This is a genomic window from Hydrocarboniphaga effusa AP103, assembly GCF_000271305.1.
In the GTDB taxonomy this organism is placed as follows: Bacteria; Pseudomonadota; Gammaproteobacteria; order Nevskiales; family Nevskiaceae; genus Hydrocarboniphaga; species Hydrocarboniphaga effusa.
In genome coordinates this window covers 565,233-622,735 of record NZ_AKGD01000001.1, presented here as the reverse complement: position 1 = coordinate 622,735, position 57,503 = coordinate 565,233, and the positions used below count along the sequence as shown (strand labels likewise).

The window sequence follows — 57,503 nt, the reverse complement described above, 5'->3', positions numbered from 1 at the left end:
GGCCTTGCCGATGATGAGCCAGATCGTGCAGGCCAGCCCCGAGAATCCGTATCTGTGCCTGCGGCTCGCGCTCGATGTCGAACAGATTTCGACCCTGCTGCTCGAGCTCGACAAGACACGAACGCCGGTTGCCTCGCGAGCCACGCGCGGACTTTACGTTTCGCGCCTCGGTGATTCGTTGCTCGACGCGGTGTTGCGGCTCGTGCGCCTGCTCGACGCGCCCCAGGAACTGCCGGTGCTCGCGCCGCTGGCCGTGCGCGAAATCCACTATCGATTGCTGATCGGTGATTTGGGGCATCGGCTCGTCAATCTCGTCGCCGGGGGCAACACACAGCGCGTGTCGCGTGCGATCAGCTGGATCTCCGAGCGCTATACGCAACCGCTGCGGATCGAACAGCTCGCAGAAGCGGTGCACATGAGCCCGTCGACCTTGCATCACCGCTTCAAGGCACTGACCTCGATGTCGCCGCTGCAGTATCAAAAGCAGTTGCGCTTGCACGAGGCGCGCCGGCTCATGCTGACCGACGATCTCGATTGCGCGGTGGCCGCGCATCGGGTCGGCTACGAAAGTCCCTCGCAGTTCAGCCGCGAATACCGGCGGCTGTTCGGTGCTCCACCGCGTCTGGAGATCACCCGGCTGCGCAAATCGGCCTAGCCAGGGCGTGCGCTGCGGAACCGGGGCTCAGGCCGGTTTGAGCCGGCTATGGCGTGCGTCCGGGCAGAATCGTCGGAGCGACTTCGTCATTGGTCTGCGGATGATCGAGCGTGTAATGCAGCCCGCGTGATTCCTGGCGCGCGAGCGCCGAGCGCACGATCAAATCGGCGCAGGCGGCGAGGTTGCGCAGCTCGATCAGGTGATGGCTCACGCGGTAATTGCCGTAGAACTCCTGAATCTCCTGCTGCAGCAGCTCGATTCGGTGCTGGGCACGCAGCAGGCGCTTGGTCGTGCGCACGATGCCGACGTAATCCCACATGAAGGTGCGCAACTCGAGCCAGTTGTGCGAAACCACCACATCCTCGTCCGAATCCGATACGCGCGATTCGTCCCACGGACGCGCCGGCCCCGGCGCCGGCATGCTCGGCAGGCGCAGGGCGATGTCGTCCGCCACCGCTTCGCCGAACACCAGGCATTCGAGGATCGAGTTCGAAGCCAGTCGATTGGCTCCGTGCAGGCCCGTGCAGGCGGTTTCGCCGGCCGCGTAGAGGCCGCGCACGTCGGTGCGGCCGGACAAATCGGTCATCACGCCGCCGCAGGTGAAATGCGCGGCCGGCACTACCGGAATCGGCTCGCGCGTGATGTCGATACCCACGCTCAGGCAGTGCGCGTAGATGCTCGGAAAATGGTCCTTGATGAACTCCGCGCTCTGGTGCGTGATGTCCAGGTGCACGAAAGACAAGCCGAGCCGCTTCATTTCGTGATCGATCGCGCGGGCCACGATGTCGCGCGGAGCGAGCTCCTCGCGCGAATCGAAGCGTGGCATGAAGCGCTCGCCGGTGGTCGGCAGACGCAGCACCGCGCCTTCGCCGCGCAGGGCTTCGGTGATCAGAAACGAGCGCGATCCCTTGCCCGAACCCGGGTTGTAGAGAATCGTCGGATGGAACTGCATGAATTCCATGTTGGCGACGCGGCAGCCCGCACGCCAGGCCATCGCGATGCCGTCGCCCGAGGCTCCATAGGGGTTGCTCGAATACAGATAAACCTGGTTCGCGCCGCCGGTGGCGAGCACCACGCACTTGGCCGAAACCGCTTCCACGCGCTTGCTGTTGCGGTCGTAGAGATAGGCGCCGACGACGCGCTCGCGCCGGGTATCCAGAATCAGGTCGAGCGTGACGAGGCGCTCGCGCACGCTGATCAGCGGATTGGTGAGCACCACGCCGGCCAGCGTGGTCTCCACCGCGTGCCCGGTGGCGTCGGCCGCATGCACGACGCGACGATGGCTATGGCCGCCTTCGCGCGTCAGGTGCAGGCCTTCGGGGTTGCCGGCGCCGGTGTCGCGCGTGAACGCGACGCCGAGCTCGTTGAGCCAGCGCACCACGCCGGGACCGCGCTCGACGGTGAACTTCACCGCCTGGTCGTCGCACAGGTCGGCGCCGGCGATCAGGGTGTCGCGGACGTGCGCCTCGAGCGAATCGTCCTCGTCGAACACCGCCGAGATGCCGCCCTGAGCCCACAGCGTGGCGCCGGATTCGAGCTGGGTCTTGGAGACAACGGTGGAGCGTATGCCCATCTGCGCGAGCTTGAGGGCGCAAGTGAGGCCGGCAGCACCGCTGCCGATGATCAGGACTTCGGATTCATTCATGAGCGGGTTAGACTGTTACGCTTGTCATGCCGCGCAGGGCGGGCGCGGTCATCCGTGCACCGAAGTGTAGCGGCTGACGACAACCCAGGGCGAAAAGGCCACACGGCCGCGATGAGCGAAGATCAAGTCGACGAACAACTCGTAACCCGCGCTCAGAACGGCGATCAACGCGCGTTCGAGCTGCTGGTGCGCAAGTACCAATACAAGATCATCCAGCTGGTCGGCCGTCTGGTCGGCGAAGCGGATGCGCCCGATGTCGCCCAGGAAACCTTCATCAAGGCCTACCGCGCGCTCAATGGCTTCCGCGGGCAGAGCGCGTTCTACACCTGGCTCTATCGCATCGGCATCAACACCGCCAAGAACTATATCGTCGCGCGCGGCCGCCGGCCCTCGACGCAGGACATCGATGTCGGCGATGCCGAGCAGTACGGGCACACCGAGCAGCTGTCGGATGTCGACACCCCCGAATCGCTCTTGCTGTCCGATGAGATCAAGCGCAAGGTCGCCGAGAGCATCGCCAAGCTGCCTCCCGATCTGCGCCAGGCGATCACGCTGCGCGAGCTCGATGGGCTTTCGTACGAGGAGATCGCCGAAGTCATGAACTGCCCGATCGGAACCGTGCGCTCGCGCATCTTCCGGGCGCGTGAAGCGATCGATGCGGTCGTGAAGCCCCTGCTCGGCTAAGCTGCCTGGGTAGCCTGTCATCGAATTCAAGGGAAGCGTCCGTACAGGAAGCGTCCGTACAATTTGTAACAAACCGGAACTTTCCCTTCGTATTGTGGTTTAGCCTGTACCAAGTCTGAACTCAGCGTATCCCGCTAAGGTGCGATCGATGTCCAACGAATCTCTCTCGGCCCTTCTCGATGGCGAATGTAGCGACGCCGAAATCGACCGTCTGCTCCGGCAGATGGACGCCAGTCCGGAGCTGGCGCAGCAATGGGGCCGCTGGCATCTGCGACGTGATCTGGCCGACGGCGCTTCGATCGCGCCCGGTATCTGCATCTGCGCGGGCGTGATGGCCGGGCTCGAAGAACCGGTGTCGCGCGGTCGCGTGGTGGATCTGTCGGCCTGGCGTCGCCGCGTGGTCGAACTGCCGTGGAAGCCGGCCGTCGGGTTCGCTGCCGCTGCTTCGATGGGCGCAGCGGCGGTGCTGTTCATGGGGCCGCAGCACGGCATCGGCACGGTCCAGCCGGCCGCAGGCGGGCAGGAAGGCGAGGCCTACGGCGCCAATGTTCGGGTGAGCAATCCGGTGGTGGTGCGCCCGATGGGCGGTCGCCTGCAGGCGGTGTCGCTGACCGGCGACAACTACGGCCCCACGTTCGCCGACGAAGAATACGCCGCCCTGCTGCGCGACTACATCGCAAGCCGCAACAGCGCGCTGGCCGAGCAGACCGCCGAGGCGGGTTATTCGGCGGGTTATTCGGCCCGTTACGTGCGCTTCGATGCGGCGAACGAAAAGCGCTGAACCTGATCGACTTGGGACGCACCGTTTGACCGAAGCCGGGCGCGACAATGCCCGGCTTCTTGTTTTGCTCATTTCACCCGGCACTCCCCTAGAATGTGCTGACATTTGATCCGGCTACGACCGGATAATCGGGAGTCCTCGCCTCATGATCGATGCCGCGCGTCCCCTACGGCGGATGCTGAACGCCGTTGTCGCGTCGACTTTTGCATTCGCTGTCGCCTCGTGCTCGAAGCCTTCGACGACGGGCGGATATCCCGATTTCGCCGATCTGGTCGAGCGCGTCAGCCCGTCGGTGGTCAACATCAGCACGATTTCGGCGGCTCCTGCACCGGGGGCGCTGGACGGTGGCGGCGGTGGCCCGGAGACGCCCGAGAACGCCCCCGACTGGCTCAAGCGTTTCTTCGATCAGCACGGCCAGGATCGGGGCGAAACCGCACCCGAGGACGACAGCAGCCAAGGTGGCGAAGGCGCGGTCGACCCCGAAGAGGGCGCACCGGGTGCGCCGCAGCCGCTGGGTTCGGGATTCATCCTTTGGGACGATGGCTACATCCTGACCAATTACCACGTGATCCAGGACGCCAAGGAAGTCATCGTGCGCCTGCTCGACCGGCGCCAGTTCTCGGCTCAGGTGGTCGGCTCGGACGAGCGCAGCGATCTTGCGCTGCTCAAGATCGACGCCAAGGGCCTGCCGGCGGTCAAGACCGGGGCCTCCAACAAGCTGCGTCCGGGCCAGTGGGTACTCGCCATCGGCTCGCCGTTCGGCTTCGATTATTCGGTGACCGCGGGCATCGTGTCCGCCAAGGGCCGCAACCTGATTTCCGAGCAGTACGTTCCGTTTCTGCAATCCGACGTGGCGATCAACCCGGGCAACTCGGGGGGGCCGCTGTTCAATCTCGATGGCGAAGTCGTGGGCGTCAATTCGCAGATCTATTCGCAGTCGGGCGGCTACCAGGGCGTGTCGTTCTCGATCCCGATCGACGTCGCCGCCAAGGTCGCGCGCCAGCTCAAGGACAAGGGCCGCGTGACGCGCGGCTGGCTCGGCGTGGTGGTGCAGGAAGTCGATCGCAACCTCGCCCAGACCTTCGGCATGGAGCGCCCGGTCGGCGCGCTGGTGGCGCGCGTGATGGCCGGCAGCCCAGCCGAGCGCGCCGGGCTCAAGGCCGGCGACGTGATCCTGACCTTCAACGGCGAGGAGCTGCCGATCTCGGCCGCGCTGCCGCCGATGGTCGGCAACGTCGATCCGGGCCAGGTCATTCCGCTCGAAGTCCAGCGCGATGGCCGCAAGGTGACGATCAAGGTCGAAGTCGGCGAGCTCGAGAACCAGGACCGCGATGTCGAGGACAGCGGCGACGCCTCGGTGCCCGAAGCGCCAGCTCCGGGCTCCGCCCAGTTCGGCCTGACCGTGAGCCCGCTGCCCGACGAACTGCGCCGCCGCTGGCAGGTGGTCGGCAACGGCGTGCTCGTCGAATCGGTCGCTCCGGGGCCGGCCGCGCGCGCGGGCATCCGGCGCGGAGACATTGTCCAGTCGATCGCGGGGCAGGAAGTCAGTTCGCCGCAGCGGCTCGGCGAGATCGTCGCCCTGTTGACGCCGGGCGTGACCGTGCCGGTGCTCGTCAATCGCGCTGGCACGCCCTCGTTCCTTCCGCTCGAAGTGCCCGGGGCGGCGGATCGCTGATGCGTCTGCGGTTGATCGGGCGGCCGGGCTGCCATCTCTGCGAGGAGCTGCTCGAAGCCCTGCTGGCCGGGTTTCCGAACCAGGCCTGGACCATCGAGCAGGTCGACGTCGACAGCCGCGAGGACTGGCAGCGCCGCTACGGGCTCAAGATCCCGGTGCTGCTCGACGATGACGGCAGCGTGGTCTGCGCCACCTTCTTCGACGCCGAGGCCCTCCGCGACTGGCTGGCCCAGCAAGGCAGGCGCTCGGCGCCGGCGGCCTGAGCCTCATCGCGGCGTCATCGGGGCTCGCTGCGAAGCCGCTATACTGCGCCACTTCTCCTTTTCCCGAGGCCAGCGCACCGACTGCGCGGCCGCGGGCTTCGTCAGCGGTTTATGAAACAAGCGAACATCCGCAACTTCTGCATCATCGCGCACATCGACCACGGCAAATCGACGCTGGCCGACCGCTTCATCCAGCTCTGCGGCGGCCTGGAGGAGCGCGAGATGCAGGCTCAGGTGCTCGACAACAATCCGATCGAGCGCGAGCGCGGCATCACCATCAAGGCGCAGGCGGTTTCGCTCAATTACAAGGCCAAGAACGGCGAGACCTATCAGCTCAACCTGATCGATACGCCCGGCCACGTCGACTTCAGCTACGAGGTGAGCCGCTCGCTGGCCTCGTGCGAAGGCGCGCTGCTCGTCGTCGACGCCAGCCAGGGCGTCGAGGCGCAGTCGGTGGCCAACTGCTACACCGCGCTCGAGCAGAACCTCGAAGTGCTGCCGGTGCTCAACAAGGTCGACCTCAACAATGCCGAGCCCGAGCGCGTGGCCAAGGAGATCGAGGACGTCATCGGCATTCCGGCGCACGACGCCCTGCGCATTTCGGCCAAGACCGGCCTCAACGTCGGCGATGTGCTCGAAGCCGTGGTCGCGACCTTGCCGCCCCCGAACGGTGATCCGGACGGCAAGCTGCAGGCTCTGATCGTCGATTCCTGGTTCGACAATTATCTGGGCGTGGTTTCGCTGGTTCGCGTCATCAACGGCCGCATCCGCAAGGGCCAGAAGATGCGCGTGATGTCGACCGGCAAGGATCACGAAATCACCATGCTCGGCGTGCACACGCCCAAGCGCGTGGTGAAGGATGCGCTGGAGACCGGCGAAGTCGGCTTCATCATCGCCGGCATCAAGGACATCTTCGGCGCGCCGGTCGGCGACACGCTGACCGATCCGGCCAACCCCTGCACCGAGCAGCTGCCGGGCTTCAAGACCGTGCAGCCGCGCGTGTTCGCGGGCATGTTCCCGATCGACGCCGACGATTTCGAAGACTTCCGCGAATCGCTCTCCAAGCTGCGCCTGAACGACTCCGCGCTGCAGTACGAGCCCGAGAATTCCACCGCGCTGGGCTTCGGCTTCCGCATCGGCTTTCTCGGCATGCTGCACATGGAAATCGTGCAGGAGCGCCTGGAGCGCGAATACAACCTCAACCTGATCACCACCGCGCCCTCGGTGATCTACGAGATCACCGACAAGCTCGGCGAGTCGCGCAAGATCGACAACCCGGCCGAACTGCCCGAGGGCAGCGAGTTCGAGGACATCCGCGAGCCGATCATCAACTGCCGCGTGCTGATGCCGCCCGACTACGTCGGCCCGGTGATGCAGCTGTGCATGGAAAAGCGTGGCATCCAGCGCAACCTCAAATACCTCGGCAACACCGTGCAGATGGAAGTCGAGATGCCGATGGCCGAGGTGGTGCTCGATTTCTTCGATCGCCTGAAGAGCGTCTCGCGCGGCTACGCCTCGTTCGAGTATGAGTTCCTGCGCTTCCAGGAGGCGCCGCTGGTCAAGCTCGACGTGCTCGTCAACGGCGACAAGGTCGATGCGCTGGCGTCGATCGTGCATCGCGATGCGGCGTACGCGCGCGGCCGCGACCTTTGCGAGCGCATGCAGGACCTGATCCCGCGTCAGATGTTCGACGTGGCGATCCAGGCGGCCATCGGTGCCAAGATCATCGCGCGCTCGACGGTCAAGGCGCTGCGCAAGAACGTCATCGCCAAGTGCTACGGCGGCGATATCAGCCGCAAGAAGAAGTTGCTCGAGAAGCAGAAAGAGGGCAAGAAGCGCATGAAGCAGGTCGGCTCGGTGGAAATTCCGCAGGAAGCCTTCCTGGCCGTGCTCGGCGTTGAACGCAAGTCCGAGCGCAAGGATTAGGTCGGCGGCGGCAGTCGAACAACAGAATCAGGATCGAAGGAGCAGGGCGAGAAGATGTCGGACGTCCATTTTGATTTCGCGGTGTTGCTGACCATCCTCACGGTCGTGACGGGCATCGGCTGGCTCATCGACACGCTGTGGCTCGCGCGCCGTCGTCGGGGGATCATCGGTGGTGAGGACAAGCCGGGCTGGCTCATCGATTTCTGTCGCTCGTTCTTCCCGGTGATCTTCGTCGTGCTGATCCTGCGCTCGTTCATCGCCGAGCCGTTCCGCATTCCGTCCGAGTCGATGCTGCCGACGCTGATCAAGGGCGATTTCATCCTCGTCAACAAGTTCACCTACGGCCTGCGCGATCCGGTGTTCCATCACCGCTTCTTCGGCAGCAACGAGCCCGCGCGCGGCGACGTGGTGGTGTTCCGCTGGCCCGGCGACCCGAGCCAGGACTACATCAAGCGCATCGTCGGCGTGCCGGGCGACAAGCTCGCATACCGCGACAAGACGCTTTACGTGAACGGCGAAGTCGCCAAGCTCGAAGCAGATGGTGTCTACGCCTCGGGCGGCGATGCGAGCGGAACTGCGGTGCGCTATCGCATGGTCGAGCATCTCGGCGACGTCTCCCATCACATCCTGGTCGATCCCAACCGCGTGTCCGACGGCCTCTGTGGTCCGACCATCGTCGGCGGCCCGAACGTGAACCTGCGCCTGTGCTCGGGTGACGAAATCGTGCTGCCGCCCGGCGAATACTTCGGCATGGGCGACAACCGCGACGGCAGTTCGGACAGCCGCTTCTGGGGCACCATCCCGGAGAAGAATCTCGTCGGTCGCGCCTTTTTCATCTGGATGAGCTGGGACGCGCAGAGCAAGCGGCCGCTGTTCTCCCGCATCTTCTCGTCGATCAACTAAAGACTGGCGAATGCGCCTACCGAACACACAGCGCGGGCTCAGCGGAATCGGTCTGCTGTTCGTGTTCGGCCTGATCGCGCTGGTGGCGCTGATCGTCATCAAGTGCCTGCCGCTGTATCTGAACCAGATGAAGGTGGCGCGCGTGCTGCATTCGGTCAGCGAGGATCCGGAACTGTCGACTGCGGATTCGATGACGATTCGCGAGCACCTGCAGCGTCGCTGGATGATCGAGAACATCGATGGCCTCAAGCCCACCGACGTCAAGATCAGGCGCAACGACCAGGGTCGCCGCATGAGCTACGACTACGAGGCGCGCGCCCACCTGTTCTACAACATCTCCGTGATCGTCGATTTCAGCGACGACCTGCCGCTGCGCAGCGGGACCGGCAGCGACGGCTGAGCCCCGTCTTGGCGAGCAAGACCTACAAGCCGCTGCAAAAGGCGCTCGGCTACGAGTTCCAGGATCTGGCCCTGCTCGACCGGGCGATCACGCATCGCTCGCATGCGGCCGCCAATAACGAGCGGCTCGAGTTTCTCGGCGACGCGCTGATCAATTTCGTCATCGGCGAATACCTGTTCCGCATGCGTCCGACCGCCGAGGAAGGCGCGCTGTCGCGCCTGCGCGCGAGCCTCGTGCGCGAGCCTTCGCTGGCCGTGCTCGCGCGCGAGCTCAAACTCGGCGATGCGATCAAGCTCGGCGAGGGCGAGCTCAAGAGCGGTGGCTGGCGGCGCGATTCGGTGCTCGCCGATACCTTCGAGGCGGTGCTCGGGGCGATCTACCTCGACGGCGGTTTCGAGGTGGCCAAGGAAGTCTGCCTGCGATGTTTCGACAAGCTGCTGCAGCAGTTGCCCGATCCGGAAACCCTCAAGGATCCGAAGACGCGTCTGCAGGAATGGCTGCAGGCGCGCGCGCGTCCGCTGCCGATCTACGAAGTGCTGTCCGAGGCGGGCCCGCCGCACCGTCGGCAGTTCGTCGTCCGCGCCCGCCTGCTCGACATGGAGCACACGGCCGAAGCATTCTCCAACAGTCGGCGTAGCGCCGAGCAGAAGGCCGCGGAGCTGCTGCTGCAGCGCCTGCAGGTCCCGACCACCTAGTTGCACCGTTTTATTTCCGAGCAGAACAGCATGCAAAGCGGCATCGTCACCATCATCGGCCGGCCCAACGTGGGCAAGTCCTCGTTGCTCAACGCGCTGATCGGCCGCAAGGTCAGCATCGTCTCGCACAAGCCGCAGACCACGCGCCACCGCATCCAGGGCGTGCTGCACGAGGAGCGCGGGCAGATCGTCTTCGTCGACACGCCGGGCTTGCATCGCGGAGAGAAGAAGGCGCTCAACAAGCTCATGAACCAGGCGGCGGCCGGCGCGATCCACGACGTCGACCTCGTGCTGTTCGTGGTCGAGGCCGGCAGCTTCCGCGACGAAGACCAGGCCGTGCTCGATCGGCTCAAGGACGTCACGGTTCCGGTCGGCCTGCTCGTCAACAAGGTCGATCGCGTCGAGAACAAGGAAGACCTGTTTCCGCAGCTCGAAAAGCTCGGTGCGCTGCGTGATTTCGCCTTCGTGGTGCCGATCTCGGCGACGCGCGGTAGCAACCTCAAGCCGCTCGTGAAGGAGCTGTTCGATCGCCTGCCGGAAGGCCCGCCGCTGTATCCGGAAGACATGATCGTCGGCTACGACAATGCCTTCGAAGCCTCCGAGATCGTGCGCGAGAAGCTCGTGCGCACGCTGCATCAGGAGCTGCCGTACGCGCTGACGGTGTCGATCGACCGCTACCAGATCGAAGGCAAGCTGCGCCGCATCGCGGCGACCATCTGGGTCGAGCGCGACGGACAGAAGAAGATCGTGATCGGCGAGGAAGGCACCACGCTCAAGCGCGTCGGCACCGCCGCGCGCAAGGAGCTCGAATACCTCACCGGCGACAAGGTGTTCCTGCAGCTCTGGTGCAAGGTCAAGGAGAACTGGAGCGACGATCCCAAAGCCTTGCGCCAGTTCGGCTACGAGTCCGAATAGCCGATCGCTGAAAAGCGATTGCATTCGCCTCTTTGGGGGCATGCGGGGGTCGAAATGCTCATCACCAGGCCGATCTGCCGACTCGTAGACTCCGTTTCCTGCGCTCCCGTGGCCTCAAGCTGCATTCGCTCGCTACGCTGTACAACGACCGGCTAGCGCAATGGCGCGGGCTCGCATCGAACTCGCACTTGCGCACGTGTTGCGGACCCAGCCGTTTCGCGACACCAGCCTGCTCGTCGAAGCCTTCAGCCAGGATCACGGTCGCGTCGGGCTCGTCGCTCGAGGCGCGCGTGCGCCCAAGTCGCGTCTGCGCGCTTTGCTGCAACCGTTCCAGCCCCTGCTGCTGTCGTGGAGCGAGCAGGGCGACCTCGGTTCGCTGACCGGCGCGGAGGCGGCAGCGCAGCCGGTGACGCTCTCCGGCGAGGCCGTGTTCTGCGGCTGGTATCTCAACGAACTGCTGCTCACGCTGGTGCAGCGCCACGATCCGCATCCGCAGCTGTATGCCGATTACACCGAGGCCCTAGCCTTGCTGCCGCAGCGGATCGAGCCTTCGCTGCGACGGTTCGAAATGCGCCTGCTCAACGAGCTTGGCTACGGCCTCGATCTGCCCGACGACCTCGACGCCGCGCTGCATTACCGCTTCGACGCCGAAGAAGGCGCGATTCCGGTGTCGGCCGCGGCTCCGCAGGTGTTACACGTGTACTCGGGCGCGAGCCTGATCGCGCTGCGCGACGAGCGCTTCGACGATGCGGCCGCCTTGCGCGACATGCGCCGTTTGTTGAACCGCCAGCTCAAGCCCCTGCTCGGCTCCCGCGAGCTCGAGAGCGCGCGCCTGCTGAGGGCCTTGCGGGCACGCTCTTCGCTGCAGTAAGTCGCTGATTTTGAGGTGGTGATGCGGCTTCGGCACCGTGCTATCTTCGCGCCGTCGCGGAGCCGTGGGGACGGCTCCGCCGGTTCGAGCAGTGTCCACTGACCCTTCCTGGGTCGTTCCTTTTGGGGGATTCATCGATGCGCAAGACCTTCGTCGCGCTGGCCGCCGTGGCCGGTGCCGCCACGTTCGTTTCGGGCCCGTCCCAAGCCGCCGCCGTCGCCATCGGCGCCAAGGCCAGCACGCTGGGCCTCGGTGCCGAAGCCACGATCGGGATCAACGATTACCTGAACCTGCGCGTGCCGTTCAACACCTTCAGCTACGACTACGACGACAAGGACGGCGGCGACGTCGCCTATGAGGGCAAGCTCAAGCTCAACAGCTTCGGCGCCCAGCTCGATGTGCATCCGTTCAAGGGCAGTTTCTATTTGAGCGGCGGCCTGTTCGCCAACAGCAACAAGATCAACGCGCTGGCGCGCAGCACCGATGCGAGCGAGGCCTACGAGGTCGGCGACAGCGACTACTACACCGACCCGAACGATCCGCTCGCGCTGCGCGGCCGCATCGATTTCAAGAAGACCGTGCCGTATCTCGGCCTGGGCTGGGGCAACGCGATCCAGGGCGATTCGAACTTCTACTTCCGCTTCGAGCTCGGCGCCTACTTCCAGGGCGCGCCGAAGATCGAGCTGACGCCGAGCGGCTCGGCGACCACCGGTCCGAACGGAACCGGAGACCGCTTCACCGTCGGTGACGGCAGCGCGGTGGATCAGCAGTTCCAGGCCGAGGTCGAGACCGAGCGCGCCGACCTCGAAGACGACACCGATGACTACAAGATCTACCCGGTGGTCGGCCTGGCGCTCGGCTGGCGCTTCAAGCTCTGAAGCAGGCCCGCAGCCGGACCGCTGCGGCGATGTAGCGGGGCGGGTCGTGGGGCGGTCATGGCCTCGGATGCGAAGGCTCTACAATGCGCAGCCTTCGCAAACCGAGCCGCCATGACCGCCCTTCCTCTTCGCCTCGGCGTCAACGTCGATCACGTCGCCACCGTGCGCCAGGCGCGCGGCGTGAGCTACCCCGATCCGGTCGAAGCCGCGCTGATCTGCGCGCAGGCCGGCGCCGATTCGATCACCGTGCACCTGCGCGAAGATCGCCGGCACATCCAGGACCACGACGTCAGCCGCCTGCTCGCGGTCTCGAAGATTCCGACCAACCTCGAAATGGCGGTCACCGACGAAATGGTCGGCATCGCCTGCGCGCTCAAGCCCCGCTACGTCTGCCTGGTGCCCGAGAAGCGCGAGGAGCGCACCACCGAAGGCGGGCTCGACGTCGCCGGACAGCTGCCGCGTGTGCGCGAAGTCTGCGCGCGCCTCACCGCGGCCGGCATCGAAGTGAGCCTGTTCGTCGACCCCGACCCGCATCAGCTCGAGGCCTGCGTCGCGAGCGGCGCTCCGCATCTCGAAATCCACACCGGGCGCTATGCCGAAGTCGAGGGCGATGCGCGCGCCGAAGAAGTCGAGGTGATCGCGAGCTTCGCCAAGGCCGCGCATGCGGCCGGCATCGAAGTGCACGCGGGCCACGGGCTGACGCTCGGCAATGTCGGACCGATCGCGCGCATCAGCGAGATTGTCGAGCTCAACATCGGGCACTCGCTGGTCGGTCGCGCGCTGATGGTCGGCATGGCCGAAGCCACGCGCGAAATGATCTCGGCGATGCGCGCCTCGCGTTCGTGAGTCGCACGTGATCCGGCGTCGCAGCGGCGCATATTCGGCGGGCTCGCGCGTCGCGGGCGTCGTCGCCAGTGCACCGGCTGCCGCGCTCTACGGCGTCGGCGTCGATCTGCTGCAGATCTCGCGGCTCGCCGACGTGCAGGCCCGGCATCCCGAGCGTTTCGCCAGGCGCCTGCTGCATCCGCTCGAAATGCAGCGCCTCGAATCGCTGCGCGAGGCACAACGCGATCCGGTGAATTTCCTCGCCAAGTGCTTCGCGGTGAAGGAAGCCTTCGTCAAGGCGCTCGGCACCGGTTTTCGGGGCATCGCGCACGACGAGGTCGGCTGGGTGCGCGGCGCGCTCGGCAAGCCCGAGCTCGTGTTCTCGCCGAAAGTGGAGGCGGTGCTGCGCGCGCGCGGCATCGGCGCGCGACATGTTTCGATCACCGACGAAATCGATTTCGTCTGCGTGGTGGTGACGCTGGAGCGTTGCTGAGGCTTCAGCCGGCTCGGCGCGTCGGCGAGCGGCGTGATTCCAGGTCGACGATCACCGCGCTCTCGGACGAACCTGTCGCCGAGCCTTCGGCCGTGATGGTGCCGAGCGTGTCGTGCAGGGCCGTGCGCAGGCGCGCGAGCCCGCCGGCTCCGACGCCCGCGAAGGCCGACGCGGCGAGCTGCTCTTCCATGTCGCGGGCCGCGGACTTGAGTTCGTGCAGCTGATAGAACGCGGCGGTGCCGTTGAGCGTATGCGCAGCCGCGCGCGCGGCGATCGCATCGCCGCGGCTGAAGGCGTCTTCGAGCTCCTTGAGCTGTAGCGGAAGCTCCTCGCGCAGCAGGCGCAGCAGCTCGGCGTCCTGCGCCAGGCGCGAGGCGCGCGCCGGGCTCGGCACTTCGTGCGCGAGCTCGGGCGTCAATGCGCGCAGCAGCTGGTTTTCGTCGAAGGGCTTGATGAGCACCTGGTCGGCGCCCGCCGAGCGCAGGCTGGCGCGCTCGTCCGGGCTCAGGTGCGCCGAGGTCGCGACGAGCCGCACCGGCCGCTTGCCGGGAATTTTCGCGGCGACCTCGTCGGCGCGGATCGCCCGGATCACCCCGAGTCCGTCGCGGCCCGGCATGCGGTAATCGATCAGCGCGAAGTCGCAGTCGTGCTCGCGCCAACGCTGCAAGGCGGCGTCGCCGTCGTCGGCCTCCACGACCTGCGCTCCGAGCTCGTGGCCGAGCGCGACCAGGTAGCGCCGGTTGGCCGGATTATTGTCCGCGATCAGCAGCTTGCGGCCTTCGAGCAGGGGCACCGAATGACCACTGCGGACCAGCTCGCAAAGCTCGCGGTAGAGCTGGAGGCGGCTCACGGCCTTGGGCAGCGCGCGCGCGGCCCCGATGTCGATGGCCTGCTGCTGGTCGACCGGCGAAGCCGAGGACAGCAGCGCGAGCAGCGGTGGCTGCGCCTCCATGCACAGCGTGCCGAGCGCCTCGATGGCCGGGTCGGCGAGCTCGGCCGGCTTGAGGCCGACGATGACCACGTCGGGCCGGCTCTTGGGCGCACTGTGGCGCAGGCGGGCGGCGAGCTGCGTGACGTCGTCGAACGGCAGCACCTCGATGCCCCAGAACTGCAGCGAATGGCTCAGCGCGAGCGAGGCGGTGGGATGCGTGTCGATGACCCAGATGCGGCGCCCGCGCAGGTGTTCCCAGGCCGGCGAAGCCTCGGTCAGCGAGCGCAGCTCCAGCAGCACGCTGAAGGTGGAGCCGCGCCCGGGCTCGCTCTCGACCGAGACGCTGCCCGCCATCAGTTCGGCCAGGCGCTTGACGATGGTCAGGCCCAGGCCGCTGCCGGGCTGTACGCTGCGTCCGCCGGCCTGCTCGAACGGCTGGAAGATGCGCTCGCGCTGCGCCGCGCTGATGCCGACGCCGCTGTCGGTCACCGAGGCGCGCAGCCAGAAGCGATGCCCCTGCCGGCGCTCCTTCATCACCCGCAGCACCACTTCGCCGCTCTCGGTGAACTTGATCGCGTTCGACAGCAGGTTGGTGAGGATCTGGCGCAGGCGCTGCGGATCGCCGTCGAGCTGCAGCGGAACGTCGTGGTAGATGATGTGGACGAGCTCGAGATTCTTCTCGTAGGCCAGCGGAGCGAGCAGGGCGACCACGTCTTCGACCGCGTCGGCGAGGTCGAAGCGCTCGACGTTGAGCGTGAGCCGGCCGGCCTCGATGCGGCTCCAGTCGAGCACGTCGTTGAGCATCGACAGCAGGCCGCGCGCCGAGCGGTCGAGCGTGGCGAGGTAGTCGCCCTGTTCCTGGTCGAGCCGGGTTTTGCGCAGCAGGTCGGCGAAGCCGAGGATGCCCGTGAGCGGGGTGCGCAGCTCGTGCGTGAGGCTCGAGAACAGCTCGGATTGCTGGCGCAGCTCGCGCTGGGCCTCGGCCAGATGGTTCTGCGTCACCCGCAGGTCGGCGTTGGCGTGTTCGAGATCGCGGCGCAGGCGGTTCACGGCCGCGCGCATGCGCTGCTCGAGCTGGTCGCGGTAGCCGAGCATTTGCTGGCTGATGGCGTTCATCTGCGCGCCGAGGCGTGAAAACGCGGGCGGCAGGTCGGACGGGGCGCGCGATTCGAGCCGGCCCGAGGCCAGCCCGCGCAGGGCCGCTTCGAGCCGGCTGATGATGTCGGCCCAGCGGCGCATCTGGCGCAGGCCCATCGCCAGGCTCGCGAGCGCGAGCACCAGCACGGTGGTGCGAATCCACAGCGGAGTCGTCGTCGACAAGCTCCAGAACAGCGCCGCGATGAGGGCGGCGAGCATCGAGGGGCTCAGCCAGAGCAGGGCGTGGAACAGCCGGCGACCGCGCTCGCGCAGCGTCGGCGGCGCCTGCGTGCCCTGTCGCTCGATCGCCATCGGCTAAACTTCCCGCACCATGAATGCACCCTCCCTGGCCGATTTTATCGGCAATACGCCGCTTGCCCAGCTCAAACGCCTGCCGGGCGTCGGTTCGAACCGCCTGTTCGCCAAACTCGAAGGCAACAACCCGGCCGGCTCGGTCAAGGATCGGCCCGCTTATTCGATGATCCGTCGCGCCGAGGAGCGTGGCGAGATCAAGCCCGGCGATACGCTGGTCGAGGCCACCTCGGGCAACACCGGCATCGCGCTGGCGATGGCCGCCGCGATGAAGGGCTACCGCATGGTGCTGATCATGCCCGCTCACATGAGCGCCGAACGCCGCGCGATGATGAAGGCCTTCGGCGCCGAGATCATTCTCGTCACCAAGGAAGAGGGCATGGAAGGCGCGCGCGATCTCGCGCTCAAGATGCAGAAAGAGGGCAAGGGTCGCGTGCTCGACCAGTTCTCCAACCCGGACAATCCACGCGCGCACTACGAAGGCACCGGCCCCGAAATCTGGCGCGACACGCAGGGCACGATCACGCATTTCGTCGCCACGATGGGCACCACCGGCACCATCATGGGCACCGGGCGCTTCCTGAAGGAACAGAACCCGGACATCCAGATCGTCGGCGTCTACCCGAAGGGCGAATCGTCGATTCCCGGCATCCGCAAATGGCCCGAGCAGTACCAGCCCGGCATCTTCGATCGCTCGCGCGTCGATCGCATCATCGAAGCCTCCGCCGAAGACGCCGAAGCCACCATGCGCCTGCTCGCCAACCGCGAAGGCCTGTTCTGCGGCCCGTCGTCGGGCGGCTCGGTGTGGGCCGCGCTGCAGCTCTGCAAGGAACTCGAGAACGCGACGATCGCCTGCATCATTTGCGATCGCGGCGATCGGTATATCTCGACGGGCGTTTTTCCGGATTGAGGCGCGAACCGATCGTGGCTTTTCCGACCGAACCCGTACTGGTCTTCGACATCGAGACGATTCCCGATCTCGAGGGCGGGCGCCGTCTTCACGGACTCGACAACGCAAGCGACGATCAGGTCTGGACCGCGATGCAGGCGCTGCGCGTAGCCGCGCGCGGCAGCGATTTCCAGCCCGCACATCTGCAGCGCATCGTCGCGATCTCCTGCGTGCTGCGTGCGGGCAACGATTTGAGAGTCTGGTCGCTCGGCGACGAAACCACCGGCGAAGCCGAACTGGTGCAACGCTTCTTCGACGGCATCGAGCGCTATCGGCCGACCATCGTGAGCTGGAACGGCGGCGGCTTCGATCTGCCCGTGCTGCATTACCGCGGCCTGATCCACGGCGTGCAGGCGCGTGCGTACTGGGACAACGGCATCTTCGATCGCGATGCCAAGTGGAACAACTATCTCAAGCGCTACGAGTTCAAGCACACCGATCTGATGGACGTGCTCGCGCTCTACAGCGGGCGCAACAATGCACCGATGCACGAGATCGCGGTGCTGCTCGGCTTTCCGGGCAAGCTCGGCATGGACGGCTCGCAGGTGTTCGGCGCCTACCAGCGCGGCGGCATCGGCGAGATCCGCGCCTACTGCGAAACCGACGTGCTGAACACCTGGCTCATCTACCTGCGCTTCCTGCGCATGCGCGGCATCCTGACGGCCGACGAACTCGCCGACGAGCTCGACCTGGCGCGCAACTTTTTGAGCGCCTCCACGGCGCCGCACTGGATCGAGTACGCAGCGGCCTGGACACGCTGAGCGCTCACCGGTTCCTTCTCTCAAGCTGTACTTCTACTGCTGCACTCATGGGCTCCCGAAAAAGAAAACAGCCGCCTGCGGGCGAATTCCTCGCCGAAGTGACCGACCTCGCCGACGACGGTCGTGGCGTGGCGCGCATCAACGGCAAAGTCACCTTCATCGCCGATGCCCTGCCGGGCGAGCGCGTGCAGTTTCGCTACGTGCGCACAGGGCGCGATGTCGATGAAGGGCAGACGGTTTCGGTCGAGCAGGCGTCGCCCGACCGGGTCGAACCCAAGTGTCCGCATTTCGGCCTGTGCGGCGGTTGCGCGCTGCAGCACCTGGCGCCCGAAGCGCAGATCCGCTTCAAGCAGAAGCAGTTGCTGGAAGGCTTCGCGCGCATCGGCAAGGTGACGGTGGGTGAAGTGGCGCCGCCCATCACCGGGCCGGTCTGGGGCTATCGCCGTCGTGCGCGCCTCGGCGTGAAATACGTGTACAAGCGCGAGACCGTGCTGGTGGGATTTCGCGAGCGCGAAAGCTCGTTTCTCGCCGCACTCGAACGCTGCGAAGTGCTCGATCCGCGCGTGGGGCTGAAGCTGCGCGCCTTCGGCGAACTCATTGCGTCCTTGAGTCTGCGTTCGCAGTTGCCGCAGATCGAAGTCGCCACCGCAGAGCCCGTCGCTCTGGTGCTGCGCGTGCTCGCTCCGCCGACCGACGATGATCTCGAAAAGCTGCGCGCATTCGCGAGCGAGCATGCGGATGTCGATTTCTATCTGCAGCCTGCCGGCCCCGATTCGATCGTGCCGTTCGGCGAGGCGCGCGAACTCAGCTACGCGCCGCTCGTGGAGCCCGATCGCCTGCGCTTTCGCCCCACCGATTTCATCCAGATCAATTCCGAAATCAGCAAGCAGGCCGTTGCGCAGGCCCTCGATTGGTTGCAGCTCAAGCCCGGCGAGCGCGTGCTCGAACTGTTCAGCGGGCTCGGCAATTTTTCGATTCCGCTCGCGCGAACGGGCGCGCAGGTCGTCACCGTCGAAGGCGAAGCCTCGCTGGTGCAGCGTGCGCGCGACAACGTGCAGCGCCTGGGCCTGGACATCGAGGCGCACAAGGGCGACCTGTTCCAGCCGCAGAACGATTCGCCATGGGCCAAGGCGCATTACGACGCGGTGCTGATCGACCCGCCGCGCGCCGGTGCGCAAGAGATCCTGCCGCTGCTCGGCAAGATCGGGGCGCAGCGCATTCTCTACGTGTCCTGCCATCCCGGAACGCTCGCGCGCGATGCGGGCTTGCTCGTGCACGAACACGGCTACCGGCTCGTGCGCGCGGGCGTGATGGACATGTTTCCGCACACCGCGCATGTCGAAAGCATGGCGCTGTTCGTGAAAGATTGAGGTCGACGACGCTTGCGTCGAACAAGCCGAAGCGCCGCAGCCCACGGGCGCATCGTGGGCTGCGGCGCTCTTGCGTCAACTGCGATCAGCGATAAACCAGGCCACCGTCGATCATCGGCGACTGCCCGGTCATGTAGTCCGCATCCGCACTCGCAAGATACGACACGAAGCCTGCGACATCGTCGGGCGTCTCGGCCCGGCCGAGCGCGATGCCCCCGACGAACTTCTGGTAAGTCTCGCCGATGGCGGCGCCGGTGACTTCGGCCATGCGCTTGTCGATCTCCACCCACATGTCGGTGCCGACGACGCCCGGACAATAGGCGTTGACGGTGATGCCGGCGCTCGCAAGCTCCTTGGCTGCGGCCTGCGTGAGCGCGCGCACGGCGAACTTGGTGGCCGAGTAGACACCGAGCAGGGCATAGCCCTCGTGCCCCGCGATCGAACAGGCATTGATGATCTTGCCGCGACGTCCACGTGACTTGAATTGCGTGGCTGCGGCTTGAATGCCCCAGAGAACGCCTTGCACGTTGATGCGCAGGATGCGGTCCACCTGCTCGGGCGTTGCATCGAGCAGCGGTGCGACCTGCGCGATGCCGGCGTTGTTGACCATCACGTCGAAGCTGCCGAGTTTGTCATCGGCCTGGGCGACGGCGTCGAAGAGCTGATCGCGCTTGGCGACGTCGGCGACGTAGACGCTGGCGCGACGCCCGAGCGCGGCGATTTCCCGGGCGACTGCATCGATCTGGTCCTTCTGGATGTCGACGAGCGCGATGTCGGCTCCGTCGCGCGCGAGGCGCAAGGCGATGCCGCGGCCGATGCCCTGTCCCGCCCCGGTGACGAGGGCGACTTTTCCGTTGAGTCTCATGATTTCTCCTGTGTCGGCTTGGCGTCAGCTCAGGTGATGAACCGGCTGCAGGCCATAGACGGGCGTTGCGATGCCTTCCTTGCGCGCCTTGATCTGCAGCGCGAGATACAGCGAGTAGTGCCGCGATTGATGCAGGTTGCCGCCGTGAAACCACAGCGCCTCCTGCTGCGTGGGCTTCCACATGTTGCGCAGCTCGCCTTCCCAGGGGCCGGGATCCTTGGTCGTGCTGCTGCCGAGCCCCCAGCACTTGCCGACCTTGTCGGCCACTTCCTGCGAAATGATCTTCGCGGCCCAGCCGTTCATCGAGCCGTAGCCGGTGGCGTAGATGATCAGATCGGCCGGCAGCCGGCTTCCATCGGACAGGATCACCGCGTCCTCGGTGATCTCCTGCACATCGACCCGACTCTTGAGCTGGATGCTGCCGTTGGCGATCAGTTCGGATGCGCCGACATCGATGTAGTAGCCCGAGCCGCGGCGCAGGTATTTGAGGAACAGGCCGGAGCCGTCGTCGCCGAAATCGAGCATGAAGCCGGCCGCTTCGAGGCGCTGGTAGAAGTCCTTGTCGCGTTCGGCCATCGCATCGAACGCGGGCTTCTGGAATTGCGGCAGGATCTTGTACGGAATAGAGGCGAAGGTCAGATCGGCCTTGGCCGTGGTGACGCCGTTGCGCAGCGCCTGCTCGGAATACAGCGGTCCGAACACGAGGTCCATGAGCGTGTCCGAGCGCGCGATATGTGTCGACGAGCGTTGCACCATCGTCACTTGCGCATCGTGCGCCCACAGGTCGGCGCTGATGTCGTGCGCGGAGTTGTTGGCGCCGATCACCACGCACTTCTTGCCCGCGTAGGCTTCGCCACCCGGATGGCGCGAGGAATGATGCTGCTGGCCCTTGAAGCGTTCCGCACCCTTGAACTTGGGCACGTTGGGCATGCCCGACATGCCGGTGGCGAGCACCAGTTGCTTGGGACGCAGCGTGATCGCCTCGTCTCCGCGCTGCACGATCACTTCCCACTCCTGACGGGCTTCGTCGTAGCGCGCCTGCGTGGCTTCGGTGCTGCCCCAGTAATTCACTTCCATGAGCTTGACGTACATCTCGAGCCAGTCGCCCACCTTGTCCTTGGGCGCGAACACCGGCCAGTGCTCGGGAAAGTTCAGATACGGCAGATGGTCGTACCAGACCGGATCGTGCAGGCACAGCGAGCGATAGCGATTGCGCCAGGCATCGCCGGGGCGCGGATTGCGATCGATCACCAGCGTCGGCACATCGAGCTGGCGCAGGCGCGCGGCGAGGGCGACGCCGCCTTGTCCGCCGCCGATGATCAGGCAGTAGGGCTGCACGCTGTGACCCAGCGCGGCCTCCTCTTCGCGACGCTTGTCGAGCCAGCTGCGCGGATGTTTCTCGATGCCGTGATGGGCCCCGAGCGGGCGCGTGTCTCCGCGCTTTTCCTCGAAGCCCTTGAGCTCGCGCATCGTCGTGAGCAGCGTCCAGGCGCGGCCGTCGCGCAGGCGCAGCTGGCCGTAGCCGCGCGCGAGCCGGGTTTCGAAGCTGATCCAGCAGGAGATCACGCCGGCCTCTTCGGTGGCTTCGCCGTCGAGCTGCCAGTTCGACGGCGCGACGTCTTCGAGCCGCGCATGCAGCATCTCGCTGATTTGCGCGTGGCCTTCGCTGGTCTTGATGTTCCAGGTGAAGGCGATCAGGTCGCGCCAGAAGCCATCCTCGGTGAACGAGGCGGTGACGGCACCGACATCGCGCGCTCGTAGTCTGGAATCGAATTCGGACAGCCACTGCTGCGCGGCTTCGGTTGCATGAAGGCTCATCTGCTTCTCCTCGTGTTATGGGCGGTGCCGTGCCGCATCGGATCGCCTGTCGACGCGATGCGGGCCGGCCTTTTCCATAGCGCGAAAGCCGGGCCAGCTTTCTCCTCGTGACCCGGTCTTTGGTAATCAATAACTTGCGTGCGTCTTGGGCATCTGTCACGCGGGCTTTCGAGGCGAGACTGTGGCGCGGGCCGCCACAGGTGTGGCGATGGCTCGGGCCCCGGCGAAGCCGCGACATCGAATCCGAAGCCTTACAATGGGTGCCGCTCCCATCGGTCCCCAACGCATGCCGCTCGAAATCGAACGCAAGTTCCTCGTCTCCGGCAATGCCTGGCGCGAGCAGGCGCACAAGCGCGTCGCGATGCGCCACGGCTACCTGACCGAACTCGGCGCACCGGCCTCGGTACGCGTCCGTGTCGAGGGCGATGTTGGCAAGCTCAACGTCAAGCAGGCCGTAGTCGGCAGCACGCGCGCCGAATACGAGTACACGATTCCGGCCGACGAGGCCGACGAAATGATCCGCACGCTGTGCCGCGGGCTCATTCTCAAGACGCGCCATTACGTGAACCACGAAGGTCATCTGTGGGAAGTCGACGACTTCGAAGGCGACAACGCCGGGCTCGTGGTCGCCGAGATCGAACTCGGCAGCGAGGACGAAGCCTTCGTGCGTCCATCCTGGCTGGGCGAAGAAGTCACGCAACTACGGCGCTATTACAACAATGCGCTCGCGAGTCATCCGTATTCGCGCTGGACCGAAAATGATGGAGCTTGAGGTCGATCTGCAGCGGCAGCGCATGCAGCTGATCGAATCCGGCCGTACGCTGCGCGAGTTCATCGTCTCGACCGCGACCAATGGGCCCGGCGAGATCAACGGCTCCGGCTGCACGCCGCGCGGTGCGCACATCGTGCGCGCCAAGATCGGCGGCGATCAGCCGCTCGGCGCGGTGTTTCGCGCGCGCCGTCCGACCGGCGAAATCTGGACGCCGGAGCTGCACGCGCAACAGCCCGGGCGTGACTGGATCCTCACACGCATCCTGTGGCTGTCGGGCACCGAGGCCGGACGCAACCGGCTGGGGCTCGTCGATACGTTCCGTCGCTACATCTACATCCACGGCACGCCGTATGCGACGCAGCTTGGACTGCCGGGCTCCAAGGGCTGCGTGCGCATGGACAATGCCGACATCATCGAGCTTTACGATCGCGTGCCGGTGGGCACCGTCGTCCGCATCAGCTAAAACATTCATCCATTACAAAAGCGCCTCACGCCCATGCCTTCGAGCACACCCTTGATCGGCCCGATCATGGCCGACATTCCCGGCCAGGAAGTCACCGCCGAGGATCGCGAACTGCTGAGTCATCCGCTCGTCGGTGGCGTTATCCTGTTCACGCGCAACTATCACGACCCCGCGCAGCTCGCCGCGTTGTGCAAGGACATTCTCGCGATCAAGAGCACGCCGCGGCTGTTGCTCGCGGTGGATCACGAAGGTGGGCGCGTGCAGCGCTTTCGCGTCGGCTTCACGCGCGTGCCGGCGATGGCCATGCTCGGCCGCCTGTATCTCGAAGACGCAGCGCGTGCGCGCGTGGAAGCCCAGGGCTGGGGCGCGACCATCGGCCGCGAACTCGCGAGCTACGGCATCGACCTGCCGTTCGCGCCGGTGCTCGACGTCGATGCCGGCATGAGCCAGATCATCGGCGATCGCGCGTTCTCGGGTGACCCCGAAATCGTCATCGAACTCGCGCGCGCGGTCGCCGCGGGCTTGCGCAGCCAGGGCATCGCCTCGACCGGCAAGCATTTTCCGGGGCATGGCAACGTGGTCGCCGATTCGCATCTGGAGCTGCCGATCGACCGGCGTCCGCTGCAGGATCTCGCGGCGCTCGATCTGCTGCCGTTCAAGCGGCTCATCGAAGACGGCATCGAATCACTGATGATGGCGCACGTGCGCTACAGCGCTTTCGACACCACGCCGGCTTCGCTGTCGCGCAAGTGGATCATGACTTTTCTGCGTCGCAAGCTCGGCTTCCGCGGCGCGGTGATCTGCGACGACTTGTCGATGAACGGCGCGGCCGTGGTCGGCGGGCTCGAAGATCGTGCGCGCCTGGCACTCTCGGCGGGCTGCGACATGCTGCCGGTCTGCAACGACAGGCCGGGTTGCGCGGCCCTGCTCGACGCACTCAAGGACATCAAGCCGAGGCCCAGCAGTTCGCAGCGGCTGCGCAAGCTCTATCGCAAGGAAATCGCATCATGACGCAGGATCTGTCACGGCTCACGCATGCGCGCGAAGTGCTCGCCAGTGCCGACTGCCTGCACAGCGCCGCGGCCGTGCAGGCCGCCTACGATAGCCTCGCCAAGGACATCACGGCGCGCTACGCCGAGCTCAATCCGCTGATACTCACGGTGATGAACGGCGGGCTGATTCCGACCGCCGAAATCGTCGGCCGGCTGAGCTTCGGTTTCGAGCAGGACTATCTGCATGCGACGCGCTATCGCGGCGCGACGAGCGGTGGCGGACTGACCTGGAAGCGCCAGCCCGATCCGTCGCTGATCAGCGGCCGTCACGTGCTGGTGATCGACGACATTCTCGACGAGGGCTACACGCTGGTGGCGATTCGCCGCGCGCTCATGGAGTTCGAGCCCACGAGCCTGGCGGTCGCCGTGCTCGCCGAGAAACTGCACGATCGCCGCGCACCGGGTGCACATGCGGAATACATCGGCCTGACGGTCGAAGACCGCTACGTGTTCGGCTGCGGCATGGACTACAAAGAGTATTGGCGCCAGCTGCCCGCGATCTATGCCGTGAAGGGCCTGTGAGCTCAGTTGATCGGGGGATCGGGCCCGCTGACATCAGCGCGCAGGATGATTCTGCAACAACACGAATAACGCATCGGGTGAAGAAGACAGCATGAGCAACGCAGCACGTCCGAAGATCGCCGTCATCGGCGGCACCGGCATGAACAGCTGGCCGGGCCTGGCCATCGAAGAGCGCGTCGAGGCGATGACGCCGTACGGCGCCTCGTCTGCGCCGCTGTTGTTCGGCAGCGTCTACGGCGTGCGCGCCTGCTTTCTCGCGCGCCATGGCGAAGGCCACAAGATTCCGCCGCACCTGATCAACTATCGCGCGAACCTCTGGGCGCTCAAGCAGGCCGGCATCGAAAAGATCATCGCGATCGCCGCGGTCGGCGGCATCACCGAAGGCTATGCGCCCGCGCGGGTCGGCGTTCCGGTTGATGCGATCGACTACACCTACGGCCGCGATCACACCTATTCGGACGGCACCGATCGCTGGTCGCTGCATCACGTCGAAATGGCCGAGCCCTACAGTCAGTCGCTGCGCCGCGTGCTGCTCGATTCGGCGCAGAGCGCAGGCGTGGCGATCAGCGACGGCGGCGTCATGGCGATCACCCAGGGGCCGCGTCTCGAAACCCCGGCCGAGATTCGCAGGCTCAGGCAGGACGGCTGCGATCTGGTCGGCATGACGAGCTTCCCGGAAGCGCCGCTCGCGCGCGAACTCGGGCTCGATTACGCCTGCCTCGCGGTCTCGGTGAACTGGGGCGCGGGCATCGGCAGCGGCGGCATCCACGACGAGATCGAGAAATCGATGGAGCAGGGCATGACGAAGGTGCGCGCGGTGCTCGGCAAGGCGCTGCCGGCGCTGGGCTGATCGAGGAAATCATGGAGTTCGGGCGCCGCTGCGAGGGCGGCGCCTTGATGCCGATCCGACGCGCTCTACTGCGCGATCGAAACCAGCACGCGCTCGCCGTTGTAGTCGACGATGAGCCCTTGTTGCGCGATCTCGACGAGCTTGGGGCCGGCGGTGAGCGTGTCGCCTTCGCGGTAGCGGCGGCCGTTCACGAGCACGAAGCGCTTCTGCGGGTTCGAATCCCAGACGTGGACGTCGACCGAGAAGGTCGGAAACGCCGCCTGGTACGACTGCGGCATGGATTCGAGCGCCGTGGCGTTCGCCGGCGCCGCCGCTGCGGAGGTTGGCGCGGCAGGTTGGTCGAAGGCTGACGAGCGCATCGATGCTTCCGGGGTCTCGGGCGCGGTTGCGCTCGGGCCCGGAATGGGCGTCTCCGACCTGAAGTTCGCGCCGCGTGGGGGCTCCGGATGCACGACGAAATCGGACTGGGGCTCGGGTTCCGGGGCAGCAGCGGGCGTCGCGACGGGCGATGGTGGATTCGAGCCGGTCAGGTCGTCGAGGCTCGCGAGATTGGCGGACGCGTCGATGGCCGGCGCCAGCGCTTCTTCGGTCTGCGCCGGCTCCTGGGTCTCCGCGCCGATGCCAGAAGGTGGCGGTGCCGGGCCGCGGACGGTGGCGGTGATCTTGCCGGGTGGCAGGGGGGGCGCCGGCCTGGTTTCGTGCTGTGGCCTGAAGATCAGGTAAAGCCCCAGGCAGACCAGCAGCACCAGCCCGGCCAGTACCAGCAGGCGCGGCATCGGCTGAGGGGATTCGGCCTTCCGGCGCGTATCGTCCGGAGCCATCGCGACGTCCTGCAGGCCGGGCGCCTGGCCCAGGTTGCGGTCGCGCTCAGCCTTGCGCAGGGCGTCGAGGATGAAGCTCATGGTGCGCTCGCTGCCGGGCTGGCCAGCATCGGAGTGTCGGTGGCGTGATCGCCGAGCGCGATCAGGGTGCGAACGCCGAGCACCCCGTCGGCCTGGAGCTCGTGGGTGCTTTGGAACTTCTTGAGCTGTTGGGCTAGCTCGGTGTCGAAGCGGTCGGAGACCGGGTTCGGGGGCGCTTTGCCGTCGAGCTCGGCCAGGCGTGTGCGCAGCCAGACCACCGAGGCTCCACGGCTGCCCTGCGCAAGGTAGTTGTCGCTGATTTCGCGGCGCCAGAGCAGCAGGTATTCGCCGGTCCACAGGGTATCGATCTGGTCGAGCGGGACATTGATCGTGCCGCGGCCGGTTTCGATGCTCGCGAAAGTCGCCGTGAGCCCGCGCAGCAGCACGTGTTGCTGTTCGCCGCGGCCGGTCGTCAGCGAGAGCAGGGCCGGGCGGTTGAGCGTGCGCAGGTCGGCCCATTCGCCGTTGCCCTTGAAGCATTCGAGCTTGTGCTGCGAAAGCTCACGGCAGACGTTGGCGCCGGATGGCAGCACGGTGTCGCGATCCCAAAGCCGAATCAAGCGGCTCATGACCACCGGCAGCGTCTGCGAGGACTGCAGCAGCGTGGTGAGGTCGGCTCCGGCCGGGGCGCTCGCGACGCCGCCGGCGGCCGCCTGGGCCTGTGGATCGCTCGCACCTGCTTCGTTCGCCGACGCCGCCGACTTCGGCGCGCTGTTGCCGCTGGCCGTCGCCGGCTGCTGCTGCGGCTGCTCGCCGCCGGCAGCGGCTTGCTCGGGCGCTGCCGCCGCCTTCCGGTGGCGGGCGCTCGTCTCGCTGGTTTCCGGTTGCGCCGCGCGGTTCGCGAAGAATGTCTGGTAGACCAGGGCGATCGAAATGACGACGGCGACACAGGCGAGCCCGGTTTCGATCCAGCGCAGGCGCGATTGCGGAAGCTGCAGCCAGTCCGGTTTCTTGAGCCGCCGGCGCTCGACGCTGGGGCCAGTGCCCGCGACCGCTCCGATCGATTCACCGGCAGCGCGGCGCACGGTCTCGGGGTTTACCCGTCTCACCCCCTGGCTGTAGGCCCCGAGCAGGGCGCGGTCGCAGAGGATGTTGACGAGCCTCGGCACGCCGCGCGTGGCCTTGTGGATCTCGTGGATCGCGGCCGGCGGGAACAGCTCCTCGGTGGTGCCGGCGACGCGCAGCCGATGGCGGATGTACTCGGCGGTTTCGGCTTCGGAAAGCGGCATCAGGTGATAGCGCGCGGTGATGCGGCTCGCGAGCTGGCGCAGGTCCGGGCGCGACAGCAGATCGACCAGCTCGGGCTGGCCGATCAGCATGATGCGCAGCAGTTTTTCCTTGTGTGTCTCGAGGTTGGTCAGCAGGCGGACCTGCTCGAGCACGTCGCGCGGCAGGTTCTGCGCTTCGTCGATGATGACCACGGTGCGCTTGCCGGCCGCGTGCGCGGCCAGCAGATGCACGTTGAGTGCGTCGCCGAGCTGCTTGAGCGTCGGCGTGGGCCCGGCCTTGGCGTAATCGACGCCGAGCTCGTCGCAGATCGATTGCACGAACTCGATCTCGTTCTGGCTCGGGTTGTGGATCATCGCCACGTCGACGCCGTCGAGCTTCTGCTCGAGCAGCGTGCGCACGATGGTGGTCTTGCCGGTGCCGACTTCGCCGGTCAGCTGGACGAAACCGCCGTACTGGCCGGTGCCGTACAGCAGATGCCCGAGCGCCTCCTGGTGACGCGGCGACAGGTACAGGTAGGCCGGGTCCGGAGTGATCGTGAACGGCATCTCCCGGAGATTGAAGAAGGAAAGGTACACGCAGCGCGATCGTCGGGTCGGTGGGCTAGGGCAATGAGCGATCGAGTATAGCCGGGCGCTGCATGTCGACATGGGCGATGCCGTCTTCGAGATACGGATCGCTACATCGCGTGAAACCGAGCGAGGCGTAGAAGGCTTCCAGATGCTGCTGCCCGGAGAGGAACACGGCCTGCCCCGCGTAGCGCCGGTCGCAATGGACCAGCGCCTGCTGCATGAGCCGCCGGCCCAGGCCGGTTCCGCGCTGACTCGCCTCGACCACGACGCGCCCGATCGCCGGCCCGGCCTGCGCTGGCGACAGGCTGTGCGGCCGGGCCACGCCGGGCGGAACCAGGCGCAGGTAGGCCAGCAGCCGGCCGTCCGCAGCGCTCGCGCAGAGGTGCTCGCAGAGCGGGTCGATGCCGTCCATGTCCGAGAACACGCAGTTCTGCTCGACCACGAAGATGTCGCTGCGCAGCTTCAGAAAGGCGTAGAGCGTGTCGGGCTTCAGATCGCGCCAGTGATGCCAGCAGTAGTCGGTCATGAGGTTCAGGAACCTGAGTCAAGCGTCGCGAGCGAGCTGCTGTGGAAGCGAAGCTCGTCGACTCAACGCTGGAAATCGTAGACGCTGCCGATGCCGAGGATCTGCGTCAGCACGTCGAGCGCGGTGCGGGTTTCGTCGAGCAGGGCTGCATCGGCCAGATCGGCGAGCACGAGGCGGTCGCGGTAGTAGCGCATCACCCAGGCGGTGAGCGCATCGTAGCGTTCGGGCGTGATCCAGCTGGCCGCGTTGACCGCAGTGCGCTCGGCTTCGGTCAGCACCACGCGCAGCCGCAGGCAGGCCGGGCCGCCGCCGTTGCGCATCGACTGGCGCAGGTCGAACACCTGCACCTGCGTGATGGGGTTGCGCTCGTCCTCGACGATGCGCTGGATCTGCTGCCAGACGCGCGGGTTCTCCTGGCATTCCGACGATACGATCAATTGCATGCCGCCTTCGGGCGGGCAGACGAGCTGGCTGTTGAACAGGTAGGAGCCCACCGCGTCCTCGACGCTGACCGCGTCGCGCGGCACGTCGATGAAGACCGGCTTTCTGGCTTGCTCCTGTGTGCTGGACCAGTTCTGCGTGATCCATTGCCTGAGTGCGGCGCTATCGGCGAACGCATCTTCGTGATGCAACAGCACTTCGCGATTGCCGACTGCGATGACGTCGTTGTGGAACACGCCCTGATCGATCACGGCCGGGTTCTGCAACTGATGCCGCGTGCGCCCGGCTTGCAGTCCATGCAGGCGGGCGAGCGCCTCGCAGGCGGCGCGCGTCTGTCGCGCAGGGAATTTCTGCGGAGCCGGCTCGTCGGCGTTGCCCTTGCCGTAGACGAACAGTTCGAGCCCGGGCTCGCCGTAGTCCGCGCACAGCCGCGTGTGGTTCGCCGCACCCTCGTCGCCGAGCGCGGGCGTCGCCGGCAGGGGTTCGTGATGTTCGAAGTGGCGCGTGTCCGGGAAGGTCGCGCGCAGCACGCGGCCGCTGGTTGCGGGTTCGAACGAGCGATGCAGGTTGCTGCACAGGTTCGCGGGCGTGAAATGCACGCGCCCGTCGGCCGTGTCGGCGCTCGGCGACACCGTGCCGGCGTTGGCCGTCCACATGCTCGAGGCCGAGCTGACCGCCGCGAGCAGGCCGGGCGCCTCGCGCGCGACCTTGGCGAGGATGTCGCGATCGCGTCCCGAATAGCCGAGCCGTCGCAGTGCCGGCAGGTTCGGGCGCTCCTGCGGAGGCAGCACGCCCTGGGCGAGGCCGAGCCGTTGCAGGGCGCGCATCTTGGCGAGCCCCTGCAGCGCCGCTTCGCGCGGGTTCGACGGCAGATCGGCGTTCTTGGCCGCGGCGAGATTGCCGTGCGCGAGGCCCGCGTAGTTGTGCGTGGGGCCGACGAGGCCGTCGAAGTTGGCTTCGACGGCGAGGGGAGAAGAAGTGCTCATGCGCCGCAGCCTATCACCGCACTGCGGGCATCGAATCCGGGTTTTTCCGGGCTAGGGCGAGTCGGGACGAACGCGCAGGAAGCGCGCGAAACGCGGCAGGCCGTCGCGGGTCAGGCCGGTGTAGGCGTAGGTGATCGTGCGGCCGATCGCGGGCGGCTGCTCGCGGTCCAGATCGCGCAGGCCGCTGCCGACGCGAAATTCGCGGCCCTGCGCATCGCGCACGATCAGCGAGCCGAGCTTGTTCTCGTACTTGCCCTTGCCGGGCACGTGACCGATCACCACCGCCTCGGCATCGTCATAAGGCTTGTACTTGCGCAGGTCGGCGCTGCGCCCGGCCTGATACGCCGAGGCGCCGCGCTTGAGCATGAGCCCTTCGCCGCCCTCGACGATCACCGCATCGAAATACCGGCGCAGGGCCTCGATTGAGTCGACACGTCGCTGCTCGACCGCCTGCACCCAGGGCTGCCGAAGCGCCACCACCACCGACGCGAGCTTCGAGTTGCGAGCGTCGAAATCGCCGGCTTGCTCGGGCAGGTCGAACACCAGATACCGCATGCGCTTCCATTCCGATTCGATCGGCTGCTGTCGCCGCACGCTGCCCGAGACGAGTTCGAACTGTCCGCGGCCGATCCACAGTTCGCCGTCGAGCACGGTGTCGGGCCAGCCGGCCGTGAACCAGGCCGGCGCCGCGATCACATGGCCGCTGCGCGTGAGCAGGTGCCTGCCGTCCCACCAGGCGCGCACGCCATCGAACTTCTCGCTGACGCGCCAGGCGCGCAGTTCGATCGCGTCGCCCTCGTGATAGACCTCGGCGAGCATCGCGGGCGGCGGCGTGGGCTCTTGCGCGGCCGCCGCGAAGGTCCAGCACAGGACGACGAGGGCGAAGAGTGGGCGCATGGAGCAGGGCCGCGGGCAGGTGTAGCGCGATTGAAGACCAATCGAAATTCGCGAGCCGTGACCGGGTGCACGCTTGGGGCGGTGTTTAGGTCCGCTTGGGCTGCAGACAACAAAAAACCCGGCAAAAGCCGGGTTTTTTGTTGTTGAAGTACAGCCGAAACGCTTACTGGCAGGCCTCGCAATCCGGGTCGAGGATCGAGCAGACCTTGGCGCTGCCGACGTCGGTGGCCGAGTAGTCGGTGGTGTCGACCGGCACGGGCGCCGCGACGGCTTTCGCTGCGGTGCCACTGGTCGTTGCGTTGCCGACCTTGTTCAGGCGCGTATCGGTGATCGTCGTCTTCTCGGTGTGCGTCGCGCCCATCGTGCGCAGGTAGTACGTGGTCTTGAGGCCCGACAGCCAGGCGTGCTTGTAGAGCTCATCGAGCTTCTTGCCGCTCGGCTGCGCCATGTACAGGTTCAGCGACTGCGCCTGGTCGATCCACTTCTGGCGACGCGAGCCCGCATCGACCAGACGCTTCGGATCGATTTCGAAAGCGCACTTGTAGATGGCCTTGAGCTCCTCCGGGACACGGTCGATCTTCTGCACGCTGCCGTCGTAGTACTTGAGATCGTGGGCCATGACTTCGTCCCACAGATCGAGCGCCTTGAGATCGTTGACGAGGTACTCGTTGACCACCGTGAACTCGCCAGACAGGTTCGATTTCACGTAGAGGTTCTGGTACGTCGGCTCGATCGACTGCGACACGCCGGTGATGTTGGCGATGGTCGCGGTCGGGGCGATCGCCATGGTGTTGCTGTTGCGAATGCCCGAGGTCTTGATCTGCGTGCGCAGGCTGTCCCAGTCGAAAGCGCCCGAGGCCTGGGTGTCCTGCTGCAGGTACCGATCGCCACGCGCTTCGGCGACGAGGCGGATCGAGTCGATCGGCAGAATGCCCTGGTCCCACAGCGAGCCCTTGAAGCTGCTGTAGGCGCCGCGCTCGATCGCCAGATCGGCCGAAGCCTTCAGCGCGTAGTAGCTGATCGCTTCCATCGAGTAGTCGGCGAACGAGATCGCGCGGTCCGACTCGTAGGGCAGGCGCAGCTTGTACAGCGCGTCGTTGAAGCCCATCACGCCGAGGCCGACCGGGCGGTGACGCAGGTTGGAGTTGCGCGCCGTCGGCACCGAGTAATAGTTGTACTCGATGACGTTGTCGAGCATGCGCATCGCCGTCGTGATCGTGCGTTCGAGCTTGGCCTTGTCGAGCTTGCCTTCGGCGGTGATATGCGCCGGCAGGTTCACCGAACCGAGGTTGCAGACCGCGATTTCCTGGTTGGCCTTGGTGTTGAGCGTGATCTCGGTGCACAGGTTGGAGCTGTGCACGACGCCCACGTGCTGCTGCGGGCTGCGCAGGTTGCACGGATCCTTGAAGGTGATCCACGGGTGGCCGGTTTCGAACAGCATCGACAGCATCTTGCGCCAGAGACCCAGCGCCTGGATGCGCTTGGTGTTCTTGAGGCGGCCTTCTTCGGCGAGCTTTTCGTACTCGACGTACTTCTTCTCGAAGGCTTCGCCGACGAGCTCGTGCAGGTCCGGCGTTTCGTCCGGCGAGAACAGCGTCCACGGGCCGTCTTCCATCACGCGCTTCATGAACAGGTCCGGCACCCAGTTGGCCGTGTTCATGTCGTGCGTGCGGCGGCGGTCGTCACCGGTGTTCTTGCGCAGTTCGAGGAACTCCTCGATGTCGCGGTGCCAGGTTTCGAGATAGGCGCACAGCGCGCCCTTGCGCTTGCCGCCCTGGTTCACGGCGACGCAGGTGTCGTTGGCAACCTTGAGGAACGGCACGACACCGTTGGACTTGCCGTTGGTGCCCTTGATCCAGCCACCCATGCCGCGCACCGGCGTCCAGTCGTTGCCGAGGCCGCCCGCGAACTTGGACAGCATGGCGTTATCGTGGATCGCGCCGAAGATGCCGTGCAGGTCGTCCGGCACCTGCGTCAGATAGCACGACGACAGCTGCGGACGCGGCGTGCCCGAGTTGAACAGCGTCGGCGTCGACGACATGAAGTCGAACGAGGACAGCAGCGTGTAGAACTCGATCGCGCGCGTTTCGCGGTCGATCTCGTTCATCGCCAGGCCCATCGCCACGCGCATGAAGAAGGCCTGCGGCAGCTCGAAGCGGGTCTTGTTGCTGTGGATGAAGTAGCGATCGTAGAGCGTCTGCAGGCCCAGGTAGTCGAACTTGGCGTCGCGATCGGCCAGCAGCGCCTTGCCGAGCGTGTCGAGGTCGAACAGGGCGAGCTTGGGGTCGAGCAGTTCGAGTTCGATGGCGCGGTGGATGTACTCGCGGAAGTAATCCGGGTAGATCGCCTTCATTTCCTCGAAGGTCGGGCGCGTCTCGGACATGCGCAGGAACTTGAGCGCCTCGTGGCGCAGGCCGTCCATGAGCAGGCGCGCGGAGACGTAGGTGTAGTTCGGCTCCTTCTCGATGCGCGCGCGCGCGGCGAGCGTCACGGCCTGGGAAAGCTCGGCCTCCGGAATGCCGTCGTAGAGATCGCGCAGCGCCGAGGACACCACTTCTTCGACGCTGATGCCGGTCAGGCCATCGGCCGCTTCGGTGACGACGCGCTGGATGCGCGCGACATCGAGCGCATGCAGGCTGCCGTCGTCGAACTTGACGTTGATCGCCGGGCCGGCGGGCAGCTGGGCCTCGCTCTTGGCGGCTTCGGCGGCGCGCTCGCTCGCGCGGGCGGCGCGGTAGATGACGTAGGAGCGGGCGACCTTGTGTTCGCCGGCACGCATCAGGGCCAGTTCGACCTGGTCCTGGATGTCTTCGATATGCACGGTACCGCCGCCCGACAGGTGGCGCGTCAGCGCGGCCACGACCTGGGCGGTCAGCGCCTGCACGGTCTCGCGCACGCGGGCGCTGGCCGCGGCCTGGCCGCCTTCGACGGCGAGGAAGGCCTTGGTCAATGCGATGGCGATCTTGGACTGATCGAAGCCCGTGACCTTGCCGTTGCGGCGAATGACCTTGACGCCGCCCGGAGCCACGGCAGCGAGTTCGGCGGTGGAGGCAGGGCCCGCAGGAATGCGGCGCGATTCAGTGTTTTCAGTGACTTGTGTTTGCATGGCGCCCCTAAGGATTGATTCGGTTCCGTCCGAGATGGTCGTTATTGATACGGCACACGAGCAACGGTCTGTCGGGTCTGATCGGACACCCGGGGTGTGCCGTATCAATAACAAAACCCATGCTCTGTGTTCTGGAGGCGGTTACACCGTTTTCATGTCGCAGCCCGCATCCAGGCCAGCGGCATTCGATCTATCGCCGGATGCCACCTCCACAACCGTCGAGAAACAATATCTAGTGGTTCGCCAGTGCGTCAACCCCAATATCCTGTGCCAGAAACGGTGAATAGCCTGTGCAAAAAGTGTGAACCGAATGCTGCAGAGGCCGTCGTTATTGGGTTTTTTGCCGGCTCGAAAGCCGGCTTGCAGGAAGCTTGGAGAAATTCACACAATGTCAGCTGACGAACGGCAACCGACGGGGCTTATCCTGTTAAATCACGCCGTACAGCCCGGCAGCCCGCTTGTCTGCGCCACTTCATGCGGAAATTTGGATTGCGGGCCTGGATCGTGTTCCCCGCTGCTTAGCCCGAGAGACTTCAACGCATGATCGTCCCCGTCCTGATGGCCGGCGGTTCCGGCACCCGCCTGTGGCCGCTGTCGCGCGAGCAGTACCCCAAGCAGTTCCTGAAGCTGCTCAACGAGCGCAGCCTGCTGCAGAACACCGCGCTGCGGGTCGCCAGGCTCGAAGACTCCGCCCCGCCGCTGGTCATCGGCGGCGACGCGCACCGCTTCGTCATCGCCGAGCAGATGCGCGAGATCGGCTTCGACCAGGCCACCGTGATGCTCGAGCCCGAGGGCCGCAACACCGCTCCGGCCGCGGCGGTCGCCGCCCACTACGCGAGCACGCATTTCGGTCCGCAGGCGCTGGTCTTTTTGCTCGCCGCCGACCAGGCCGTCGAGAACACGCCGGCCTTCGTCGCCGCCGTCGAAGCCGCCGCCAAGGTCGCGGCCACAGGCAAGATCGTCACCTTCGGCATCCAGCCCACGCATCCGGAAACCGGCTTCGGCTATATCAAGGCCGGCCCGGCCGCCGAGCACGATGCCTTCGAAGTCGCGGCTTTCGTCGAAAAGCCCGTGCTCGAAAAGGCCCAGGCCTTCCTCGACGAAGGCGGCTACTACTGGAACGGCGGCATGTTCCTGTTCCGCGCCGATGTCTTCCTCGACGAGCTCAAGCGCCTGGAGCCCGAGATGCATGCGGCCAGCCTGCAGAGCTGGAACCACGCGGTGAAGGACATCGATTTCGTGCGCCTGGAACCGACCGCGTTCAAGCGCTGCCGCAACGAGTCGATCGACTACGCGGTGATGGAGAAGACCGCGAACATCGCCCTGGTGCCGCTCGACGCGGGCTGGGACGACGTCGGCTCCTGGACCTACCTCGGCAAGCTGCCGGCGACCGATGACGCCGGCAATCGCGTGCGCGGCGACGTGATCGTCGAAGACAGCCAGGACAACCTCGTGCATGCGAGCACGCGCCTGGTCAGCCTGGTCGGCATGAAGGACACGGTGGTGGTCGAGACCGAGGACGCTGTGCTGGTGGCCCCGCGCGAGCGCGTGCAGGAGGTCAAGAAGATCGTCCAGAAGCTCAAGAAGGCCAAGCGCACCGAGGCGGAGACCAGCCCGCGCGTGTTCCGGCCCTGGGGCAGCTACGAGACGGTGGCGCTGGCGGACCGTTTCCAGGTCAAGCGCATCATCGTCAAACCGGGCCAGAAGCTGAGCCTGCAGATGCACCACCACCGGGCCGAGCACTGGATCGTGGTCTCGGGTACCGCGCGCGTGTACTGCGGCGAGAAGAACTTCCTGCTGACCGAAGACCAGTCCACCTACATCCCCCTTGGCCACACGCACCGGCTCGAGAACCCCGGCAAGGTGCCGCTCGAGCTTATCGAGGTGCAGTCGGGGGCTTATCTGGGCGAGGACGATATCGTCCGCTTCGACGACGTTTACGGACGGACGCCGGCCAAGACGTGAGGCATGAGGCGTGAGGCGTGAGGCGAAAAAAGCTTGACGGCGCGCCTCACGCCAGCTTGGTCGCCGCAGCAGCGAAGATCTGCTCGGCATTCGCGGCCAGAAAGTTGCGGAAGATCAGTGGGCTGCCGTTCTGCGCCCAGAGCTTGCCGCCCCAGGCGTTCACGGCCTGGTTGCGTTCGATGATCTCGACGAACTGCTTTTCGGTGCGTGCGCTGCCGATCGAGCCGTCGGCTTCGAGCACCGGCGTCTCCATCGTCGCGGCGAGCGTCGCGGTCTGGCGCAGGAGTGTTCCGGGCGCACCCTGGATCGCCGGCAGCATGCGAAAACCGCGCTGCCGCATCGCCTCGGCCATCGCTTCGATGCCCGAATACGCGGCGGCGTAGACATCGATGGTCACGTGATTGAAGTCGGGGCCCAGCGCGAGCGCGCTGGCGGCCTCGCCGGAGACGGCGGCGACCGCTTCGAGCAGCGAGCGCTTCATCGGGGGGCCGTTGCGATGCATGAGCCGGTGCACGAAGTGACTCACGAAGGCGTCGGCCTCGCGCTCGCTCAGGCCGCCTTCGGCCTCGGCGCGCTCGATCAGGCCGAGAAAATCGCGATGATCGACCGCCTCGGCCTGCTCGGCGCAATCGGCCTGCACGAGCGCGGCGACTTCGGGCGGAAACGCGGCCAGGTCGACCTGCGAGACGAAGATCTTGAACTGGCGGCTGTCCTCGCCGATGGCCTGCAGGTCGAAGCTCACGAGCTTCTTGGCCGGGAAGCGGTAATCGAGTTCCTTGCGCAGCCCGAGCACGCCGGCCGCGCGGGCGAACAGCGCGGTCACCGCCGGGTCTGCCGTGCGGATCGCCCCGTGGTCGTTCAGGAACGTGCCGCCGTTGTCGGCGACGAGCTTCTGCAGCGCGACGAAATCGGGCACCTGGCTCGCGAACTTGGCGGTCGCAGAAGCGACGAAGCGTTCGCGCAACTGAGCGGGAGTCAGTTTGGGAGTGATCGGCTGGGACATGTTCGGCCGGCGCTCGTGGACGAGGGGAGGAGCCAGACTAGGTGCTCCAAGCCGATGAAAAAAGAGTAGTTGTCCGCATGCCGGGGCGAGTGCCCCGCGCTTACAATCGACCGATCATCCTTCGCGTGCGCCCGATCGTCTGGAATGAGCTTCCAAAAGCATTGTCCCGGCTGCTTCGCCGACAAGGGCGGCGTCGCGGTCTGCCCCGTCTGCCAGTACGACGAATCGGCCCCACGTTCGCCGCTGTTCCTGCCGCACGGCATCATCATCGGCGGCCAGTTCCGCGTCGGTCGCGTGCTCGGCCAGCCGGGCGGTTTCGGCATCACCTACCTGGGCTGGGACATTCACCTGCAGCAGCGCGTGGCGATCAAGGAGTTTCTGCCGCGCGACATCGTCACGCGTCATCCGGGCGAGCTCGACGTTTCCACGCACACGCAGGAGACGCGTTCGGCCTTCGATTTCGGCAAGGAGCAGTTCCTGCGCGAGGCGCGCATCGTCGCCCGGCTCGATCACCCGAACGTGGTGCGCGTGCGCAGCTTCTTCAACGCCAACGACACCGCCTATCTGGTGATGGACTACTACGAGGGCCTGTCGCTCGGCGATTACCTGTCGCGCGTGCGCGGCATCATCGAGCCGGCGCTCGCGGTGCCGCTGATCCGCCCGGTGCTCGATGCCCTGCAGTACGTGCACGAGCACGGCGTGGTGCATCGCGACCTCAAGCCGCACAACATTTACCTGGCCACCGTCGGCAAGCCCATCGTGCTCGACTTCGGCGCCGCCCGGCAGGCCGCGGGCGAGCGCGTGCAGAGCATGTCGGTGGTGCTCACCGACGGTTACGCCCCGCTCGAGCAGTACCAGCGCCGGGCCACCCAGGGCCCGTGGACCGATGTCTACGGCGCCGCCGCCACGCTCTACCGCATGCTCGCCGGGGTGGCCCCGCCAACCGCGCTCGATCGCCTGACCGACGATCCGCTCGAGCGCGGCGGCTGGGACAAGGTGCCCGAATCGCTGCGCGGGGCGCTCAGGAAGGCGCTCGCGCTGAAGCCCGAGCACCGCTTCCAGAGTGCCGCCGAGTTCATCGCCGCGCTGTCGGATTACAGCCCGTTCCAGGTCGCCGCCGAGCCGCCGGTCGTGACCGAGCCCACAGCGCCGGAGCCCGCGATCACGCGCTCGGACCCACCCGCGGTGCGCACCGGGCCGATCGCGCCGGTGCCCGAATCCGAAGAGGGGGTACCGTTCGTTCCCCCGCTGATCGTCCCAACGCGTCCGGTGCCGCCCGCGGAAAGGCCCGCTGCGCCTGCTCCCGCTGCCGGTGCGCCGGCAACCCGGGGTCCGCGCGGTGAAACACCCGCGACCGCGGAGTCCGTTGCGCCGCCGGTCGCGGCGCCTGCATCGGCTTCGCCGATCCCGCCGATTCCGGCCATCGTCCCCGAAGCACCGATCACGCGCAGCGAAAAGCCCCCGCTGACGCGTCGCCAGCTGCCGTTGCTGCCGCCTGCAGCTCCGGGCGAAGCGCCGCCGCAAGGCGTGCAGAAGCCGCTCGCCCCGGCTCCGCGCGACGGCCTGGCGCTCGGGCGCAAGCGCTACAACGCACTCGTGCTCGGCTTGCCGATCCTGCTGTTCGCGGGGCTGCTGGCGGTGCTCGCCGTCAACTGGAACCGGGACCGTCCGTCCCAGCGCAAGCCCTTGTCGCTGCGATCCACCGAGACGCCGGTGGCGGCGAACGCGCCGCCCACCGCGAGCCAGATCGCCGCATCGCCGGCAAACGCCCCGGCCGCAGTGGCTCCGCTGCTGCCGGACATGATGCCGATCGAGGGTGGCGAGTTCCGCATCGGCGAAGACGTGGCGGGCTCGGCCGCCGCACCCGCGCACGGCGTGAAGGTCTCTGCGTATTCGATCTCGACCACCGAGATCACCTTCGAGCAGTTCGCCCAGTTCGTCAGCCAGACTGGCTACCGCAATCCGCGCTGGAAGAACTATCCCTGCGAAAGCGCGGGCAGCCGGTCTCCGAGCTGGGAGGCCCCCGGGTTTCCGAACAGCGATTCGCGCCCGGTGGTCTGCGTGAGCTGGGTCGACGCCAACGCCTACGCCGAATGGCTCGGCCGCCAGACCCGGCTTTCGTTCCGCCTGCCGACCGAGGCCGAATGGGAATACGCGGCGCGCGGGCGCAGCAGTGGCCGTTACTGGTGGGGCGATCGCTACGACGACAGCAAGGCCACTTGCACGGGTTGCCCGGTGGTGCGCGCCGGCCCGCAGCCGGTCAAGAGCTGGCCGCCGAACGCCTTCGGGCTCTACGACACCGCCGGCAACGTGCGCGAGTGGACTTGCTCGAGCGGCGAGCCCTATGGCCGCGGGACCGAAACGCGCTGCGCGGCCGTTGACGTCGGCGGCAGCCGGGCGGTGCGCGGAGGCTCCTGGCGGCAGGGCATCGATGCCCTGCGCTCGGCCCAGCGCGATGCGCTCGACGGCGATCGCCGCGACGTGCAGACCGGGTTCCGCCTCGTGCAGGACGCACGCGGCCCGTCGCCTTGAAGCGCCCGTCGGAACCGGCGTCGCCGACGCCGGAGCGAGCGGCCGCCGAACCCCGCATTCGGCCGCTCGACCTCGACGCGAATCCCGAGCGGTCGCCCAGCGAAGCCTTGCGCTGGGTGTTGTTCGCGGTGGCGGCTGCTTCGGTGATCGCAGCCGTTTGGCTGACGTCGCTGCCGACCCCGTCGGGTGGCGATCGGTCGCTCTGGGCTTCGCTGGGCGCGACGCAGACCTCGAGCCTGCCGACCACCGTCGCGGTGCCGGCTGGTGTGCTGCCGTTCGCCGACGCCAAGGACGGCGGCTACGCGGTCCAGGCCTTCGCGATCGGCCGCACCGAGGTCACCGTCGAGCAGTTCCGCCTGTTCGTGCAGCGTTCGGGATACCAGGGCAGCAGCTGGGCCGCGTTTCCGTGCCTGGGCACGGCGATCGACCTGTCCTGGCAGCAGCCCGGCTACGGGCAATCCGACACTTTCCCGGTGGTCTGCGTCTCGGCCGTCGATGCGATGGCCTACGCGGAGTGGCTCAGCGCGCAGACCGGGCGCTCGTTCCGCCTGCCGACCGAGATCGAATGGGAGTACGCGGCACGCGCCGGTGCGCAGACGCGTTTCTGGTGGGGCGATACCTACGACGAGCGCATGGCCGACTGCAACGGCTGCTCCCCGAATTCGCGCGCACGGCCGACCTTCGTCGGATCCTGGCCGGCCAACGCCTGGGGCCTGCACGACGTCGCCGGCAACGTGCGCGAATGGACCTGCTCGGTGTTCCTGATGCCGATGCGCTCCGAGTCGCAGCACTGCGAGCAGGCACTCGATGAAACCGTGAACCTCACCGTGCGCGGTGGCTCCTGGCAGGAATCGGTCGACGCGCTCGCACTGAGCGACCGCCGGCCCTATGGCGCGTTCCAGCGCAACGTCTGGACCGGCTTTCGGGTTGTCGAGACGGCGGCGGCCACTACGAAATGAGTCATGCCGGAATCCGTCCGGGCCGGGGTTGCGTCACCAGCTCCAGGGCAGCGGCTCGGCCTTCTGGAACAGCCAGCCCTGGAAGCGTGAAACCCCGAGCGCCTTGAGCGCCGCGAGCTCCGCCTGCGTTTCCACGCCTTCGGCGATCAGGGTGACGCCGAGGTGGCCGCCGAGCTCGCAGAGATTGCGCACGATCAGCTGATTGGTGGGGTCCCGGTCGAGCGCGCGGATATAGGCGCGGTCGATCTTCACCGCGGAAAACGGAATCGCCTTCAGGTACGAGAACGAGGCGAAGCCGCTGCCGAAGTCGTCGAGCGCGAACACGCAGCCAAGCTCGCGCAGGCGCGAGACGAACGCGCCGACCAGGTTCAGGTCGCTCACCGCCGCGGTTTCGGTGACTTCGAGCGTGAGGCGGCTCGCCACTTGCGGGTGGTCGCTGAAGAAGCTCGTCACGGTGTCGCGGAAGTCGGCGTCGGCGAGGCTGCGGCCACTGACGTTGACGGCCAGATGCACCTGCTCGGGCACCTGGCCCGACAACATGAGCCGGCTCGCCACGCCGAACACGAAGCCGTCGATGCGCGTCGACCAGCCCAGGCGTTCGGCCGCATCGATGATGCGCTCGGGCGTGTTGACTCTGCCGCTGGTGTCGACCCAGCGCAGCAGCATTTCGTAGCCGAGCAGCTCGCCGTCGCCACCGACGATTTTCTGGCCGTACGGAATCAGCCGGCCCTCCTTGAGCGACTGCAGGATCTCGCGGCGCCATTCGAACAGACTGCGGCGCTCCTCGACCTGCGCGCGAATGTCCTCGAAACGCTGGATGCCGCCGCCACCGCGACCCTTGGCGATCGAAGCCGCGAGATCCGCGTTGTTGACCACCGACATGCAGCTCGCGTCGCTCGCGCTCATGCAGGCGATGCCGATGCTGCCGCTGATGCCCGAGTAATCGCTGAGCCGGACCTGCGAGGTCGTCAGCTCCGCTTCGATGCGCCGTGCGACGTCGTGGGCGCGATCGGCATCGCAATTGATCAGCAGCACCGCGAACTCGTCGCCGCCCCAGCGCGCCGGAACGTCGCGCTTGAACACGGCCTGGCGAATCACGCTCGCGACCCAGACCAGCACGTCGTCACCGGCCTGGTGCCCGTGGCGGTCGTTGACGGCCTTGAAGCCGTCGAGATCGATGAACAGCACCGCGCTCGGCGTGCCGTGCTCGACCAGCGCCGCGTATGACTTTTCGATGGCCGACTGGAACTGCCGGCGATTGCACAGGCCCGTGAGCATGTCGTGGCTGGCCTGGTAGGCGAGCTCGCGCGCCAGCGTGTTCGATTCGGTGGTGTCGTGAAACACGAACACCGCCTCGCGCACGTAGCCGAGCGCATCCTTGATCGGAGCGGCCGAGCATTCCGCCGCGATCTCGCGGCCGCGCAGGAAACGCAACAACGTGCCGCTCGGAAACTGCAGCGTCTGGCCGCCATCGAAGACCTCGGCGAGCACGTCGTCGCCCAGGGCGGGGCCTTCGGGCGCATCGCCGACGATGCGCACGTATTCCTGGAAGGGGCGGTGACGCAGCTCGTCGAGATCGAGTCCGACCATCTGGCAGGCGGCCGGATTGGCGTAGGTGATGCAGCGGCTCTCGTCGATGCGGACGACGCCGTCGGCGATCGACGACAGCGTGATCTGCGCGAGTTCGCGCTGCTTGGTCAGCATCTGCAACTGCAGCCGTTCTTCGGTGCGATCGCTGATCGCGGCGATGAAGTGCAGCGGCAGGCCGTCGCTGTCGCGCATCAGCGTCAGGTCGAGCTGCGCGTAGATGACGCTGCGGTCCTTGGCGACGAAGCGACGCTCCGCGCGGAAGCGCTCCCGCGAACTCGCCAGGGCCGATTCGAACAGTTCGGCGTCGTCGATGTCCTGGCGATGCGTAATCGCGCGGAAATTGAGCTCCATGAGCTCGGCCTTGGAATGCCCGAGCAGTTCGCAGAGCGCGTCGTTGACCGTCAGCAGCCGGCTGTCGAGCCCGACGATCGCGAGCCCGACCGGAACCGTGCTGAAAATCGCCTGGTCCTGTGCCGCGGCGAGCATGGCCGACAGTTGGGCCTGCTTGACGTCGTCGATGCTTTGCAGCGTGCCGACGACGCGCGCCGGCTCGCCGTGTTCGTTGCGCGAGATCACCGCGAGCGACGAGCGCACCCAGCGATAGCGGCCGTCGGCGTGCAGCACGCGGTGTTCGAACTGCACGTTGGGCGTACGCAGGACCAGATGCGACTGGAACCGCTGCGCCAGGGCATCGCGCTCATCGGCGTGAACCAGGTTCACCCAATATTCCATCGGATACTCGGCCGCCGCGCTGCCGTTGCCGATGATCTGTACGAGTTCGGCCGAGCAGTACAGCGTGCGACGCTGGAAATCGCAGTCCCAGACGCCGACGGGCGCGCTCTCGATGGCGTGGCGCCAACGATCGCTCCGCAGCGGATCGTTGCCGCCCTCGCTCGCAAGCGCTGCGGGAGATTGGGTCAATGGTGAAGCGGCGGTCATCGGCGGGTCGGATCGTGGGTCGGCGTGGGGCGAGGGGCCTCGGACACACGCGACGGAAATTTCGGTGGTGACGATGCGCTTTCTGACAGGCCCGTCACAGTCGTAAAGAAATACGGGGTGGCCGGCTTCATCGATGCGAGCGGCTCGACGATATGGCACCCGGCATGGCCGCGATGCGGCTCAGGCGCCACGCAATGCCGTCGCGATCGGCTGGCGAGCGGCGCGCACGGCCGGAAACAGCCCGCCGACCAGGCCGATCACGCAGGCCCAGACGATGCCATTGACGAGCAGGGCAGGGGTCACCGTGAGGTTGAAGACCACCTGCGTGAAGTTCGCGCCGAGCGTGTTGACGGTGCTGCCGTTGAAGAACATCCAGGCCAGTGCCGCGCCGACGCTGCCGCCGATCAGCGCGAGCACCAGCGATTCGACGAACACCGAGATCACCACCGGCAGCGCGCCGAAGCCGATCGCGCGCAAGGTCGCGATCTCGACCTGGCGTGCGGAAACCGCGGTGTACATGGTGTTGAGCGTGCCGAAGACCGCCCCTAGCGCCATGATGCCGCCGACCCAGAGGGCGATGAAATCGAGCAGCTTGCTGAGGTCCTTGGACTGCTCCGCGTAGTACTCGGGTTCGCGCTTGACGCTGACGCTGAGCGTCGGATCGGTGGTGAGCTTGTCCTTGAACGCATCGAAGGCTTCGGGCGAATCGAGCATCACCGTGATCGACTGGAACAGGTTGCGGCGGAACGCCGACAGCACCGTTTCGATTTCGCCGAACAGCTCCGACTCGTGCGCATCGCCACCGCTTTCGAACACGCCGACGACGGTCCACTCGGTGTCGCGGATTTTGATGCGCGAGCCGAGGTCGAGCCCGGTGAACTGCTTGGTTGCCGAGCGGCCGACGACGAGCTCGCGCACGGCCGGCTCGAACATGCGGCCTTCGACGATGCGCACCTCGGGTCGCAGCTGCGCGGCCTGCGGGCCGATGCCGCGCAGGGTCACGTTCGCATCCGAGCCGGTCGACCGCAGCGGCAGGTTGACGACCGCGACCATCTCGGCCGAGACGATCGGCTTGCCGGTCTCGTCGCGCCTGATGCCCGGCGCATCGGCGATGGTCTGCGTGTTTTCGCGCGAAATGGTGCTGCCGAGTTCGCTGTTGGAGCCGCCGCGCAGCACGATCGCGCGATCGGCGCGGCCGGTGTTCGACAGCGTTTTATGAAAGCCCACCGACATCGCCATCACCGACACCAGCACCGCCACGGTGACCGTGATGCCGATGACGATGACCAGCGAAATGCCACTGCGCTGCGGCAGATTGCGCAGGTTCATGCCGGTGACCGCGGAGATCTGTTTGAGCATGAGGTCTTATCGCTTGTTTTGAAAAACCAGGCCATGGATGGCCTGGGCTTGCCAGGACGGCATACGCGTTAGCGTCCCGCTAACGCATCGACAATGTTCAAGCTGCGTGCACGCAGCGCCGGCGGCAGCCCGGTGACGAGCGCGAGCAGCACTGCAGTGACGAAGCCGCCGACGATCACGTCGCCCGGCAGCTTGACGATGCCGAGCATGTCCTTGAAGGCCGGGAACATCAGCGTCGCCAGGCCAAGCCCGATCGCAGCCGACAGCACGCAGAGCAGCACCGATTCCGACAGCACCAGCACGAGCACGCGCGTATCGGAGAAGCCCAGCGTCTTGAGCACCGCGAGTTCCGGAATGCGCTCGCGCACCGACTGCATCATCGTGCTGCCGGTGGCGAACAGCAGCGCCACGAACACCGCGACCAGGATGCGCGTGACGATGTAGTTGATGTCGGCGATCTGCTTCATGAAGCCCATCTGGAATTCCTTCTCGGACTGGGCCTTGGTTTCGTCGAGCGAATTGGCGAACCGCTTGTCGATCGCCGCGCCGACCTGCGCGGCCTGGCCCGGATCGCTGATGCGCACGGTGAACCAGCCGACCGTGCCGCGACCGAAAGCGCGCGCCTCGTCGAAATACTCGTGCTGGAACAGCAGCTGGTTCTCCTGCATGGCGTCGCCGCTGTCGTGCGTGAAGATGCCGACGAGATCGAAAGTCCAGTCGCTCTGCCCATCGGATTTCCGCGTCCAGATTTCCGAATGCAGCGGAATGCGATCGCCGATCTTCCAGCCGTACTTGTCGGCTGCGGCCTTGCCGACCACCGCGCCGGAACGGGTATTGCGAAACGCTTCGAGTTGTTCCGGAGGCAGCTTCAGCTCGGGGAACATGTCGAAATGGCGTGTCGGATCGACCGGGTACGAAAAGATCGGATTCTTCGGGTCTTGATACCAGCCGCCGAACCAGCTCGCGTAGCTCACGCCGCTGACACCCGGCACCGCTTCGATCTGCTGCGTGTACGAGAACGGCAGCGACTCGGTCAGCGCGATCTTGCTGATGACCACCAGGCGATTGACGTTGGCGAGCTCGATGGTGCGGTTGAACGCCGAGTTCACGCCCTGCAGCATGCCGAACAGCAGGAACGCCATCACGATCGCGAGCAGCGTGAAGATGGTGCGCGCCTTCTTGCGCCACAGCGTGGACCAGAGCAGCGGAAAGTATTTCATCGTTCGCTCCCGGGGCCTTTAGGCCGCGACCGTGCCGACGAGCTGGCCCTTGTCGAGATGCAGCTGATGGCTCGCGTATTCGGCCGCCTTCGGATCGTGCGTGACCATGACGATGGTCTTGCCGTGCTCGCGGTTGAGCATCTGCAGCAGGTTGAGGATTTCGTCGGCGGTTGCGCGATCGAGATCGCCGGTCGGTTCGTCGCAGACCAGCAGGGTCGGATCGGCGACGAGCGCGCGCGCGATGGCGACACGCTGGGCCTGGCCACCCGACAGTTCGCTGGGCTTGTGCTTGCCGCGTTCGGCCAGACCGACGACGGCCAGCGCCACTTCCGCGTTACGGCGGCGCTGGCTCGCCGACAATGATGTCAGCAGCAGCGGCAGCTCCACGTTGCGCTGCGCGCTCAGCATCGGCATGAGGTTGTAGAACTGGAACACGAAGCCGATGTGGCGCGCACGCCATTTCGCGAGCCGCGCGCCCGACAGGCCATCGATGCGCTCGCCGGCCACCGACACGCTGCCGGTGCTCGGCTGGTCGAGCCCGCCGATCAGGTTCAGCAGCGTGGTCTTGCCGGAGCCCGAAGGGCCCATGAGCGCGACGAAATCGCCCTGCGCGATCGAAAGGTTGATGTCGTGCAAGACCTCCACCGTCTGCTTGCCACGGGTATAGCGCTTGGTGACGTTCTGCAGGCTCACGATTGCGTTCATCGGGCGACTCCTGACCTTTTCGTTACTGCACCCCTCTCCTTTCGGGAGAGGGACTGAGGGTGAGGGCATCTCCGTGATGAGCAAATTCGGCTATCACCGCGAGGCCCTCACTCCTTCCCCTGTCCCGGAGGGAGAGGGGTATTCGTCTGATTTACGGTTTCACTACCACCTTCACGCCATCCTTGAGTTGCGCCGGATCGCCGATCGCCACGCGATCGCCGGCCGCCAGGCCGCTCAGCACGATCTGCTGATCGCCCGAGCGGGCGCCGAGCTTCACCGCGCGGCGCTCGAGCTTGTCGTCGCGGATCACGAAGACCACGCCTTGCGCGCCCTGCGCCTGCACGGCGCGTGCCGGAACCTGCACGCCGGGTTTCTGCTGCTCCGCGCCGGGCTTCGGTGCTTCGCTCAGGAACGACACGCGCACGCCCATGTCGGGCAGGATGCGCGCATCGCGCTGCAGAAAGCCCACGCGCACTTTCACCGTGGCCTTGGCGCGGTCGGCGGTCGGGATGATCGCGATCACCTTGCTCGGGATTTCCCAGTCCGGATACGCATTGAGCTTGGCGCTCGCCGGCTGGTCCGGATGCACGCGGTTGATGAAGCTTTCGTTGACGTCGACTTCGATCTCGAGCGAATCCATGTCGACGATGGTGCCGATGCCGGTGCGCGTGAAGCCGCCGCCGGCCGACAGCGGCGAGACGATCTCGCCGGTCTGCGCGGCCTTCACCGTCACCACGCCCGAGAACGGAGCGCGCACCACGGTGTCGTCGAGATTCTTCTGCGCGACGTCCAGTCCTTCGCGGGCGACGTCGATATTGCGCGCGGCGGTTTCGAGCTGCGCCTTGAGATCGTCGAGCGTGGTCTGTGCGTTGTCGATCTCGGCCTGGCTCACGTAGTTCTGCGCGCGCAGCTGCTGCTTGCGCGCAAGGTCGCGCCCGGCGTTGGCGAGCTGCACCTTCAATTGCGAATGACTGGCCTTGGCCAGGCCGAGCTGCGCCTGCGCCTGGTTGAATTGTGCGCGGATGTTGGTGTCGTCGAGGCGGCCGACGATCTCGCCTTCGCGGACCGACTGGCCTTCCTCGATGAGCACCTCGGTGACCTTGCCGGTGATCTTGGCCGACACCGTCGCCGATCGGCGCGCGACGACGTAGCCGCTCGCGTCGAGCAGCGAAGCCGGGCCGCTCGACGAAGCGCCCGCGTTCTGCGCGACGACGGCTTGTACGCGCAGCCCCGAAGGTTTCGAAAACCACCAGATCGCAGTGCCGAGCAGGACGAGCAGCAGCAGGGCGAGCGCGATCCATTTGCCCCAGCCGCCGCCGTCGCCGCGATCGTTTTCGGGCTCGCGATCGATCTTGAGCTGATTCAGCAATGCGGATTTGTCGTTCATGGAGAGCCTGTTCGCGATCTGCCGCTCGCGCCCGGCAGGCCGCAAGCGGGCCCTCGCACGTTCCAGCGCGAAACCGCTAGCTTTGGCAGCTTGACGCCAACCGTCAAGCGGGCCGGACCTCGGGGCCGCTCGATCGCGTTCGGAGCGGCGATCGGCGGCCGAAGATCAGTTGAAGTTTTCGGTCTCGCTGTCGCCGGAACCGAGGCTCACGTTGCGTGCGCCATCGCGAAAGCTCAGCGAGCTGTTGCCGCTGCTGTCGTCGCGGAACGGGTCTTCGCGATCGCCGAAGCAGGTCAGGGCCAGCGTGTAGTCGCCGGGCGGCAGCGTGCCGAGCGTGTAGCGCCAGTTGCCCGACGAGCCGGTGACCGGGGCGCTGGCGACCGGATCGGGATCGGTGCCGTCGAAATCGTCGGGCCTCACGTCGCGGCCATCGAAGGCGTAGACCGCGAGGCCGGTATTGTTGTTGCGGTTGCAGTTGTCGACGATGGAATTGCGCACCGTGCCGCTGACGCTGGCGGCGCGCGAATCGCGTGCGGCGCGCAGCGTGGGGCGCAGCCGCAGCCGGCTGGTCGAGTTGCTGTTGTTCTCGAGCGAGAGCCGCAGGTCCATGCGCAGCTGCAGCACGTAGCTCCTGCCGTTGTCGCTGACCCTGAAGTCGAGCGGGGAGAAGGTGTCGGCGCCTTCGATGCTCAGCGGAATCCGGCCATTGACGCTGGTGACGGCGCAGTTGCCGCTGTCGCAGTTCTGCACGTCGCGAAAGTCGACGCGAATGCCGTCGTAGGTGCCTTCGTCGAGCGACTCGTTGCTGATCAGCGTGTAGTCCGAGCCGTTGTAGCGCATCAGGTCCACGCGCTGCTGCCGATCGAGCCGGATGCGCTCTTCGCTGCCGTCGTCGCGACGCAGGGTGACGCCGTCGATCACCACGAACACGTTCTGCAGGTTCTGCGCGGGCGCATCGGCCGACAGCGTCATGTCGACGCGACCGTCGTCGCAACCGCCCAGCAGGGCGCCGAGCGCGAACAGCGAGCAGAGGCGGAGCAGGCGGTGGGTGGTGTTCGTCATGGCGTTGCTCTCTGGTTCGTGTCTGCGTCGTGCGCGTGCGGAACTGCGTTTGGCCTCAGCCGCGATCGCGCGCCGAAGCCGCATGTGCCTGCAGCCCTTCGGCGTCGGCGATGCGCCCGGCGATCGCCGCGAGCGGCCTGGCGCCTTCGGGCGTGCAATCGATCAGGCTGCTGCGCTTCTGGAACTCGTAGACGCCGAGCGGGTTGCTGAAGCGTGCCGCGCGCGAAGTGGGCAGCACGTGGTTCGGGCCCGCACAGTAGTCGCCGAAGGCTTCGGGCGCGTGACGGCCCAGGAACACCGCGCCGGCGTGACGGATTCGTTCGAGCAGCTCGCGCGGCTCGGCCACCGACAGCTCCAGATGCTCGGGCGCGATGCGGTTGCTGACTTCCGCGGCCTGCGCCAGATCGCGCACGAGAATCAGCGCCCCGCGGCCTTGCAGCGAAGCGCGCACGATCTTTTCGCGCGGCAGTTCGGCAATGCGCTCGTCCATCGCCTTGGCCACGGCATCGAGATAGGCCGCATCCGGGCTGATCAAAATCGATTGCGCGTCCTCGTCGTGCTCGGCCTGCGAGAACAGGTCCATCGCGATCCAGCGCGGATCGGTGAGCCCGTCGCCGATCACCACGATCTCGGACGGCCCGGCGATCGAATCGATACCGACGCGGCCGAACACCGCGCGCTTGGCCGCGGCGACGTAGGCATTGCCCGGGCCGACGATCTTGTCGACGGCCGGAACCGTGGCGGTGCCGTAGGCCAGCGCCGCAACCGCCTGCGCGCCGCCGATCGAGAACACGCGATCGGCGCCGGCCAGGTGCGCGGCCCCGAGCACGGCGTCGTTGAGCTCTCCGTCCGGGCACGGCACGGCCATGATCACTTCGGGCACGCCCGCGACCTTGGCCGGAATCACGTTCATGAGCACCGACGACGGATACGCCGCCTTGCCGCCCGGCACGTAGACGCCGACGCGGTCCATCGCCGTGACTTTCTGGCCCAGGCGGTTGCCGTATTCGTCGGTGATTTCCCAGTCTTCGAGCTTCTGCTGGCGCGCGTAGGCACGGATGCGCGTCGCCGCGGTTTCGAGCGCGGCACGCAGCTCGTCGGGCAGGCGCTTCCAGGCGCTCGCGAGCGCGGCGGCGGGGATCTCGAGGTCGGCCGCGACGCTGACGTCACGGCGATCGAATCGGTTGGTGTATTCGAGCAGCGCCGCGTCGCCGCGCTGGCGTATGCCCGTGACGATGCCGTCGACCGCCTGCGTCACCGAGGCGCTTTGCTCGGGCGCGCGGTCGAGCAGCTCGCTCAAGCGGGCGTCGAAATCGGCGCTGCTCGCGTCGAGGCGCAGCATCTCAGGCATTGAGGGTGGCTCCGGCGCTCGCGAAGGCATCGAGCAGCTGGCGCAGGGCCGCGTGCTTCATCTTCATCGAGGCTTTGTTGACGACCAGGCGCGAGGACACGTCGCAGATCTTCTCGATCTCGACCAGGCCATTGGCGCGCAGCGTGTTGCCGGTGGCGACGAGGTCGACGATCTGGTCGGCCAGGCCGACCAGCGGGGCGAGCTCCATCGAGCCGTAGAGCTTGATGATCTCCACCTGCTGGCCCTTGGCCGCGTAATGGCGGCGCGCGATCTCCGGGTATTTGGTGGCGATGCGCAGCCGGCGGTTGCGCGGCGGCGTGTGGCCCTTGACCACCGCGACCGACAGCCGGCACTTGGCGATGTCGATGTCGAGCGGCTCGTAGAGCCCGGTGCCGCCGTGCTCCATGAGGATGTCCTTGCCGACGATGCCGATGTCGGCCGCACCGTATTCCACGTAGGGCGGAACGTCGGTCGGGCGGATGATCAGCAGCGAGACGTCCGGGTTCTGCGACGGCACGCGCAGCAGGCGGTCGATGTCGCCGGCCGGGGCCAGGCCGATGCGCTCCAGCAGCGGGAGGCTTTCTTCGAGGATGCGGCCCTTGGAGAGGGCAAGGGTGAGACCGGTCATGAGGGGGGCTGCGCGTCGGCCGGGTGGCCAAAAGGGTGTGGATTTTAGCGTTTGTGGGGGGAAGGGTGCTTGGGGCTTGTTGGGGCTTCGTGCTGATGCAGCTATGCGCTGAGGTTTTTGGCCTCCCCGGCCGGGGGTTACTTCTTTTGCTCGTGCAAAAGAAGTAACCAAGAAAAGCACGCCCCGAAGTCCGCGCCCGTTCGACGGCTGCGCCGACGAACGGGTCCCCGGCTGGAGCGACGTGCTCGGGGTCGCTTCGACGCGACATCGTGTCGCGACGAAGCTCAGCCGGACATCCTGTCCGGCTGCCCCGCTGCGCGCGCCGCTCCAGCCGGCGCTGCCAGGGGTGAACGTCAACAACTAGCGGCTCGCTGCGCTTCGCCGCTGATTGTTTGCTGTTCCTCTCTCCCGCGTGCGGGAGAGAGTCCCTGCTAAGCAGGGGAGAGAGGGGCTTTTGTTTTTGATCAAAGCCAAAGCAAAAGCCCCTCTCCCGGTCCTGCCGGACCACCCTCTCCCGCACGCGGGAGAGGGGACTGCAATAAGCAGTCGTTTCTGCTTTTGCTGTTCGCTTTTCCATCCCTTGTGAGGCACCGAGCAGCACAGCGCGCACAGGGACCTTCGCGCAGCGAAAGTGCGTCACCAGGACCTGCTTTCGAAAGCTTTCAGTGCACAGCTGAATCAGCGAAGCCAGTGCGAAGCCCCACGAGACGCGGTTACCGCCCCGCAGCCCGCAAACTCTCCTCCCGCTTCGCCTTGAACTCCGATCCCGGCTTCCAGGTCGGCCAGATCGCATCGTTCGCGACCTTGTCGCCGAGATCGAACAGGGCCTGCGTGTCGGCCACGGTGCCCGACAAGTCCCAGTCGCTGTGAATTTCGTCCGAGGGCTTGTGATAGTCGGTCGCCGTGTAGGCCTGGCGCTTCTGCTCGCCGTAGCCGGGTTTGCCGATCACGTCGGTGCCGTCGTCGGCGTAGAGCGACGGTACGCCCTGCTTGGCGAAGTTGAACTGGTCCGAGCGGAAGTACGAGCCTTTCTCGGGATGCTCGTCGGCGACGGTGACGCGGCCATAGCGTTCGAGCACCTTGGCGAGGTCGTCCTCGAGTGTGTTCTGGCCCATGCCGATCACCTGCATCTCGCGCGTGCGCCCCCACACGTTCATCGCGTCGATGTTGATCGTGGCGACCGTGCGTTGCAGCGGGTAGAGCGGGTTCTCGGCGTAGAACTGCGAGCCGAGCAGGCCTTGCTCTTCGGCGGTCACCGCGAGGAACAGCAGCGAGCGGCGCGGTTTGACCGGCAGCGACTGGAAGGCCTGCGCGATCTCGAGCACGGCGGCGGTGCCGCTCGCGTTGTCGACCGCCCCGTTGTAGATCGTGTCGCCCTTCAAGGACGTGTCCTTGCCCAGATGATCCCAGTGCGCGGTGTAGATCACGACTTCGTCGGCGAGCTCGGGATCGGAGCCGGTGATCCTGGCGACGACGTTCTGCGACTGCACCTGCCGAATCTTGTTGCTGATCGCGAAGCTGGCCTTGGCCGGCAGCGCCACGGGCGTGAATTCGCGCTTGAGCGACTGGCGCTTGAGCTCGTCGAAATCCTGACCCGCGGCGGTGAACAGCTCGCGCGCCTTGTCGGCCGTGATCCACGACTGCACCGGCACGCGGCTCATGTTCTGGTCGGGGTTGGCGAGCGAGAACTGCTCGCCGCCCCAGGAGCTTTCGACCACCGCCCACGGATACGCGGCGGGTTCGGTCTCGTGGACGATGATCGCGCCGGCCGCACCGAGCTTGGATGCGATCTCGAACTTGTAGGTCCAGCGGCCGTAGTAGGTCATCGCGCGGCCCTTGAACATCGCCTCGTCGAGATGCTCGGGATCGTCGGCCTTGGCGATCGGCGGATCGTTGATGAGCATGACGAGCGTCTTGCCCTTCATGTCGAGGCCCTTGTAATCGTCCCAGTCGTACTCGGGCGCCTGGATACCGTAGCCGACGAACACGAGTTCGGAGTCGTCGACTTTCACCTCGGGTACGAAGCGCGTGGTGGCGGCGACGAAATCGCGGTTCGGCTGCATCTCGATGGTCTTGCCGCCGACGCCGAGCTTGAACGTCGCCTTGCCCCGGATGCCGACGAGCGGCACTTTCTGCACGTAGCTGCCGTCCGGATTGCCGGGCGCCAGGCCCATCTTTTCGAACTGCTTGCTCAGGTAATCGACGGTCTTGGCCTCGCCGATCGTTCCGGGCAGGCGGCCCTCGAAATCATCCGAGGACAGCGCGCGGATGTGCCCGAGCAGGCCGGCGGTGTCGATCTGCGCGCGCGCCTTGTCGATCGAGCTGAGCGCTTCGGTACCGGCCGGCGGCGGAGCAGGCTGGGCCTCGTGCCTGCCGCAGGCGGCTGCAGCGAGCGAAGTGACGAGCAGCAACAGCAAGGCGCGGACCTGGGTCATGGGCGTTCGAATGTGAAGCCGCCGTGCGCGCCGTTCATGCGGCGCGCACGGCAAGGGTGATGAACGACGGCGGCGTTCAGGCCGACGGCACCTTCTTCCAGTCGGAGAGGAACTTGGCCAGGCCGATGTCGGTGAGCGGGTGATCGTAGAGCTGCTGGAACACCTTGTACGGCAGCGTGCCGACGTGGGCACCGGCCTTGGCCGCCTCGAGCACGTGGATCGGGTGGCGCAGGCTGGCGGCCAGCACCTCGGTGTTGAAGTCGTAGTTCTGGTAGATCAGGCAGATGTCGCGGATCAGCACCATGCCGTCCTGGCCGACGTCGTCGAGGCGGCCGACGAACGGCGAGATGTAGGCCGCGCCGGCCTTGGCCGCGAGCAGCGCCTGCAGCGCCGAGAAGCACAGCGTGACGTTGACCTTGGCGCCTTCGCTGGCGAGTGCCTTGGTGGCCTTGAGGCCCTCGCGTGTGAGCGGGGCCTTGACCACGATGTTCTTGTGAATCTTCACGAACTCCAGGCCTTCCTTGATCATGCCCGGTGCATCGGTGCTGATGGTTTCGACGCTGATCGGGCCATCGACGATGTCGACGATCTCGCGCACCACGTCGTTGAGCTTGCGGCCGGTCTTGGCGATCAGCGAAGGGTTGGTGGTGACGCCATCGACGAGGCCGGAGGCCGCGGCTTCGCGCAGTTCGCCGACGTCGGCGGTATCGAGAAAGAATTTCATCGCTTGAGTCCGTTGTGTTTGAGGTTCGGAGGTAAGTCGAAAATCACTTGAGGTGCTTGCCGAGCCAGGCCTGCACGCTGTCGTACCACAGCACGCTGTTGGCCGGTTTGACGACCCAGTGATTCTCGTCGGGGAAGTAGAGCAGCTGGCTGTCGATGCCGCGACGCTGCAGCGCGGTGAACGCGCCAAGGCCCTGTTCGACCGGAATGCGATAGTCGAGCTGGCCCTGCACGACGAGCATCGGCGCCTTCCACTTCTCGACGAAGCGCGCCGGGTTGAAGTGCTCGACGTTCTGCGGCTTCTCCCATGGCGTGCCGCCGTTCTCCCATTCGGAGAACCAGAGCTCTTCGGTGGAGTAGGCCATCATGCGGGTGTCGAACACGCCATCGTGGTTGACGAGGCACTTGAACGGCTCGTTCCAGTTGCCGGCGATCCAGTTGACCATATAGCCGCCGTAGCTCGCGCCGAGTGCGCAGGCGCGGTCCGCGTCGAGCCAGTCATAGCTCTTGAGCGCGTGCGCGTAGCCCTTCTTGAGGTCTTCGAGCGGCTTGCCGCCCCAGTCGCCCGAGATGCTGTCGGTGAAGGCCTGGCCGTAGCCGGTGGAGCCGTGGAAGTCGATGAACACCACGCCGAAGCCCATGCCGGCGAAGACTTCCGGGTTCCAGCGGTAATGGAACAGGTTGCCCATGCTGCCCTGCGGGCCGCCGTGGATGATGAAGGCCACCGGGTACTTCTTGCCAGGCTGATAGCCGGCCGGCTTCATCGCGTAGCCGTAGACGGTTTCGTTGTTCCAGCCTTCGAAGCTGAACTGCTCGTACGGCGCCATCTCGATGTTCGCGAGGCGCGTCGCGTTGTGGCGCGTGAGCTGGGTGGTGCCGCCGGTCCAGCCGATGCGGTAGAGATCGTCGGGTTTGTCGAGCGTGTTGTAGGTGTAGACGATGCCGTCGGGCGACAGGTCGAAGCCGCTCACGCTGCCGGTGTCGGTGAGCTTCTTGATCAGGCCGTTGCCGAGGTTGATCGCGAACAGCGGATGCTGGCCCTGATCGTCGGCGCTCGCATACAGCGTGCTGCCGTTTTCGGACAGCGCGATCTGCGACGGGGACCGATCCCACTTCGGCGCCAGTTCGCGGGTTTTGCCGCTGCGCAGGTCGCGCACCATGATGTGGAAGCGGTCGGCTTCGAAGCCCGCGCGCTTCATCGCCAGATAGACCAGCGTGCGGCCGTTGGGCGTCACCAGCGGCTGGGTGTCCCAGGCCGGGTTGTCGGCGGTCAGGTTCTTCGGTTTGCCGGAGCCGTCGATGTTGGCCTGGAACAGGTCGAAATTGGTGCTCCAGGCTTCGGTCCTGCCGGCGATGCGGGCCGAGAAGATCACCGTCTTGCCGTCCGGCGTGATGGTGTAGTCAGCGGCGTCGCCAAAGGGCTTGGACGGCACGTCGCCGTCGATCTTGGCGATCTGCTTGGCCTTGGTGCCGTCACCGGCCAGGTCGAGCGAGAACAGCTGTGAGCGCGCGCCGGTGGCCCAGGTGTCCCAGTGGCGCACGAACAGCTTGTCGTAGAGCACGCCGCTGGCTTGCGGCTTCTCGTCGAGGCGCTTCTTGCTGCATTCGAGCGTGTCGCAGTCCGGGAAGACGTCCATCGACACCACGAGCTTGTCGCCCTTGGGCGCGACCGCGTAGCTGCCGACGTCGAGCGGCAGCTTGGTGATCTGCTTGGCCTCGGCGCCGACCGCCGATTGCTGCCAGACCTGCTGGCTGCCCGAGCGCGTCGACAAAAAGTAGAGCGTCTTGCCGTCGGCCGACCAGCGCGGGGTGTCGGAGTTGCCGGCGCCGTCGCTGAACTTGCGCTGGGTCTTGGCCGAGAGGTCGAGCAGCCAGATCGAGCGCACGCCCTTGTTGGCGTCCAGGTCGGTGGCGCGCAGCACGTAAGCCACGAGCTTGCCGTCCGGCGAGACCTGCGGGTCGGAAACGCGCTCGAAGGCGACGAGGTCGCGGATGTTGAGCGGCTTTCTGTCGGCCTGCGCCCAGGCGGGCGAGACGGCGAGGGCGAGCAGAGCCGAGATGATCAAGCGGGTCATGGTGGGTTCCAGGGCCTGGGAATCCCGCACGGGCTCGCGAGCTCGCGAGGTCTTTGCGCAAATTCCCGATGGGGTCGGTCCGAAGCTCGTTCGGAATCGGTCGTTTTCCAAAGACGGGATGGTAAGGAGTTTGCCAAGCCTTGGCACGCTCCGGCGTAATAGATCGAAGCTCGCGGGCCGGCGCCCGCCCTGAGACAAATACGGGACAAATCAAGCTCATGCCCAGCCCTCACACTACGCCTTCGCAGGTCGGCCGTACGGCGGAAGACCCGGCCCGAGGCCCGGCGAACGGCGACTTCCTCGGCCATCCGAAGGGACTCTACGTCTGCTTCTTCACCGAGATGTGGGAGCGCTTCTCGTTCTACGGCATGAAGGCGCTGCTGCTGCTCTACGTGCTCAAGTACCACTTGTTCGGGGACGACGCCGGCTACGACCTGCTCGGCGCCTACGGCGGCCTGGTCTATGCGGTGCCGGTGATCGGCGGGCTGGTGGCCGACCGCTGGCTCGGCATGCGCAAGGCGGTGGTGTTCGGCGGCAGCCTGCTCGTCCTGGGCCACCTCGGCATGGCCTACGAGGGCCACGCGGCCGAAGTCGTCGACGGCGTGACCGTGCGCGACGATTTCGCCCTGCAGGTGTTCTATCTCTCGCTCGCGCTGATCATCATGGGCGTGGGCTTTCTGAAGCCGAACATCTCGACCATCGTCGGCCGGCTCTACCCCGAGAACGATCCGCGCCGCGACTCCGGCTTCACGCTGTTCGCGGCCGGCATCAACGTCGGCGCGATGTTCGCGAGCCTGATCTGCGCTTATCTGGGCGAAACCTTCGGCTGGAAATACGGCTTCGGCGCGGCCGGCATCGGCATGCTCGCGGGCCTGGCGATGTTTCTCTGGGGCCAGAAGTATCTGCTTGGACATGCAGAACCGGCCAACCCGGCGCTGCTGCGCGAGAAGCTGGGGCCGGTCACGCGCGAAGCCGCGATCTACCTCGGCGGCATCGCCGGCGTGCTGGTGGTCTGGCAGCTGATCCAGCGCACCTGGACCGTGCACGGGGCCATGCACCTCATCGCGGCCGGCTTCGCGGCCTGGTTCGTCTGGTTCCTGGTGCGCCATTGCGACCGCGTGCAGCGCCTGCAGATGCTCACGCTGGTGGCGCTGATCGTCGGCGTGCTGCTGTTCTACTCGCTCTACGAGCAGACCTACGGCGCCTGGATCACCTACACCGATCGCCTGTCGACGAAGAATTTCTTCGGCCAGCCCGGCGAACACAGCGGGCTGCCGTGGGCGTTCTGGTCGATGGTGCTGTCCCCTCCGCTGATGATCGCCGCGCTCAAGGCCAGCGATCGCGGACGCAAGCCGGCGGCGGTGGCGATGGTCGTCGCACTTTGCGTGGGCATTGTCGTCGCCATCGCCCACGACGTGGTGCTGGTGCCGCAGACGGCCGGCTCGCTGACCTTCCTCGGCGCGTTTTTCCTGGTCGTGCTGGCGCCGCTGTTTTCGTGGCTG

The 57,503-nt window shown here is 66.4% G+C and carries 48 protein-coding genes (2 of these 48 cut by a window edge); 26 read left to right on the top strand and 22 right to left on the bottom strand.

All coding sequences use genetic code 11. The annotated features are described in order from the left end of the window. Nucleotides 1-655, top strand: partial view of an AraC family transcriptional regulator gene (locus WQQ_RS02760; protein ID WP_007183526.1) — the 3' portion only. It extends 275 nt beyond the left edge of the window; 655 of the gene's 930 nt are visible here — the last part of the coding sequence; its start codon lies off the left edge, out of view; it ends in the stop codon at nt 653-655. A gap of 46 nt (nt 656-701) precedes the next feature. Here WQQ_RS02760 and nadB read toward each other — a convergent pair whose 3' ends face one another. Next, entirely contained in the window at nt 702-2,300 is a 1,599-nt protein-coding gene (gene nadB / locus WQQ_RS02755; protein ID WP_007183525.1) for an L-aspartate oxidase, read from the bottom strand. Between the two features lie 111 nt (nt 2,301-2,411). On the opposite strand from nadB, the gene rpoE reads away from it, so the two are divergent. From rpoE to acpS, 13 genes are all read left to right on the top strand, one after another. Next, entirely contained in the window at nt 2,412-2,984 is a 573-nt protein-coding gene (gene rpoE, locus WQQ_RS02750) for an RNA polymerase sigma factor RpoE (RefSeq protein ID WP_040452871.1), read from the top strand. Between the two features lie 148 nt (nt 2,985-3,132). Continuing rightward, complete coding sequence (locus WQQ_RS02745) at nt 3,133-3,765, top strand: sigma-E factor negative regulatory protein (protein WP_007183522.1); 633 nt, start codon at nt 3,133-3,135, stop codon at nt 3,763-3,765. A gap of 175 nt (nt 3,766-3,940) precedes the next feature. Continuing rightward, nucleotides 3,941-5,440: a Do family serine endopeptidase gene (locus WQQ_RS02740; RefSeq protein WP_157534481.1), complete on the top strand. Its 1,500-nt coding sequence runs from the start codon at nt 3,941-3,943 to the stop codon at nt 5,438-5,440. Continuing rightward, nucleotides 5,440-5,703, top strand: a complete 264-nt coding sequence (locus tag WQQ_RS02735; protein WP_007183520.1) for a glutaredoxin family protein — start codon at nt 5,440-5,442, stop codon at nt 5,701-5,703. Before WQQ_RS02740 ends, WQQ_RS02735 begins: the two co-directional genes overlap by 1 nt. Before the next feature lie 111 nt (nt 5,704-5,814). Continuing rightward, nucleotides 5,815-7,629: a translation elongation factor 4 gene (gene lepA, locus WQQ_RS02730; protein WP_007183519.1), complete on the top strand. Its 1,815-nt coding sequence runs from the start codon at nt 5,815-5,817 to the stop codon at nt 7,627-7,629. Between the two features lie 54 nt (nt 7,630-7,683). Then, complete coding sequence (gene lepB / locus WQQ_RS02725; protein ID WP_007183517.1) at nt 7,684-8,532, top strand: signal peptidase I; 849 nt, start codon at nt 7,684-7,686, stop codon at nt 8,530-8,532. A 10-nt stretch (nt 8,533-8,542) separates the two neighbouring features. Continuing rightward, nucleotides 8,543-8,932: a DUF4845 domain-containing protein gene (locus tag WQQ_RS02720; RefSeq protein ID WP_007183516.1), complete on the top strand. Its 390-nt coding sequence runs from the start codon at nt 8,543-8,545 to the stop codon at nt 8,930-8,932. 8 nt (nt 8,933-8,940) lie between these two features. Continuing rightward, complete coding sequence (gene rnc / locus WQQ_RS02715) at nt 8,941-9,627, top strand: ribonuclease III (RefSeq protein WP_007183515.1); 687 nt, start codon at nt 8,941-8,943, stop codon at nt 9,625-9,627. A 12-nt stretch (nt 9,628-9,639) separates the two neighbouring features. Next, nucleotides 9,640-10,542: a GTPase Era gene (gene era / locus WQQ_RS02710; protein WP_040453486.1), complete on the top strand. Its 903-nt coding sequence runs from the start codon at nt 9,640-9,642 to the stop codon at nt 10,540-10,542. Between the two features lie 160 nt (nt 10,543-10,702). Next, entirely contained in the window at nt 10,703-11,413 is a 711-nt protein-coding gene (recO, locus tag WQQ_RS02705; protein ID WP_007183512.1) for a DNA repair protein RecO, read from the top strand. A 137-nt stretch (nt 11,414-11,550) separates the two neighbouring features. Beyond that, nucleotides 11,551-12,291 carry a hypothetical protein gene (locus tag WQQ_RS02700; RefSeq protein ID WP_007183511.1) on the top strand — a complete coding sequence of 247 codons (741 nt, stop codon included), beginning with the start codon at nt 11,551-11,553 and terminating at the stop codon, nt 12,289-12,291. A gap of 111 nt (nt 12,292-12,402) precedes the next feature. Further along, nucleotides 12,403-13,137 carry a pyridoxine 5'-phosphate synthase gene (locus WQQ_RS02695; protein ID WP_007183510.1) on the top strand — a complete coding sequence of 245 codons (735 nt, stop codon included), beginning with the start codon at nt 12,403-12,405 and terminating at the stop codon, nt 13,135-13,137. Between the two features lie 7 nt (nt 13,138-13,144). Continuing rightward, entirely contained in the window at nt 13,145-13,609 is a 465-nt protein-coding gene (gene acpS / locus WQQ_RS02690) for a holo-ACP synthase (protein ID WP_007183509.1), read from the top strand. Nucleotides 13,610-13,613: 4 nt separating this feature from the next. On the opposite strand, the gene WQQ_RS02685 is transcribed toward acpS, so the two are convergent. Then, nucleotides 13,614-15,989: an ATP-binding protein gene (locus WQQ_RS02685; RefSeq protein WP_007183508.1), complete on the bottom strand. Its 2,376-nt coding sequence runs from the start codon at nt 15,987-15,989 to the stop codon at nt 13,614-13,616. 19 nt (nt 15,990-16,008) lie between these two features. Here WQQ_RS02685 and cysM point away from each other — a divergent pair, with 19 nt between their 5' ends. From cysM to rlmD, 3 genes are read left to right on the top strand one after another with little or no spacing between them, the layout of a single operon-like run. Continuing rightward, nucleotides 16,009-16,899, top strand: a complete 891-nt coding sequence (cysM, locus tag WQQ_RS02680) for a cysteine synthase CysM (RefSeq protein WP_007183507.1) — start codon at nt 16,009-16,011, stop codon at nt 16,897-16,899. 14 nt (nt 16,900-16,913) lie between these two features. Next, the gene (locus tag WQQ_RS02675) at nt 16,914-17,699 is read left to right on the top strand and encodes a 3'-5' exonuclease (RefSeq protein WP_007183506.1); all 786 of its coding nucleotides are present in this window, start codon (nt 16,914-16,916) and stop codon (nt 17,697-17,699) included. Nucleotides 17,700-17,746: 47 nt separating this feature from the next. Further along, the gene (gene rlmD / locus WQQ_RS02670) at nt 17,747-19,069 is read left to right on the top strand and encodes a 23S rRNA (uracil(1939)-C(5))-methyltransferase RlmD (protein WP_007183505.1); all 1,323 of its coding nucleotides are present in this window, start codon (nt 17,747-17,749) and stop codon (nt 19,067-19,069) included. An 85-nt stretch (nt 19,070-19,154) separates the two neighbouring features. On the opposite strand, the gene WQQ_RS02665 is transcribed toward rlmD, so the two are convergent. Continuing rightward, entirely contained in the window at nt 19,155-19,934 is a 780-nt protein-coding gene (locus WQQ_RS02665) for an acetoin reductase (protein ID WP_007183504.1), read from the bottom strand. Nucleotides 19,935-19,958: 24 nt separating this feature from the next. Beyond that, nucleotides 19,959-21,752 (bottom strand): flavin-containing monooxygenase, encoded by a 1,794-nt coding sequence (locus tag WQQ_RS02660; RefSeq protein ID WP_007183503.1) that lies wholly within the window; start codon nt 21,750-21,752, stop codon nt 19,959-19,961. Nucleotides 21,753-22,038: 286 nt separating this feature from the next. On the opposite strand from WQQ_RS02660, the gene WQQ_RS02655 reads away from it, so the two are divergent. From WQQ_RS02655 to WQQ_RS02635, 5 genes are all read left to right on the top strand, one after another. Continuing rightward, nucleotides 22,039-22,524 carry a CYTH domain-containing protein gene (locus WQQ_RS02655; RefSeq protein WP_007183502.1) on the top strand — a complete coding sequence of 162 codons (486 nt, stop codon included), beginning with the start codon at nt 22,039-22,041 and terminating at the stop codon, nt 22,522-22,524. Further along, on the top strand, nt 22,514-22,987 hold the full coding sequence (locus WQQ_RS02650) for a L,D-transpeptidase (RefSeq protein WP_007183501.1): 474 nt from the start codon (nt 22,514-22,516) through the stop codon (nt 22,985-22,987). The genes WQQ_RS02655 and WQQ_RS02650 overlap by 11 nt, the downstream gene beginning before the upstream one ends. A gap of 33 nt (nt 22,988-23,020) precedes the next feature. Next, complete coding sequence (gene nagZ / locus WQQ_RS02645) at nt 23,021-23,998, top strand: beta-N-acetylhexosaminidase (RefSeq protein ID WP_040452866.1); 978 nt, start codon at nt 23,021-23,023, stop codon at nt 23,996-23,998. Then, nucleotides 23,995-24,561, top strand: coding sequence for a hypoxanthine-guanine phosphoribosyltransferase (locus WQQ_RS02640; protein WP_007183499.1), 567 nt, complete (start codon nt 23,995-23,997; stop codon nt 24,559-24,561). Before nagZ ends, WQQ_RS02640 begins: the two co-directional genes overlap by 4 nt. Nucleotides 24,562-24,652: 91 nt before the next feature. Further along, a complete protein-coding gene (locus tag WQQ_RS02635; RefSeq protein ID WP_007183498.1) occupies nt 24,653-25,411 on the top strand; it encodes an S-methyl-5'-thioinosine phosphorylase in 759 nt (252 codons plus the stop codon). 65 nt (nt 25,412-25,476) lie between these two features. On the opposite strand, the gene WQQ_RS02630 is transcribed toward WQQ_RS02635, so the two are convergent. The 6 genes from WQQ_RS02630 to WQQ_RS02605 form a co-directional block, all read right to left on the bottom strand. Then, the gene (locus WQQ_RS02630; protein ID WP_007183497.1) at nt 25,477-26,313 is read right to left on the bottom strand and encodes a general secretion pathway protein GspB; all 837 of its coding nucleotides are present in this window, start codon (nt 26,311-26,313) and stop codon (nt 25,477-25,479) included. Continuing rightward, nucleotides 26,310-28,118, bottom strand: coding sequence for an ExeA family protein (locus tag WQQ_RS02625; protein ID WP_007183496.1), 1,809 nt, complete (start codon nt 28,116-28,118; stop codon nt 26,310-26,312). The genes WQQ_RS02630 and WQQ_RS02625 overlap by 4 nt, the downstream gene beginning before the upstream one ends. A gap of 25 nt (nt 28,119-28,143) precedes the next feature. Continuing rightward, complete coding sequence (locus tag WQQ_RS02620) at nt 28,144-28,638, bottom strand: GNAT family N-acetyltransferase (RefSeq protein ID WP_007183495.1); 495 nt, start codon at nt 28,636-28,638, stop codon at nt 28,144-28,146. Nucleotides 28,639-28,700: 62 nt separating this feature from the next. After that, nucleotides 28,701-30,065: an N-succinylarginine dihydrolase gene (astB, locus tag WQQ_RS02615; RefSeq protein WP_007183494.1), complete on the bottom strand. Its 1,365-nt coding sequence runs from the start codon at nt 30,063-30,065 to the stop codon at nt 28,701-28,703. A gap of 51 nt (nt 30,066-30,116) precedes the next feature. Next, the gene (locus WQQ_RS02610; RefSeq protein WP_007183493.1) at nt 30,117-30,962 is read right to left on the bottom strand and encodes a DNA ligase; all 846 of its coding nucleotides are present in this window, start codon (nt 30,960-30,962) and stop codon (nt 30,117-30,119) included. A gap of 163 nt (nt 30,963-31,125) precedes the next feature. Continuing rightward, complete coding sequence (locus WQQ_RS02605; protein WP_040452864.1) at nt 31,126-34,068, bottom strand: ribonucleoside-diphosphate reductase subunit alpha; 2,943 nt, start codon at nt 34,066-34,068, stop codon at nt 31,126-31,128. A 540-nt stretch (nt 34,069-34,608) separates the two neighbouring features. Between WQQ_RS02605 and WQQ_RS02600 the strand changes: the two genes are divergently transcribed. Beyond that, nucleotides 34,609-36,033 (top strand): mannose-1-phosphate guanylyltransferase/mannose-6-phosphate isomerase, encoded by a 1,425-nt coding sequence (locus WQQ_RS02600; protein WP_007183491.1) that lies wholly within the window; start codon nt 34,609-34,611, stop codon nt 36,031-36,033. A 46-nt stretch (nt 36,034-36,079) separates the two neighbouring features. On the opposite strand, the gene WQQ_RS02595 is transcribed toward WQQ_RS02600, so the two are convergent. Next, complete coding sequence (locus WQQ_RS02595; RefSeq protein ID WP_007183490.1) at nt 36,080-37,036, bottom strand: 2-oxoadipate dioxygenase/decarboxylase family protein; 957 nt, start codon at nt 37,034-37,036, stop codon at nt 36,080-36,082. 144 nt (nt 37,037-37,180) lie between these two features. Here WQQ_RS02595 and WQQ_RS02590 point away from each other — a divergent pair, with 144 nt between their 5' ends. Next, entirely contained in the window at nt 37,181-39,568 is a 2,388-nt protein-coding gene (locus WQQ_RS02590; protein WP_007183489.1) for a bifunctional serine/threonine-protein kinase/formylglycine-generating enzyme family protein, read from the top strand. Next, a complete protein-coding gene (locus WQQ_RS22805) occupies nt 39,565-40,527 on the top strand; it encodes a formylglycine-generating enzyme family protein (RefSeq protein ID WP_007183488.1) in 963 nt (320 codons plus the stop codon). The genes WQQ_RS02590 and WQQ_RS22805 overlap by 4 nt, the downstream gene beginning before the upstream one ends. A gap of 33 nt (nt 40,528-40,560) precedes the next feature. On the opposite strand, the gene WQQ_RS02580 is transcribed toward WQQ_RS22805, so the two are convergent. From WQQ_RS02580 to WQQ_RS02530, 11 genes are all read right to left on the bottom strand, one after another. Further along, entirely contained in the window at nt 40,561-43,056 is a 2,496-nt protein-coding gene (locus WQQ_RS02580; RefSeq protein ID WP_007183487.1) for a sensor domain-containing protein, read from the bottom strand. Nucleotides 43,057-43,236: 180 nt separating this feature from the next. After that, on the bottom strand, nt 43,237-44,415 hold the full coding sequence (locus WQQ_RS02575; protein WP_007183486.1) for an ABC transporter permease: 1,179 nt from the start codon (nt 44,413-44,415) through the stop codon (nt 43,237-43,239). Between the two features lie 68 nt (nt 44,416-44,483). Beyond that, nucleotides 44,484-45,635 carry an ABC transporter permease gene (locus WQQ_RS02570; protein ID WP_007183485.1) on the bottom strand — a complete coding sequence of 384 codons (1,152 nt, stop codon included), beginning with the start codon at nt 45,633-45,635 and terminating at the stop codon, nt 44,484-44,486. Between the two features lie 18 nt (nt 45,636-45,653). Next, a complete protein-coding gene (locus tag WQQ_RS02565; protein ID WP_007183484.1) occupies nt 45,654-46,340 on the bottom strand; it encodes an ABC transporter ATP-binding protein in 687 nt (228 codons plus the stop codon). Nucleotides 46,341-46,491: 151 nt separating this feature from the next. Next, nucleotides 46,492-47,727: an efflux RND transporter periplasmic adaptor subunit gene (locus WQQ_RS02560; RefSeq protein ID WP_007183483.1), complete on the bottom strand. Its 1,236-nt coding sequence runs from the start codon at nt 47,725-47,727 to the stop codon at nt 46,492-46,494. Nucleotides 47,728-47,892: 165 nt separating this feature from the next. Continuing rightward, nucleotides 47,893-48,789: a DUF4382 domain-containing protein gene (locus WQQ_RS02555; protein WP_007183482.1), complete on the bottom strand. Its 897-nt coding sequence runs from the start codon at nt 48,787-48,789 to the stop codon at nt 47,893-47,895. 55 nt (nt 48,790-48,844) lie between these two features. Beyond that, entirely contained in the window at nt 48,845-50,140 is a 1,296-nt protein-coding gene (gene hisD / locus WQQ_RS02550; RefSeq protein ID WP_007183481.1) for a histidinol dehydrogenase, read from the bottom strand. Beyond that, nucleotides 50,133-50,768, bottom strand: coding sequence for an ATP phosphoribosyltransferase (gene hisG, locus WQQ_RS02545; RefSeq protein WP_007183480.1), 636 nt, complete (start codon nt 50,766-50,768; stop codon nt 50,133-50,135). Before hisG ends, hisD begins: the two co-directional genes overlap by 8 nt. Nucleotides 50,769-51,481: 713 nt before the next feature. Continuing rightward, the gene (locus tag WQQ_RS02540; RefSeq protein WP_007183479.1) at nt 51,482-53,203 is read right to left on the bottom strand and encodes a M28 family metallopeptidase; all 1,722 of its coding nucleotides are present in this window, start codon (nt 53,201-53,203) and stop codon (nt 51,482-51,484) included. A gap of 76 nt (nt 53,204-53,279) precedes the next feature. Then, complete coding sequence (gene fsa / locus WQQ_RS02535; protein WP_007183478.1) at nt 53,280-53,927, bottom strand: fructose-6-phosphate aldolase; 648 nt, start codon at nt 53,925-53,927, stop codon at nt 53,280-53,282. Between the two features lie 43 nt (nt 53,928-53,970). After that, on the bottom strand, nt 53,971-56,001 hold the full coding sequence (locus WQQ_RS02530; protein ID WP_007183477.1) for an alpha/beta hydrolase family protein: 2,031 nt from the start codon (nt 55,999-56,001) through the stop codon (nt 53,971-53,973). 218 nt (nt 56,002-56,219) lie between these two features. On the opposite strand from WQQ_RS02530, the gene WQQ_RS02525 reads away from it, so the two are divergent. Further along, nucleotides 56,220-57,503, top strand: the 5' portion of a protein-coding gene (locus tag WQQ_RS02525; RefSeq protein WP_007183476.1) for a peptide MFS transporter. 474 nt of this gene lie beyond the right edge of the window; only the first 1,284 of its 1,758 coding nucleotides appear in the window; it begins with the start codon at nt 56,220-56,222; its stop codon lies beyond the right edge, outside the window.

Excerpts from the sequence above, each read along its gene's own strand:
- rlmD (WP_007183505.1), top strand. The coding sequence starts at position 17,747 with ATGGGCTCCCGAAAAAGAAAACAGCCGCCTGCGGGCGAATTCCTCGCC.
- WQQ_RS02700 (WP_007183511.1), top strand. The coding sequence starts at position 11,551 with ATGCGCAAGACCTTCGTCGCGCTGGCCGCCGTGGCCGGTGCCGCCACG.
- WQQ_RS02635 (WP_007183498.1), top strand. The coding sequence starts at position 24,653 with ATGAGCAACGCAGCACGTCCGAAGATCGCCGTCATCGGCGGCACCGGC.
- WQQ_RS02650 (WP_007183501.1), top strand. The coding sequence starts at position 22,514 with ATGGAGCTTGAGGTCGATCTGCAGCGGCAGCGCATGCAGCTGATCGAA.
- WQQ_RS02740 (WP_157534481.1), top strand. The coding sequence starts at position 3,941 with ATGCTGAACGCCGTTGTCGCGTCGACTTTTGCATTCGCTGTCGCCTCG.
- WQQ_RS02640 (WP_007183499.1), top strand. The coding sequence starts at position 23,995 with ATGACGCAGGATCTGTCACGGCTCACGCATGCGCGCGAAGTGCTCGCC.
- recO (WP_007183512.1), top strand. The coding sequence starts at position 10,703 with ATGGCGCGGGCTCGCATCGAACTCGCACTTGCGCACGTGTTGCGGACC.
- lepA (WP_007183519.1), top strand. The coding sequence starts at position 5,815 with ATGAAACAAGCGAACATCCGCAACTTCTGCATCATCGCGCACATCGAC.
- WQQ_RS02590 (WP_007183489.1), top strand. The coding sequence starts at position 37,181 with ATGAGCTTCCAAAAGCATTGTCCCGGCTGCTTCGCCGACAAGGGCGGC.
- WQQ_RS02580 (WP_007183487.1), bottom strand. The coding sequence starts at position 43,056 with ATGACCGCCGCTTCACCATTGACCCAATCTCCCGCAGCGCTTGCGAGC.
- WQQ_RS02630 (WP_007183497.1), bottom strand. The coding sequence starts at position 26,313 with ATGAGCTTCATCCTCGACGCCCTGCGCAAGGCTGAGCGCGACCGCAAC.
- WQQ_RS02745 (WP_007183522.1), top strand. The coding sequence starts at position 3,133 with ATGTCCAACGAATCTCTCTCGGCCCTTCTCGATGGCGAATGTAGCGAC.
- WQQ_RS02595 (WP_007183490.1), bottom strand. The coding sequence starts at position 37,036 with ATGTCCCAGCCGATCACTCCCAAACTGACTCCCGCTCAGTTGCGCGAA.
- nadB (WP_007183525.1), bottom strand. The coding sequence starts at position 2,300 with ATGAATGAATCCGAAGTCCTGATCATCGGCAGCGGTGCTGCCGGCCTC.
- WQQ_RS02685 (WP_007183508.1), bottom strand. The coding sequence starts at position 15,989 with ATGGCGATCGAGCGACAGGGCACGCAGGCGCCGCCGACGCTGCGCGAG.
- hisG (WP_007183480.1), bottom strand. The coding sequence starts at position 50,768 with ATGACCGGTCTCACCCTTGCCCTCTCCAAGGGCCGCATCCTCGAAGAA.
- WQQ_RS02555 (WP_007183482.1), bottom strand. The coding sequence starts at position 48,789 with ATGACGAACACCACCCACCGCCTGCTCCGCCTCTGCTCGCTGTTCGCG.
- WQQ_RS02720 (WP_007183516.1), top strand. The coding sequence starts at position 8,543 with ATGCGCCTACCGAACACACAGCGCGGGCTCAGCGGAATCGGTCTGCTG.
- WQQ_RS02610 (WP_007183493.1), bottom strand. The coding sequence starts at position 30,962 with ATGCGCCCACTCTTCGCCCTCGTCGTCCTGTGCTGGACCTTCGCGGCG.
- WQQ_RS02565 (WP_007183484.1), bottom strand. The coding sequence starts at position 46,340 with ATGAACGCAATCGTGAGCCTGCAGAACGTCACCAAGCGCTATACCCGT.
- WQQ_RS02660 (WP_007183503.1), bottom strand. The coding sequence starts at position 21,752 with ATGAGCCTTCATGCAACCGAAGCCGCGCAGCAGTGGCTGTCCGAATTC.
- WQQ_RS02655 (WP_007183502.1), top strand. The coding sequence starts at position 22,039 with ATGCCGCTCGAAATCGAACGCAAGTTCCTCGTCTCCGGCAATGCCTGG.
- nagZ (WP_040452866.1), top strand. The coding sequence starts at position 23,021 with ATGCCTTCGAGCACACCCTTGATCGGCCCGATCATGGCCGACATTCCC.
- hisD (WP_007183481.1), bottom strand. The coding sequence starts at position 50,140 with ATGCCTGAGATGCTGCGCCTCGACGCGAGCAGCGCCGATTTCGACGCC.
- WQQ_RS02620 (WP_007183495.1), bottom strand. The coding sequence starts at position 28,638 with ATGACCGACTACTGCTGGCATCACTGGCGCGATCTGAAGCCCGACACG.
- WQQ_RS02540 (WP_007183479.1), bottom strand. The coding sequence starts at position 53,203 with ATGACCCAGGTCCGCGCCTTGCTGTTGCTGCTCGTCACTTCGCTCGCT.
- astB (WP_007183494.1), bottom strand. The coding sequence starts at position 30,065 with ATGAGCACTTCTTCTCCCCTCGCCGTCGAAGCCAACTTCGACGGCCTC.
- WQQ_RS02560 (WP_007183483.1), bottom strand. The coding sequence starts at position 47,727 with ATGAACGACAAATCCGCATTGCTGAATCAGCTCAAGATCGATCGCGAG.
- WQQ_RS02665 (WP_007183504.1), bottom strand. The coding sequence starts at position 19,934 with ATGAGACTCAACGGAAAAGTCGCCCTCGTCACCGGGGCGGGACAGGGC.
- cysM (WP_007183507.1), top strand. The coding sequence starts at position 16,009 with ATGAATGCACCCTCCCTGGCCGATTTTATCGGCAATACGCCGCTTGCC.
- WQQ_RS02570 (WP_007183485.1), bottom strand. The coding sequence starts at position 45,635 with ATGAAATACTTTCCGCTGCTCTGGTCCACGCTGTGGCGCAAGAAGGCG.
- lepB (WP_007183517.1), top strand. The coding sequence starts at position 7,684 with ATGTCGGACGTCCATTTTGATTTCGCGGTGTTGCTGACCATCCTCACG.
- WQQ_RS02605 (WP_040452864.1), bottom strand. The coding sequence starts at position 34,068 with ATGCAAACACAAGTCACTGAAAACACTGAATCGCGCCGCATTCCTGCG.
- WQQ_RS02600 (WP_007183491.1), top strand. The coding sequence starts at position 34,609 with ATGATCGTCCCCGTCCTGATGGCCGGCGGTTCCGGCACCCGCCTGTGG.
- WQQ_RS02575 (WP_007183486.1), bottom strand. The coding sequence starts at position 44,415 with ATGCTCAAACAGATCTCCGCGGTCACCGGCATGAACCTGCGCAATCTG.
- WQQ_RS02735 (WP_007183520.1), top strand. The coding sequence starts at position 5,440 with ATGCGTCTGCGGTTGATCGGGCGGCCGGGCTGCCATCTCTGCGAGGAG.
- WQQ_RS02530 (WP_007183477.1), bottom strand. The coding sequence starts at position 56,001 with ATGACCCGCTTGATCATCTCGGCTCTGCTCGCCCTCGCCGTCTCGCCC.
- fsa (WP_007183478.1), bottom strand. The coding sequence starts at position 53,927 with ATGAAATTCTTTCTCGATACCGCCGACGTCGGCGAACTGCGCGAAGCC.
- WQQ_RS02695 (WP_007183510.1), top strand. The coding sequence starts at position 12,403 with ATGACCGCCCTTCCTCTTCGCCTCGGCGTCAACGTCGATCACGTCGCC.
- rpoE (WP_040452871.1), top strand. The coding sequence starts at position 2,412 with ATGAGCGAAGATCAAGTCGACGAACAACTCGTAACCCGCGCTCAGAAC.